This window comes from Ancylobacter sp. Lp-2 (assembly GCF_020523795.1).
Lineage (GTDB): Bacteria > Pseudomonadota > Alphaproteobacteria > Rhizobiales > Xanthobacteraceae > Ancylobacter.
The window spans coordinates 507,636-563,659 of the sequence record NZ_JAJALI010000003.1; the positions used below are offsets into that span (position 1 = coordinate 507,636).

Annotated in this window: 52 protein-coding genes and 1 pseudogene (2 of these 53 cut by a window edge); 26 read left to right on the forward strand and 27 right to left on the reverse strand. The window is 68.3% G+C overall.

The features are described from left to right. Positions 1-312: the 3' portion of an ABC transporter substrate-binding protein gene (locus LGR54_RS10695; RefSeq protein ID WP_230361938.1), read on the forward strand. Its footprint begins 648 nt before the window's first position; 312 of the gene's 960 nt are visible here — the last part of the coding sequence; its start codon lies off the left edge, out of view; the stop codon is at positions 310-312. Between the two features lie 192 nt (positions 313-504). Here LGR54_RS10695 and LGR54_RS10700 read toward each other — a convergent pair whose 3' ends face one another. Continuing rightward, positions 505-1,344, reverse strand: a complete 840-nt coding sequence (locus LGR54_RS10700; RefSeq protein WP_230361939.1) for an IclR family transcriptional regulator — start codon at positions 1,342-1,344, stop codon at positions 505-507. Between the two features lie 382 nt (positions 1,345-1,726). Here LGR54_RS10700 and LGR54_RS10705 point away from each other — a divergent pair, with 382 nt between their 5' ends. The 3 genes from LGR54_RS10705 to LGR54_RS10715 all read left to right on the forward strand — a co-directional run bounded on the left by LGR54_RS10705 (position 1,727) and on the right by LGR54_RS10715 (position 4,746). After that, a complete protein-coding gene (locus LGR54_RS10705; RefSeq protein WP_230361940.1) occupies positions 1,727-2,581 on the forward strand; it encodes a fumarylacetoacetate hydrolase family protein in 855 nt (284 codons plus the stop codon). A gap of 11 nt (positions 2,582-2,592) precedes the next feature. Beyond that, positions 2,593-3,339, forward strand: a complete 747-nt coding sequence (locus LGR54_RS10710) for an SDR family NAD(P)-dependent oxidoreductase (RefSeq protein ID WP_230361941.1) — start codon at positions 2,593-2,595, stop codon at positions 3,337-3,339. 81 nt (positions 3,340-3,420) lie between these two features. Further along, positions 3,421-4,746, forward strand: coding sequence for an MFS transporter (locus tag LGR54_RS10715; protein ID WP_230361942.1), 1,326 nt, complete (start codon positions 3,421-3,423; stop codon positions 4,744-4,746). Positions 4,747-4,853: 107 nt separating this feature from the next. Here the strand turns inward: LGR54_RS10715 and LGR54_RS10720 are convergent, their stop codons facing one another. The 3 genes from LGR54_RS10720 to LGR54_RS10730 form a co-directional block, all read right to left on the reverse strand. Then, positions 4,854-5,141 (reverse strand): HdeA/HdeB family chaperone, encoded by a 288-nt coding sequence (locus tag LGR54_RS10720; protein ID WP_230361943.1) that lies wholly within the window; start codon positions 5,139-5,141, stop codon positions 4,854-4,856. A gap of 339 nt (positions 5,142-5,480) precedes the next feature. Then, entirely contained in the window at positions 5,481-6,395 is a 915-nt protein-coding gene (gene ppk2 / locus LGR54_RS10725) for a polyphosphate kinase 2 (protein WP_230361944.1), read from the reverse strand. A 294-nt stretch (positions 6,396-6,689) separates the two neighbouring features. Then, complete coding sequence (locus LGR54_RS10730) at positions 6,690-8,012, reverse strand: sorbosone dehydrogenase family protein (RefSeq protein WP_230361945.1); 1,323 nt, start codon at positions 8,010-8,012, stop codon at positions 6,690-6,692. Positions 8,013-8,198: 186 nt separating this feature from the next. Between LGR54_RS10730 and LGR54_RS10735 the strand changes: the two genes are divergently transcribed. Next, positions 8,199-8,666, forward strand: a complete 468-nt coding sequence (locus tag LGR54_RS10735) for a DUF1801 domain-containing protein (protein ID WP_230361946.1) — start codon at positions 8,199-8,201, stop codon at positions 8,664-8,666. Between the two features lie 36 nt (positions 8,667-8,702). Here LGR54_RS10735 and LGR54_RS10740 read toward each other — a convergent pair whose 3' ends face one another. Continuing rightward, entirely contained in the window at positions 8,703-10,100 is a 1,398-nt protein-coding gene (locus LGR54_RS10740) for a PLP-dependent aminotransferase family protein (protein WP_230361947.1), read from the reverse strand. 110 nt (positions 10,101-10,210) lie between these two features. Here LGR54_RS10740 and LGR54_RS10745 point away from each other — a divergent pair, with 110 nt between their 5' ends. The 4 genes and pseudogenes from LGR54_RS10745 to LGR54_RS25730 form a co-directional block, all read left to right on the forward strand. Next, on the forward strand, positions 10,211-11,074 hold the full coding sequence (locus LGR54_RS10745) for a DMT family transporter (RefSeq protein ID WP_230361948.1): 864 nt from the start codon (positions 10,211-10,213) through the stop codon (positions 11,072-11,074). 144 nt (positions 11,075-11,218) lie between these two features. Further along, complete coding sequence (locus tag LGR54_RS10750) at positions 11,219-12,304, forward strand: alpha/beta fold hydrolase (RefSeq protein WP_230361949.1); 1,086 nt, start codon at positions 11,219-11,221, stop codon at positions 12,302-12,304. A gap of 100 nt (positions 12,305-12,404) precedes the next feature. Next, positions 12,405-12,881, forward strand: a complete 477-nt coding sequence (locus LGR54_RS10755) for a cytochrome P460 family protein (RefSeq protein ID WP_230361950.1) — start codon at positions 12,405-12,407, stop codon at positions 12,879-12,881. Between the two features lie 78 nt (positions 12,882-12,959). Continuing rightward, positions 12,960-13,268: pseudogene (locus LGR54_RS25730) on the forward strand (DUF4405 domain-containing protein); the annotation flags it as partial. Positions 13,269-13,554: 286 nt separating this feature from the next. Here the strand turns inward: LGR54_RS25730 and LGR54_RS10765 are convergent. Further along, entirely contained in the window at positions 13,555-14,448 is an 894-nt protein-coding gene (locus LGR54_RS10765; protein WP_230361951.1) for a LysR family transcriptional regulator, read from the reverse strand. Positions 14,449-14,552: 104 nt separating this feature from the next. On the opposite strand from LGR54_RS10765, the gene LGR54_RS10770 reads away from it, so the two are divergent. From LGR54_RS10770 to LGR54_RS10785, 4 genes are all read left to right on the forward strand, one after another. Continuing rightward, complete coding sequence (locus LGR54_RS10770) at positions 14,553-14,942, forward strand: cupin domain-containing protein (protein WP_230361952.1); 390 nt, start codon at positions 14,553-14,555, stop codon at positions 14,940-14,942. Between the two features lie 84 nt (positions 14,943-15,026). Further along, on the forward strand, positions 15,027-16,094 hold the full coding sequence (locus LGR54_RS10775) for an NAD(P)-dependent alcohol dehydrogenase (protein WP_230361953.1): 1,068 nt from the start codon (positions 15,027-15,029) through the stop codon (positions 16,092-16,094). Between the two features lie 62 nt (positions 16,095-16,156). Further along, positions 16,157-16,855 (forward strand): dihydrofolate reductase family protein, encoded by a 699-nt coding sequence (locus tag LGR54_RS10780; RefSeq protein ID WP_230361954.1) that lies wholly within the window; start codon positions 16,157-16,159, stop codon positions 16,853-16,855. Between the two features lie 40 nt (positions 16,856-16,895). Continuing rightward, entirely contained in the window at positions 16,896-18,161 is a 1,266-nt protein-coding gene (locus LGR54_RS10785; RefSeq protein ID WP_230361955.1) for an NAD(P)/FAD-dependent oxidoreductase, read from the forward strand. Positions 18,162-18,173: 12 nt separating this feature from the next. On the opposite strand, the gene LGR54_RS10790 is transcribed toward LGR54_RS10785, so the two are convergent. The 10 genes from LGR54_RS10790 to LGR54_RS10835 all read right to left on the reverse strand — a co-directional run bounded on the left by LGR54_RS10790 (position 18,174) and on the right by LGR54_RS10835 (position 28,612). Next, positions 18,174-19,511 carry a multidrug effflux MFS transporter gene (locus LGR54_RS10790; RefSeq protein WP_230361956.1) on the reverse strand — a complete coding sequence of 446 codons (1,338 nt, stop codon included), beginning with the start codon at positions 19,509-19,511 and terminating at the stop codon, positions 18,174-18,176. Positions 19,512-19,516: 5 nt separating this feature from the next. Continuing rightward, positions 19,517-20,257 carry an SDR family oxidoreductase gene (locus LGR54_RS10795; RefSeq protein ID WP_230361957.1) on the reverse strand — a complete coding sequence of 247 codons (741 nt, stop codon included), beginning with the start codon at positions 20,255-20,257 and terminating at the stop codon, positions 19,517-19,519. Positions 20,258-20,317: 60 nt separating this feature from the next. Continuing rightward, positions 20,318-20,914: a flavodoxin gene (locus tag LGR54_RS10800; RefSeq protein WP_230361958.1), complete on the reverse strand. Its 597-nt coding sequence runs from the start codon at positions 20,912-20,914 to the stop codon at positions 20,318-20,320. 18 nt (positions 20,915-20,932) lie between these two features. Beyond that, positions 20,933-21,922, reverse strand: coding sequence for an aldo/keto reductase (locus LGR54_RS10805; RefSeq protein ID WP_230361959.1), 990 nt, complete (start codon positions 21,920-21,922; stop codon positions 20,933-20,935). A gap of 171 nt (positions 21,923-22,093) precedes the next feature. After that, positions 22,094-22,732 carry a dihydroxyacetone kinase family protein gene (locus LGR54_RS10810; protein ID WP_230361960.1) on the reverse strand — a complete coding sequence of 213 codons (639 nt, stop codon included), beginning with the start codon at positions 22,730-22,732 and terminating at the stop codon, positions 22,094-22,096. 11 nt (positions 22,733-22,743) lie between these two features. Further along, positions 22,744-23,745: a dihydroxyacetone kinase subunit DhaK gene (locus LGR54_RS10815; protein WP_230361961.1), complete on the reverse strand. Its 1,002-nt coding sequence runs from the start codon at positions 23,743-23,745 to the stop codon at positions 22,744-22,746. A 68-nt stretch (positions 23,746-23,813) separates the two neighbouring features. Continuing rightward, a complete protein-coding gene (locus LGR54_RS10820) occupies positions 23,814-24,845 on the reverse strand; it encodes an ABC transporter permease (protein ID WP_230361962.1) in 1,032 nt (343 codons plus the stop codon). Further along, positions 24,842-26,425, reverse strand: a complete 1,584-nt coding sequence (locus tag LGR54_RS10825) for a sugar ABC transporter ATP-binding protein (RefSeq protein ID WP_230361963.1) — start codon at positions 26,423-26,425, stop codon at positions 24,842-24,844. The genes LGR54_RS10820 and LGR54_RS10825 overlap by 4 nt, the downstream gene beginning before the upstream one ends. Positions 26,426-26,529: 104 nt before the next feature. Continuing rightward, positions 26,530-27,501, reverse strand: coding sequence for a substrate-binding domain-containing protein (locus LGR54_RS10830; protein ID WP_230362092.1), 972 nt, complete (start codon positions 27,499-27,501; stop codon positions 26,530-26,532). A gap of 115 nt (positions 27,502-27,616) precedes the next feature. Beyond that, positions 27,617-28,612: an ABC transporter permease gene (locus tag LGR54_RS10835; protein WP_230361964.1), complete on the reverse strand. Its 996-nt coding sequence runs from the start codon at positions 28,610-28,612 to the stop codon at positions 27,617-27,619. Between the two features lie 516 nt (positions 28,613-29,128). Between LGR54_RS10835 and LGR54_RS10840 the strand changes: the two genes are divergently transcribed. The 4 genes from LGR54_RS10840 (at position 29,129) to LGR54_RS10855 (ending at position 33,757) form a co-directional block, all read left to right on the forward strand. Beyond that, positions 29,129-30,217 carry a LacI family DNA-binding transcriptional regulator gene (locus LGR54_RS10840; protein ID WP_230361965.1) on the forward strand — a complete coding sequence of 363 codons (1,089 nt, stop codon included), beginning with the start codon at positions 29,129-29,131 and terminating at the stop codon, positions 30,215-30,217. Between the two features lie 32 nt (positions 30,218-30,249). Continuing rightward, the gene (locus LGR54_RS10845; RefSeq protein WP_230361966.1) at positions 30,250-31,311 is read left to right on the forward strand and encodes an aldo/keto reductase; all 1,062 of its coding nucleotides are present in this window, start codon (positions 30,250-30,252) and stop codon (positions 31,309-31,311) included. A 275-nt stretch (positions 31,312-31,586) separates the two neighbouring features. Continuing rightward, entirely contained in the window at positions 31,587-32,942 is a 1,356-nt protein-coding gene (locus LGR54_RS25880; protein WP_304511997.1) for a hypothetical protein, read from the forward strand. Next, a complete protein-coding gene (locus LGR54_RS10855) occupies positions 32,936-33,757 on the forward strand; it encodes a hypothetical protein (protein ID WP_230361967.1) in 822 nt (273 codons plus the stop codon). Before LGR54_RS25880 ends, LGR54_RS10855 begins: the two co-directional genes overlap by 7 nt. Before the next feature lie 58 nt (positions 33,758-33,815). Here LGR54_RS10855 and LGR54_RS10860 read toward each other — a convergent pair whose 3' ends face one another. Further along, a complete protein-coding gene (locus LGR54_RS10860; protein WP_230361968.1) occupies positions 33,816-34,640 on the reverse strand; it encodes a lytic transglycosylase domain-containing protein in 825 nt (274 codons plus the stop codon). Positions 34,641-35,004: 364 nt separating this feature from the next. On the opposite strand from LGR54_RS10860, the gene LGR54_RS10865 reads away from it, so the two are divergent. Both LGR54_RS10865 and LGR54_RS10870 read left to right on the forward strand, forming a co-directional pair. Next, positions 35,005-36,327 carry an FAD-binding oxidoreductase gene (locus tag LGR54_RS10865; protein ID WP_230361969.1) on the forward strand — a complete coding sequence of 441 codons (1,323 nt, stop codon included), beginning with the start codon at positions 35,005-35,007 and terminating at the stop codon, positions 36,325-36,327. Positions 36,328-36,349: 22 nt separating this feature from the next. Further along, the gene (locus LGR54_RS10870; RefSeq protein WP_230361970.1) at positions 36,350-37,051 is read left to right on the forward strand and encodes an SDR family NAD(P)-dependent oxidoreductase; all 702 of its coding nucleotides are present in this window, start codon (positions 36,350-36,352) and stop codon (positions 37,049-37,051) included. 51 nt (positions 37,052-37,102) lie between these two features. Here the strand turns inward: LGR54_RS10870 and LGR54_RS10875 are convergent, their stop codons facing one another. Beyond that, positions 37,103-37,867, reverse strand: coding sequence for an IclR family transcriptional regulator (locus tag LGR54_RS10875; RefSeq protein ID WP_230361971.1), 765 nt, complete (start codon positions 37,865-37,867; stop codon positions 37,103-37,105). A gap of 174 nt (positions 37,868-38,041) precedes the next feature. On the opposite strand from LGR54_RS10875, the gene LGR54_RS10880 reads away from it, so the two are divergent. From LGR54_RS10880 to LGR54_RS10900, 5 genes are all read left to right on the forward strand, one after another. Next, a complete protein-coding gene (locus LGR54_RS10880) occupies positions 38,042-38,866 on the forward strand; it encodes a transporter substrate-binding domain-containing protein (RefSeq protein WP_230361972.1) in 825 nt (274 codons plus the stop codon). Positions 38,867-38,891: 25 nt separating this feature from the next. After that, positions 38,892-39,608: an amino acid ABC transporter permease gene (locus tag LGR54_RS10885; RefSeq protein ID WP_230361973.1), complete on the forward strand. Its 717-nt coding sequence runs from the start codon at positions 38,892-38,894 to the stop codon at positions 39,606-39,608. A gap of 1 nt (position 39,609) precedes the next feature. Continuing rightward, the gene (locus LGR54_RS10890; protein WP_230361974.1) at positions 39,610-40,422 is read left to right on the forward strand and encodes an amino acid ABC transporter permease; all 813 of its coding nucleotides are present in this window, start codon (positions 39,610-39,612) and stop codon (positions 40,420-40,422) included. Next, on the forward strand, positions 40,419-41,165 hold the full coding sequence (locus tag LGR54_RS10895; RefSeq protein WP_214011211.1) for an amino acid ABC transporter ATP-binding protein: 747 nt from the start codon (positions 40,419-40,421) through the stop codon (positions 41,163-41,165). The genes LGR54_RS10890 and LGR54_RS10895 overlap by 4 nt, the downstream gene beginning before the upstream one ends. Before the next feature lie 143 nt (positions 41,166-41,308). Further along, positions 41,309-42,622 (forward strand): FAD-binding oxidoreductase, encoded by a 1,314-nt coding sequence (locus tag LGR54_RS10900; protein ID WP_304511999.1) that lies wholly within the window; start codon positions 41,309-41,311, stop codon positions 42,620-42,622. A 61-nt stretch (positions 42,623-42,683) separates the two neighbouring features. Here the strand turns inward: LGR54_RS10900 and LGR54_RS10905 are convergent, their stop codons facing one another. Beyond that, entirely contained in the window at positions 42,684-43,298 is a 615-nt protein-coding gene (locus LGR54_RS10905) for an alpha/beta hydrolase (RefSeq protein ID WP_230361975.1), read from the reverse strand. A 328-nt stretch (positions 43,299-43,626) separates the two neighbouring features. Here LGR54_RS10905 and LGR54_RS10910 point away from each other — a divergent pair, with 328 nt between their 5' ends. Together LGR54_RS10910 and LGR54_RS10915 are read left to right on the forward strand one after the other, a co-directional pair. Beyond that, entirely contained in the window at positions 43,627-44,262 is a 636-nt protein-coding gene (locus tag LGR54_RS10910) for a MarC family protein (RefSeq protein WP_230361976.1), read from the forward strand. Between the two features lie 89 nt (positions 44,263-44,351). After that, the gene (locus LGR54_RS10915; RefSeq protein WP_230361977.1) at positions 44,352-45,647 is read left to right on the forward strand and encodes an acetamidase/formamidase family protein; all 1,296 of its coding nucleotides are present in this window, start codon (positions 44,352-44,354) and stop codon (positions 45,645-45,647) included. A gap of 18 nt (positions 45,648-45,665) precedes the next feature. Here LGR54_RS10915 and LGR54_RS10920 read toward each other — a convergent pair whose 3' ends face one another. The 8 genes from LGR54_RS10920 to LGR54_RS10955 all read right to left on the reverse strand — a co-directional run. Beyond that, positions 45,666-48,746: an efflux RND transporter permease subunit gene (locus LGR54_RS10920; protein WP_230361978.1), complete on the reverse strand. Its 3,081-nt coding sequence runs from the start codon at positions 48,744-48,746 to the stop codon at positions 45,666-45,668. A gap of 9 nt (positions 48,747-48,755) precedes the next feature. After that, the gene (locus LGR54_RS10925) at positions 48,756-49,856 is read right to left on the reverse strand and encodes an efflux RND transporter periplasmic adaptor subunit (protein ID WP_230361979.1); all 1,101 of its coding nucleotides are present in this window, start codon (positions 49,854-49,856) and stop codon (positions 48,756-48,758) included. Between the two features lie 153 nt (positions 49,857-50,009). Further along, positions 50,010-50,939, reverse strand: a complete 930-nt coding sequence (locus LGR54_RS10930; protein WP_230361980.1) for a 5'-methylthioadenosine/S-adenosylhomocysteine nucleosidase — start codon at positions 50,937-50,939, stop codon at positions 50,010-50,012. Between the two features lie 92 nt (positions 50,940-51,031). Further along, positions 51,032-52,483, reverse strand: a complete 1,452-nt coding sequence (locus tag LGR54_RS10935; protein ID WP_230361981.1) for a gamma-aminobutyraldehyde dehydrogenase — start codon at positions 52,481-52,483, stop codon at positions 51,032-51,034. Between the two features lie 12 nt (positions 52,484-52,495). Then, the gene (locus LGR54_RS10940) at positions 52,496-53,305 is read right to left on the reverse strand and encodes an ABC transporter permease (protein WP_230361982.1); all 810 of its coding nucleotides are present in this window, start codon (positions 53,303-53,305) and stop codon (positions 52,496-52,498) included. Positions 53,306-53,332: 27 nt separating this feature from the next. Continuing rightward, positions 53,333-54,280, reverse strand: coding sequence for an ABC transporter permease (locus LGR54_RS10945; RefSeq protein WP_214011201.1), 948 nt, complete (start codon positions 54,278-54,280; stop codon positions 53,333-53,335). After that, positions 54,277-55,317: an ABC transporter ATP-binding protein gene (locus LGR54_RS10950; protein ID WP_230361983.1), complete on the reverse strand. Its 1,041-nt coding sequence runs from the start codon at positions 55,315-55,317 to the stop codon at positions 54,277-54,279. The genes LGR54_RS10945 and LGR54_RS10950 overlap by 4 nt, the downstream gene beginning before the upstream one ends. Before the next feature lie 139 nt (positions 55,318-55,456). After that, on the reverse strand, positions 55,457-56,024 hold the 3' end of the coding sequence (locus tag LGR54_RS10955) for an ABC transporter substrate-binding protein (RefSeq protein WP_230361984.1). It continues 602 nt past the right edge of the window; the window shows 568 of its 1,170 coding nt (coding positions 603-1,170); the start codon falls outside the window, past its right edge; it ends in the stop codon at positions 55,457-55,459.

The following is a 56,024-nucleotide window of genomic DNA, read 5'->3' on the forward strand; positions in this document are numbered from 1 at the left end:
GACGCGGTGTGGGCGGCCGACGACGACATGGCGGTGGGCGTGCTGGAGGCAATCTCGCAGGCCGGCCGGCAGAAGGAGATGTGGGTGGTCGGCGGCGCCGGCATGAAGGAGATCGTCAAGCGGATCATGGACAAGGACCCGCAGCTGCCGGTCGACGTCACCTATCCGCCGGCGCTGATCTCGACCGCGCTGGAAATCACCGCGCTGCGCTTCGTCTCCGACACTCCGGTCTATGGCCGCTTCATCATCGGCTCGACGCTGATCACCCCGGAGAACGCCGCGCGGTTCTATTTCCCGAACAGCCCGTTCTGACGGCGGGGGTCGCCGACCCGGCGACGCGGAAGCTCCAGAAGGAGGCGGCACGGCACTCGCCGGCTCCCTCTGGCACCTGCGGCCCGAACCCCTTGCAGCGGGCCCTCGTTGCACCCGGACCGGCGGCACCGCAGCCGGCCGGGCTCCCGCGACGCCCCCGGCGGCGCCCTACTCCGGCTTCCACGCCTCCGCTCAGGAGCGCGGGCCCCGCCAGCCGAGCGCCTCGCCGATCGCCTGCGCTGTCCTGCGCACCTCCGACGACAATTCCTGCATCCGCTCCGGCTGCATGTACTGGGCGAAGCTCGACACGCTGACCGCCGCGACGATGGCGCCGCTGGCATCGCGGATCGGCACCGCGACGCAGCGCAGCTGCGCCTCGGTCTCCTCGAGGTCGAAGGCGACACCGGCCGCCGCATAGGCGCGCATGCGCCCGAGCCATTCCTCGCGCGTCGGCGCCAATGGCGAGGCATTGCCGGGCTCGCGCAGATCGAAGAACGCATTCCAGCGCGCCTCATCCATGTCGAGCACCAGCGCCTTGCCGAGGCCGGTCGAGCAGACCGCGTGACGGTCGCCGATGGTGGAGCGGATCTCGAACAGGCGCTGCCCCGACACCTTGTCGAGATAGAGCACCTCGTCGCCATCCAGCATCGCCAGCTGGACGGTGTCCTGCGTGCGCTCGGCGAGCCGCTTCAGATGCTGGCTCGCCGCTTGGCGTACAGGCATGTCGCGCTGGGCGCGGAAGCCGAGCTCCATTAGCCGAGGGCCGAGGCTGTAGCCCTGTCGCGGCACGAAATTGAGGTAGCGCCGATCAACCAGCGCCGTCGCCAGCCGGTGCACGGTGGTGCGCGTCATCCCCAGCCGGCTGGAGAGGCCCGGCAGGTCGCCGATCCCCGCCGCCACCGCCTCCAGCACGTCGAGCCCGCGCAGCAGCGTCTGGGCGCCCTGAGGCGGCGCCCCCGCCGGCCGCGAGGGCGACCTCGCCGGGTCGGCGTCCGGATGGGCGGCGGAACTGGCAGGCGGACGTTTCGGCATGGATCTCCCCAAAGCGACGCGGCGAACCTAGCCGCCCGCATGGCCGTCGACAACGCGCCTCGCAACCGCGCCGGCCTCGCCCGCAGGCAGATGGCGCGGCTGCCCCGAAGCCCGGCCGGCGACGAATTCAGCTTGACACACAGGCGGCTTTCGCCCTTTCGTATCTCATATATTGCAATGAAGTCCCAATATATGGGATTTCCAAAATCAAGAAGATGCTCCGGGAGATGGGGTGCCAGCCGGCCCGACGCCGCTGATGCCCGGTCGAGGCCGCCTTGCTCGCACGCTGTCCGCCCGCTCTCCGCGCGGGCTGCGCCGAGGCGTCCGACACAGACCTGCCGCAGGCGTCCTTTCCTCCATCACATTCTGGGAAAGTACCGCCGTGAAACTGTTGCGCTATGGCCCGTCGGGCTCGGAGAAGCCCGGCCTCCTCGATGCGGACGGCCGCCTCCGCGATCTCTCCGCCGTCCTTACCGATATCGGTCCGGCGACGCTCGCCCCGGCGGCACTGGCCGCGCTCGCCCGCCTCGACCCGGCCACGCTACCGCTGGTGGACGGCCAGCCCCGGCTCGGCGTGCCGCTCGCCAATGTCGGCAAGTTCATCGCCATCGGCCTGAACTATGTCGACCATGCCGAGGAATCGAACCTGCCGATTCCCTCCGAGCCGGTGATCTTCACCAAGGCGACCAGCTCGCTCTCCGGGCCGGACGACACGGTGATGCTCCCCCAGGGATCGGTGAAGAGCGACTGGGAAGTCGAGCTCGGCATCGTCATCGGCAGCCGCGCCTCCTATGTCGAGGAAGTGGACGCGCTGGCGCATGTCGCCGGCTACTGCCTGGTGAACGACGTCTCGGAGCGCGAGTTCCAGATCGAGCGCGGCGGCACCTGGGACAAGGGCAAGGGCTGCGACACCTTCGGCCCGGTCGGCCCGTGGCTGGTGACCTCCGACGAGGTCGGCGACCCGCAGCAGCTCGACATGTGGCTCGACGTCAACGGCGCGCGCATGCAGACCGGCAACACCCGCACCATGATCTTCTCCTGCGCCACCATCGTCAGCTATGTCAGCCGCTTCATGACGCTGCTGCCCGGCGACATCATCACCACCGGGACGCCCCCCGGGGTCGGCATGGGCAAGAAGCCGGCACCGGTCTACCTGAAGCCGGGTGACGTGATGACGCTGGGGATCGAGAAGCTCGGTACCCAGCGCCAGGACGTCGTCGCCTGGTCGCGCGGCTGAGGAGGAGCGTCATGCTGTTTTCCAATCGCTTCGCCAACCGCGCCGCCGTCGTCACCGGCGCCGCCTCCGGCATCGGCCTCGACGTGGCCAAGCGCCTCGTCGCGGAGGGCGCCAAGGTCAGCCTGTGGGATCTCGACACCAAGGCTCTGCCCGCCGCGCAGGCCGCGACCGGCGCGCAGGACGTCCAGGCGCTGGACATCTGCGACGCCGACGCCGTCGCCAGCGCCATGGACGCCAGTGTGCTGGCGCTTGGCGGGCTCGACATTCTGGTGGCGAGCGCCGGCATCACCGGCCCCAACACCACGGTGCGCGACTACCCGATCGACGCCTGGAAGCGGACCATCGACGTCAATTTGAACGGGCTGTTCTACTGCAACCAGGCGGCGATCCGCGCCATGGAGACGAAGGCCTATGGCCGGATCGTCAACATCGCCTCGATCGCCGGCAAGGAAGGCAATCCGAACGCCTCGGCCTACAGCGCCTCGAAGGCCGGGGTGATCGGCTTCACCAAGTCGCTCGCCAAGGAGGTCGCCAAGACCGACATCCGGGTGAACTGCGTCACGCCGGCGGCGGTGAAGACGCCGATCTTCGACCAGATGACCCAGGCGCATATCGACTTCATGCTGTCGAAGATCCCGGTCGGCCGCTTCGGCGCCATCGAGGAGATTTCCGCGCTGGTCTGCTGGCTCGCCAGCGAGGAGGCCTCGTTCTCCACCGGCGCCGTCTTCGACGTGTCCGGCGGCCGCGCCACCTACTGATCGCCCCGACGAGGCGGCCGGCGCAACGTCGCCGGCCGCGCCGACCCAATCACCAAATCTGCCCGCCCCTAGGAGGAATCCATGTCGGTCGCGACGGGAACGCTGTCGATGGACAGCGATGAAAGCATCCGCAAAAGCGTACTCAGCAAGCTTCGCTGGCGTATCGTCTTCTACTGCTTCCTGCTTTTCATCATCAACTACCTCGACCGCGTGAATGTCGGCTTCGCCGCGCTTCACATGAACAAGGACATCGGCCTCTCGCAGACCGCCTATGGGCTCGGCGCCGGCATTTTCTTCATCGGCTACATCCTGTTCGAAATCCCCAGCAACATGATCATGCGCCGCGTCGGTCCCCGGCTGTGGATCGCGCGCATCATGGTGACCTGGGGCCTCGTCTCCGGCGGCATGGCGTTCGTCTCCGGCGAGCACAGCTACTACTTCATGCGGCTGCTGCTCGGCTTCGCCGAGGCCGGCTTCGTCCCCGGCGTGCTGCTCTACCTCACCTACTGGTTCCCGCAGCGCGATCGCGCCAAGGCGACCGCCGGCTTCATGACCGCCACCGTGCTGTCGACGGTGATCGGCGCACCGATCTCCGGCTGGATCCTGTCGGCCAACCCGACCTGGTTCGGCCTGGTCGCCTGGCAGTGGCTGTTCATCCTCGAGGCAATACCGGCGGTGCTCGTCGGCATCTTCACCCTGTTCTACCTGGTCGACCGCCCCGAGCAGGACCGGCGCTGGCTGAACGAGACCGAGCGCAAATGGCTGATCGCCGAGCTTGAGCGCGAGCATGAGCAGATCAAGGAGGTCGGCTCGCACGATTTCGGCGCCATCTTCAAGGACCACCGCGTCTGGCTGCTGACGGTGATCTACATGTTCAACGCCATGGCGGTGTATGGCGTCGTGCTGTGGCTGCCGCAGATCGTGAAGTCCATCGGCGGGCTCACCGACTTCCAGACCGGCCTCGTCACCGCCATCCCGTTCATCTTCGCCGCCATCGGCCTGATCCTGGTGGCGCGGAACTCCGACCGCACCGGCGAGCGCAAATGGCACACGGCGTTCGCCGCCCTGCTCGGCGGCGTGTTCCTGGCGGCCAGCGCCTTCGCGCCGACCCCGTTCATCGGCCTCGTCGCGATCTGCATCGCCGCCTTCGGCGTGTGGGCGGTGCTCGGCGTGTTCTGGAGCCTGCCGACGCAGTTCCTGACCGGCGCGGCGGCGGCCGGCGGCCTCGCCTTCATCAACGGCTTCGCGCAGATCGGCGGCTTCGCCGGCCCGTATCTGGTCGGCTGGATCCGCGACGCGACGCAGAGCTTCACCCCGGCGCTGCTGACCCTGGCGGCCGGACCGATCATCGCGGCGCTGCTCTGCACCACGATCCGGGTGCGCAAGACGCCGGCACGCACGCGCTAGCTTCCGCGCGCAAGCAACAACGGAACAGGGGCCAGCTTGCTGGCCCCTTTTTTCTTTCCGCCCCGCGCCGACGCGGCCCGCACGCGGCGCTTCCGGTGAGGCGCGCCTCAGTCTCCGCCGAACAGCGTATCCGTCGCGGTGATCAGCCCGATCTGGGGATTGGCCGCGCAGTAAGTGCCCAGCTTCTCCGCGTTCTGGACGAACTTCTCGGTATCGATGACGGGCGGCGCGTCCTCATCCTTGTAGTAGGCATCCAGCCACGACAGGATGATGCCGATCGTCGACTTGTCCTGGCTGATGAATTGCTGGCAGGTCATTGTGGAGAGGTCCCACTTGTCTGCCAAAGCGGGACTGACGGTCAGGAAGAGGGCGGCAGCGGCGACTGCGTATTTCATGATGGACGTTCCTCTAGGACGTTTTTTTGTGAAACCGCCCCATGCCCTGTCGCTGGCACCCGCGAACCCGCAATTGCCGGCGACCGGCGCAGACGTCGCTCACGCAACCCGACGCCAAGCCTGCTGCCGTTCCGGTCCGTGAATACCATACCCGTCCAGGCAAATGCACGCCGGATCGCCGGCCCCCGATCGGGTGGCCCACGGCTCGCCCCGGACGACGGAGAAGCGGCGTCGGAAGAGCCTGACGAGGGCCGGCGGCGGGTTCGGCGGGGCCATCAGCAGGGCTCGACGCACGGAAACGGATGGGTGCCGGACGCACCCATCCATCCGCGGCCGCGTTCAGTACTTCTCCGGCACATACATCTCCGGCGGCACCGGGTGGCGCTCATAATCCGCATGGCGCACCCGCTCAGGCAGCACGATGTCCGAGCGCGGCACTGTCTCGTAGGGGATCTGGCCGAGGAGATGCGCGATGCAGTTCAGCCGCGCCTTCTTCTTGTCCACCGCCTGCACCACCCACCAGGGGGCGTCGGGCGTATGGGTGCGCTGGAGCATGTCTTCCTTGGCGCGGGTGTAGTCTTCCCAGTGCACCCGGCTCTGCAGGTCCATCGGCGACAGCTTCCACTGCTTCAGCGGATCCTGGATACGCATCTGGAAGCGGAATTCCTGCTCCTCGTCGGTGATCGAGAACCAGTACTTGATCAGGATGATGCCCGAGCGCACCAGCATCCGCTCGAAGTCCGGCACCGAGCGGAAGAACTCCTCCAGTTCGTCCGGCGTGCAGAAGCCCATGACCCGCTCGACACCGGCGCGGTTGTACCAGGAGCGGTCGAACAGCACGATCTCGCCGCCGGCGGGCAGATGCGGGATATAGCGCTGGAAGTACCACTGGCTGCGCTCGCGCTCGGTCGGCGCCGGCAGGGCGACGACGCGGCAGACGCGCGGATTGAGGCGCTGGGTCACGCGCTTGATCGCGCCGCCCTTGCCGGCGGAATCGCGGCCCTCGAACAGCACCGCGACCTTCAGCTTCTTGTGCTGCACCCAGTCCTGCAACCGAATGAGCTCGTGCTGGAGCCGGAAGAGCTCGCGGAAATACAGCTTGCGATCGAGCGTCGGCTCACCGCCCTCGCCCAAGCCCTCGGCCACCAATTCGTCGAGATAGTCCTCGTCGAGTTGGGTCTCCAGTTCCTCGTCGAAGCTGTCGGTGATTTCCTCGCGGATGCGGTTGAACTGGTCCTTGGGGTCGTGAGTCATGGGAGGCTTCCTGGTCTGTCGTGACGGGAGCGGGCTCCGGCGGCCCGGCCGGTCGGCACGGCGTCGAGGCGGACCTCTTCCGTCGTGACGGAGAACCGTGCCTTTGCCGGAGACCGTGCCATCGGATTACCGCTTCCGCACTGCGTGAGCTGCGCCGGCCAAGACATGAGCCGGCACAGAATGATCGACCGCACACTGACACCGTCATGTGTAGGCTTCACAACAGACCGAAAGGCCCGCGCTTCAAGCGCGACGCGCGGCGCACGACCACCGAGAGAAGAGCGGATGCCTCCCCTAGGCCGAGGTCACGCGCCAGATGCAATCGCCGACATCGTCGACCACCAGCAGCCCGCCGCGCCGGTCGACGATCACGCCGACCGGGCGGCCGAGCGCCTTGCCGTCCACCCGGAAAGCGCCGAGGATTTCCTCCGGCGGCCCGGCCGGCACCCCGTCCTTGAACGGGATGAAGATCACCCGGTAGCCGGAGGGCGGGTTGCGGTTCCATGAGCCGTGCTGACCGATGAACACCCCATTCTTGAAGCGGGCGCCGAAGCGCTCGTCGTCGACGAAGGTGAGGCCGAGCGAGGCGGTGTGCGAGCCGAGCGCGTAGTCCGGCTTCAGCGAGGCGGCGACCAGATCCGGCCGCTGCGGCTTCACCCGGTCGTCGACGATCTTGTCGTAGTAGCAATAGGGCCAGCCATAGAAGGCGCCGTCCTTCACCGAGGTCATGTAGTCCGGCACCAGGTCGTCGCCGATCTCGTCGCGCTCGTTGACGCTGGTCCACAATTCCCCGGTCACCGGATTCCAGTCCATGCCGACCGGGTTGCGCAGGCCGCCGGCGAAGACGCGGAGCGCGCCGGTCGCGATGTCGACCTCGAGGATGGCGGCGCGGTTCTCCTCCTCGTGCATGCCGAACTCGGCGACGTTGGAGTTGGAGCCGACGCCGACATAGAGCTTGGTGCCGGCCTTGTTGGCCACCAGGCTCTTGGTCCAGTGATGGTTCCGCCCGGCCGGCAGGTCGCACACCTTCACCGGCGGCGCGTCGATGCGGGTGGCGCCGGGCACATAGGGGAAACGCACCAGCGCGTCGGCATTGGCGACATAGAGCTGGTCGCCGACCAGCGCCATGCCGAAGGGCGAGTTGAGGTTTTCCAGGAAGGGCAGCTTGGTTTCGGCGACACCATCGCCGTCCGCGTCGCGCAGCAGGGTGATGCGGTTGGCGCTCTTCACCCCCGCCCCGGCCCGCACCATCACAAAGCCCATCACCCACCAGCGCAGGCTGAAGATGCCGCCCGGCGTCGGCGGCGCGGCGGTCTCGGCGACGAGGATGTCGCCGTTCGGCAGTTCGTACACCCAGCGCGGATGGTCGAGATCGGTGGTGAAGGCGCCGACCTTCAGGCCCGGCGCCGGCTTCGGCTTCTGGCCCTCTGCCCAGCCGACCGCCGGCGCGATCTTCATGATCGGAATGAGGGTCGGCTTCGGCTTGGGCAGCTTCGGCAGGTCGCCATAGCCGGCTTCCTCGGCCAATGCCGGCGCCTTGCGCAGGTCGGCGAGGAAATGCGCCGTGCCGGTGATGCACGCGCCGATGAAACCGCCGATCTTCGCGTAATTGGCCATGCGCCGCTCCTGTCAGGGGATGGCGCCATCTGATCCCGGAAAGCCGAGCGCGTGCAATCCCCCAAAGGGCCACTGGCCACAGCTGCGTGGCGGCTTCGCGCCGGAGATCCACGAGGACACCGGTGGACAGGCGCCGCGCCGGCCCTAGCTATTGGGCGACGGAACCCGAAGGAGCGAGCGGCGAGCATGACGGAACAGCACGGCGGCAAGGGACACGACGCGGACGCCCCCTCCCCCTCGCAATTGATCGACGCGCGGATCGCCGAACTGGGCGACTGGCGCGGCGAGGCGCTCGCCCGCCTCCGCCGCCTCATCCGCGCCGCCGATCCCGACGTGGTCGAGGAGTGGAAATGGCGCGGGGTGCCGGTCTGGTCGCATGCCGGCATCCTCTGCACCGGCGAGACCTATAAGAGCGTGGTGAAGATGACCTTCGCCCGCGGCGCGGCGCTGGCGGATTCGGCCGGCCTGTTCAATGCCAGCCTGGAGGGCAATACCCGCCGGGCGATCGACATCCATGAGGGCGAAGCGATCGACGAGGCGGCGCTGACCGCGCTGATCCGCGCCGCCGTGGCGCAGAACCTCGCCGCCAAGACCTCCACCGCCAAGACCTCCACCACGAAGACCTCCACCGCGAAGCCCGGCAAGAAGGCCTAGCCGGCCGAGGGCGGTTTTTCCCGGCCGGAACGCGCGTCACCGCAATAGCCGGCGCAGCAGCTCGAACACCGACGGATCGAGCGTCTGCGACACGTTGAACCGCAGGAAGCCGGTCGCGGTTTGCGAGACGCTGAACGCATTGCCCGGCGCCAACACCACCCGCTCGGCCAGCGCCGCCCGGGCGATCTGCCCGGCGTCGACGCCCTCCGGCAGCCGGCACCACAGGAACATGCCCGCCTCCGGGTCCAGCCACGGCGTGATGCCGATGGCCTTCAGCCGTGAAGCGACCTCGAAGCGGGCATGGGAGAGCCGCGTGCGGAGCCCTTCCATCTGCTTGCGGTAGCCGCCGTCGCTGAGGACGCGGAAGACCATCTCGGCGGCGAGCCGGCCGCCGCCGAAGGTGGTGGCGATCTTCAGGTCGATCAGTCCCTCGACCCAGGCCGGACGGGCCGCGATGAAGCCGCAGCGCGCCGAAGCCGACAGCGTCTTGGAGAAGCTGCCGATGTGGATCACCCGCTCCAGCCCGTCGAACGCTGCCAGGCGCGGCGCGGGGGCGTGCTCGAAATCGGCGAAGATGTCGTCCTCGACGATGGTGAGCGCGAACTGGTCGGCAAGCTTCAGCACCTTGTGGGCGGTGACGGCGGACAGCACCGCCCCGGTCGGATTGTGGATCGCCGAATTGGTGATGTAGAGCCGTGGCCGATGCTCGGCGAGCACCTGGCCGAACCGCGCGAGATCCGGGCCGGACGGCGTGTAGGGCACGCCGACCACCTTGGCGCGATGCGCCCGCAAGAGGGCCTGGAAATTGAAATAGCAGGGATCGTCGATCACCACGGTATCGCCGGGCTCGATGAGGAACCGGCACAGGAGGTCGATCGCCTGCGTTCCCGACTCGGTCAGCAGGATCTGGTCCGGCGCGGCATCGATGCCGCGCTCGCCCATGCGCCGCGCGATGAACTGGCGTAGCGGCGGCAGGCCGAGGGGCGAACCGTAATCGGCCAGCACCTCGCCCTCGGCGCGCGCGAGCCCACGCAAGGCCCGCCGCAGCCCCTCTTCGGGGAGCCATGACGGCGGCAGCCACCCGCAGCCCGGCTTCAGGTCGCCGCCGCCGGCCTCCAGCGACTGCCGCGATACCCAGAACGGATCGACGGTGCGATCGAGCTTCGGGCCGATCTCCGAGAGCGCGAACGGTGCCGCCTGGCTGGCGACATAGAAGCCGGAACCGGGGCGGGACAGGATCGCGCCTTCCGCCACCAGCCGCTCATAGGCCGCGACCACGGTGGAGGCCGACACCTTCAGGCTCGTGGCCAGCCCGCGGATCGACGGCAGCTTGGCGCCCGGCGTCAGGCTACGCCCGGCAATACGCTGGCGGATCGTCGCCATGACCGCCGTGACCTTGGAACTTCCCGTCATCCGTACTGAACTTTGCTTCATAACAGTTTCGTAAAACCGTATCGAACTGTGGCTTGAAGCGCCAGAGGCTCGGACCGATAGCATCGGAACGCCCGGAAACAGGGCCACGAGGCGAAAGGCGAAAAGGCGACATGGAACGTGCAACGGCCGGATGGCTCAACGGCCTCGTCGGCGTGGTGATCTTCAGCGGCTCACTCCCCGCCACGCGGGTGGCGGTGATGCAGTTCGACCCGGTGTTCCTCACCGTCGCCCGCGCCGCCATCGCCGGCCTGCTGGCACTCGCCCTGCTGCTCGCCTGCGGCGAGCGGCGACCGGCTCTCCGCGACATCGCCTCGCTCGCCGTGGTGGCGCTGGGCGTGGTGCTCGGCTTCCCCTTGCTCACGGCGCTGGCGCTCCAGCACGTCACCTCGGCGCATTCCATCGTCTTCATCGGCCTCCTGCCGCTGGCGACGGCGATCTTCGGCGTGCTGCGCGGCGGCGAGCGGCCCAAGCCCGCCTTCTGGCTGTTCTCGTTGCTCGGCAGCGCGCTGGTCGCCGGCTTCGCGCTGTCGCAGGGGCTCACCGCCTCGCCGACCGGGGATGCGCTGATGCTGGCGGCGATCATCGTCTGCGGGCTCGGCTATGCCGAGGGCGCCCGGCTCGCGCGGACGCTCGGCGGCTGGCAGGTGATCTCGTGGACGCTGGTGCTGTCGCTGCCGCTGATGATCGTGCTGGCCGTCCTCTACATGCCGCCGAGCTTCGCCGGCATCGAGGCCCCTGCGTGGCTCGGCCTCGCCTATGTCTCGCTGTTCAGCATGCTGATCGGCTTCGTGTTCTGGTATCGCGGCCTCGCGCAGGGCGGCATCGCGGCGGTCGGCCAATTGCAGTTGCTGCAGCCCTTCTTCGGCCTCGCGCTGGCGGCAACGCTGCTGCACGAGAAGGTGAGCGGGGCGATGCTGGCGGTGACGGTGGCGGTCATCCTGTGCGTGGCCGGCGCGCGGAAGTTCGCGCGATAGGGGCGCAGCTGGACGGTGGCCGCCACACCATGGCGGCCGGCTATTCATTAATCCGAGCGATAGGCCCTATCTCCGCCGGCCGGCTAATCGGCGCGGACGTCCCGTTCTAACCTAAGGGGAACTCACCGACCGGGAACCTCGGACATGAATGCTTGGACCTCGATCCTCGCGGCGGCGCTGGCCCCCGCCAGCCTGCTGATGGCAACGGAGGCGTGGGCGCAGGCCACTGGCAAGCCGCAGCCGCTGGTCATCCAGGAACAGGGCAGCTTCGCGGTCGGCGGCACGGTGTCGACGGCGCCCGGCCGCTTCGATCCCCGCAAGCCGATGGGTCCCGCCGGGCAGAGCTTCCACGGCGACCATGCCTATGTCTTCTACCAGATCCCGGTCGAGCCGCGGAAATACCCGCTCGTGATGTGGCACGGCTTCGGCCAGTTCTCGAAGACCTGGGAGAGCACGCCGGACGGCCGGGAGGGGTTCCAGACCCTGTTCCTGCGGCGGAACTTCGCCACCTATCTGATCGACCAGCCGCGGCGCGGCAATGCCGGGCGCAGCACGGTCGAGACCACCGTCAAGCCGGTGCCGGACGAACAGTTCTGGTTCGGCCAGTTCCGCGTCGGCGTCTGGCCGGACTATTTCGACGGCGTGCAGTTTTCCCGCGACCCGCGGGCGCTCGACCAGTATTTCCGGGCGATGACGCCCGATACCGGGCCGTTCGACATCGGCGTGATGTCCAGCGCTGTCTCCGCGCTATTCGACCGCATCGGCCCGGCCGTGCTGGTCACCCATTCGCATAGCGGTGGCCTCGGCTGGGTCACCGCCATGCGGAACGCCAACGTCAAGGCCATCGTCGCCTTCGAGCCGGGCAGCAATTTCGTCTTCCCGGAGGGCGAGGTGCCCGCCGACATCCCCAACGCCTTCGACACGCTGAAGGGCGTGCCGGTGCCGATGGACCAGTTCATGGCGCTGACCCGCATCCCCATCGTCATCTTCTACGGCGACAACATCCCGGAGACCGCGACCGACATTCCCACCCAGGACGCCTGGCGGGCGCGGCTCGCCATGGCGCGGCTCTGGCGCGACGCGGTGAACCGGCACGGCGGCGACGCGACGCTGGTCCACCTGCCGGAGATCGGCATTCGCGGCAACACGCACTTTCCGTTCTCGGACCTCAACAATGTCGAGATCGCCGACCAGGTGTCGGCCTTCCTCGCGGCCAAGAAGCTCGACTGATCGATGTTCCCCGAGCCGGCCGGGGCACGGCCTCGACGCCCGGCTTCCTCCGGCGCGGGCGCCCGCCCCGCCCCCTGCCCCTCCTGTCGGGAACCGCCCCATGAACAGACGGACCTCGTTCCTGTCGCTGGCCACCGCCCTCGCGCTGCTGGCGGGCTGGCAGGTGCACGCGGAAACCACGCGCGTAACCTTTCCCGAGGATCTCGCCCAGCTGGTCCACTACACCACGGTGCGGCGCGGCAACGTGACCGAGCACATCATGACCACGCCGGCGGCGCTCGACGCGGTGAAGAACGGAAGAACCGTACCGGAGGGCACGCATTTCGTGCTGGTCGACTACCGCGACGGCCAGCTCTACCGCTATTTCGTCATGCAGAAGGGAGCGGGATGGGGCGCCGACTATGACGAGCGCCGCCGCACCGGCGACTGGCAGTTCCAATGGTTCTGGGCCGACCGGACCATCAACATGAACGAGAACACCGCCCGCTGCCAATCCTGCCACCGGAGCCAGTCGGGCTCGGAATATCTCTTCACCGCCAGCCGGATTCCCGACTTCGACGGCTCCCCGGTCGATTGAGACGCCGGCGTGCCCCCTGCCCTCCTCCTGTTCCGGCTGGCGCTCGATCTCCTCGCCGGTGGCCTGCTGCTGCTCGCTATGGCCTATTGGTGGCTCGGCAACGCGGTCCACGAGCTCGCCGGCACCGCCCTGTTCGTGCTGGTCGGCGCGCATAACCTCTTCAACCGCCGCCGCTACCGCCCGCTCCTCGCGGCGCGCAAGCACGCGCGCGGCCGGCTCGACCTCGCCGTGCTGCTTCTGCTGGCGGTGGCGATGCTGGGGCTTCTCGGCACCAGTGTGCCGATCTCGGAAACCCTGTCCGGCCTTGTACCCGGCGGCGGTTACACCGCCCGGCAGATCCACGTGCTGGCCGGCTATTGGGTGCTGGTCGCCGTTGCGCTCCATCTCGGCCTGCGCTGGCCGCAGTTCATGGAAACGGCACGCGCTCTGTTCGGACTGGAACAGCCCAATGCGGCGCGCACCCTGGCGCTCCGGCTGCTCGCCGCGGCCATCGCCCTCCACGGCGTGTGGAGTTCCTTCGTGCTCGGCATCGGCGCCCGCCTTTCCCTGCAAACCACGCTGGACTGGTGGAACTTCGAGGAATCGGCGGCCGGCTTCTTCGTCCATGCCCTTGCGGTCGCCGGGCTCTATGGCGTGCTGAGCTACTACGCCGCCGGCTGGCTGCGGCGGCGCGCTAGCCGCGATAGCGCAGAGCGTCGACCAGCAGCGAGAAGGCGGCCGAGGGCTGCCGGCGGCTTGGATAATACAGGTGATAGCCGGGAAACGGCGGGCACCAGTCCTCCAGCACCTGGACCAGCCGCCCTTGCTCGAGATAGCCGGTCACCCGGTCCTCCATGACGAAGGCGAGGCCGAAGCCGTCGAGCGCCGCCTGCGTCACCATGTGCGTGTGGTTGAAGGCGAGCTGCCCCTCGACGCGGACCCGCACTTCCCGCCCGTCCTTCTCCAGCTCCCAGGGATAGAGCCCGCCCGAGCTGAGCATGCGCAGATTGATGCAGGAATGCGCCGCGAGGTCCTGCGGCACGAGGGGAACCGGCCGCTTCTCGAAATAGGCGGGCGCGCCGACCACGATCATCCGCACATCCGGCCCGATGCGCACCGCGATCATGTCCTTGGCGAGCGCCTCGCCCAGCCGCACGCCGGCGTCGAAGCGCTCGGCCACGATGTCGGTCAGGCTGGAATCGATGCTGAGTTCGACATGGATGTCGGGATAATCCGGCAAGAGCCGCTTGAGCGCCGGCCACAGCACGGTGATGGCGGCATGCTCGGCGGTGGTGATGCGGATGGTGCCGGCCGGCTTCTCGCGCAATTCGCTGAGCGAGGTCAGCTGCGCGCCGATCTCGTCGAAAGCCGGCCGCAAGGTCGCCAGCAGGCGCTCGCCGGCGTCGGTGGCCGCGACGCTGCGCGTGGTACGGGTCAGCAGGCGGACGCCCAGCCGGGCCTCCAGGCGCCGGATCGTATGGCTGAGGGCGGATTGCGAGGTGCCGAGCTTGGCGGCGGCGCGGGTGAAGCTTCGCTCCTCGGCCACCACCAGGAAGGCATTCAGGTCGACAAGGTCATCACGCTGCATTCATGAATTTTGGACATGGCTTCATGCGATTTACAATCACTAGTTCACCAAAATCAGGGTGATAAACAGGACGTGAAACCTCCGTCCCAATTTGGAGCATCCTCATGGAGATCAAGCGCGCCGGCTCGCAACCCTCCCGGCGAGGGCCGGAGGAGTACTTCACCGGAACCGTCCGCATCGACTCCCCCTTCGCCGGCAGCGGCGGGCTGAGCGGCGCCACCGTCACCTTCGAGCCGGGGGCCCGCACCGCCTGGCACACGCATCCGCTCGGGCAGACGATACTCGTCGTCTCCGGCTATGGCCGGGCGCAGCACGAGGGCGGGCCGGTGGAAGAGATACGGCCCGGCGACATCGTCTGGTTTCCGCCCGGCGAGAAGCACTGGCACGGCGCCGCGCCGGACACCGCGATGACCCACCTCGCCATCGCCGAGGCGCAGGACGGCAAGGTGGTCGACTGGCTGGAGAAGGTCAGCGACACCGACTACGCCGGCTGAGCGCCGGCGCCGATGACGACCTGACGGCAGGGCCGGCCGCGCCGCCGGCCCGCCAATCCTCACGACCGATAAGGGGACCTCACCATGAAGACCATCGGCTATGCGGCACAGGCCGCGGACGCGCCCCTGGCGCCCTTCGATTTCGAGCGTCGCGAGTTGCGCGTCAACGATGTCGCCATGGAGGTGCTGTATTGCGGCGTCTGCCATTCCGACCTGCATCAGGCGCGCAACGACTGGGGCTGGAGCCAGTACCCGATGGTGCCCGGCCACGAGATCGTCGGCCGTGTCATCGCGGTCGGCGGCGACGTGCAGCGCTACCGGATCGGCGACCATGTCGCGGTCGGCTGCATGGTGGATTCCTGCCAGTCCTGTGACCAGTGCCGCAAGGGGTTGGAGCAGTTCTGCAAGAAGGCCAACGTGCAGACCTATAACGACACCGACCGCTTCTCCTGCGAGCCGACGTCCCGGACCCATGGTGGCTATTCCAAGCATCTCGTGGTGCGCGAGGAGTTCGCGGTGCGGGTGCCGGACGGGCTCGACCTCTCCAAGGCGGCGCCGCTGCTCTGCGCCGGCATCACCACTTATTCTCCGCTGCGCAACTGGAATGTCGGCCCCGGCAGCCGCGTCGGCGTGGTCGGCATTGGCGGGCTCGGCCACATGGCGGTGAAGCTCGCCGCTGCGCTCGGCGCCGACGTCACCGCGATCAGCCGCACCCGTGACAAGGAGGCCGACGCGCTCGCCCTCGGCGCCGACCGGCTGCTGGCCTCCTCCGATGCCGAGGCGATGGCGCAGGCGGCGAACGGCTTCGACCTGATCATCGACACCGTGCCGGTCGAGCACGACATCACCCCCTATCTGCCGCTGCTCGACGTCGACGCCACGCTGGTGCTGGTCGGCCAGGTCGGCCCGCTGCCGCCCTCCACCACCGTGCCGCTGCTGCTCGGCCGGCGCAGCGTCGCCGGCTCCTGCATCGGCGGCATCGCTGAGACGCAGGAGATGCTGGACTTCTGCGCCAAGGCCGGCGTGCTGCCCGATGTCGAGATGATCCGCATCGATCAGATCAACGAAGCCTTCGAGCGGATGGAGCACTCCGATGTGCGCTACAGGTTCGTGATCGATATGGCCTCGCTGCCGGCCCCGGCGGCGGCCTGACCACCCGGACGGCCGCGCTTCCCATGCGGCCGTCCCCTTTTCCCAAGCAGGGGATCCGCACGATGAAACCTCACCTCGTCTGCCACATGATCACCTCGCTGGACGGCCGCCTGCATCCGAGCGGCTGGAGTCGCAGCCCGGACGGCACGCGCGCGGAGTGGTCCGGCATCTATGAACGGCTGCACGAGGCGCTCGACGGCGACGGCTGGATCGTCGGTCGCGTCACCATGGCCGAGATGGCCAAGGGCACGCCGCACCCGCCGGCCGAGACCGGCACGGTGGACCGGCGGCGGCATCTCCCGGTGCCGGGCGCGGCGAGCTACGCCATCGCGCTCGACCGGGGCGGCAAGCTGCATTTCGCCGGCTCCACCCTCGGCGGCGACCCGGTGGTGGTGGTGCTCGGCGGCGACGTGCCCGACAGCCATCTGGCGGAACTGGCGGCCGACGGTATCGGCTATCTGGTGTCCGACGGGGCGGAACTCGACCTCGCCGCCCTGCTGACCGAGATCGGCCGCCAGCTCGGCATCCGCCGCCTGCTGCTGGAAGGCGGCGCCAACGCCAATGGCGCGTTCTTCGCCGCCGGGCTGGTGGACGAGGTCAGCCTGCTGCTTTGCCCCGCCCTGGACGGCCGCACCGGCGTCTCCACCATTGTGGAAGCCGGAGACACCGGCCTTGCCGACAAGGTCGAACTGTCCTTGATATCCTGCGAACCCGCCGGGCACGGTACCCTGCACCTGCGCTACGCCGTCAGGCCGCTCTAGCCGTCACCGCCGCGGGACGGGACACCGGAGGACAGCTGCGATGACCCACGAGGCCGACATCGTCATCCTCGGCGCCGGCGCCGCCGGCACGGGCGCCGCGCGCCGGCTCGCCGGAACCGGCCTGTCGGTTCTCCTGCTGGAGGCGCTGCCGCGACCGGGCGGCCGGGCGTGGACGCACCAGGCCCCGACGCAGGACGCCGGCGGGCTCGCGCTCGATCTCGGCTGTGGCTGGCTGCATTCCGGCGACCGCAACCCGTGGACGCGCATCGCCGAGCAGGCCGGCTTCACGGTCGACCGCTCGCCCGCCGCCTGGGGCCGGCAATATGGCGATCTCGGCATCGCCCCCGAGGATCTCGCCGCCGCGAACCTCGCCTTCGAGGCGTGGAGCGAACGCCTGGCCAATGCCCCGCCCGCCAGCGATTGCGCCGCCGATGCGCTGGTGGCGGAGGATGCGCGCTGGACCGCCTATCTGCAGGCGCTGAGCGGCTACATCAGCGGCGACGAGATGGAGCGCATCTCCGCGCGCGACTACGCCACCTATGACGACGCCTCCACCTACATCAACTGGCGGCTGCCGGCCGGCTACGGCACGCTCGTCACCTCGAGCCTGCCGGCGGAGATTCCCGTCCATCTCGGCACGCCGGTGGAGGCGATCAGGCTGGACGGCGCCGGCGTGGCGCTCGACACGCGCGAGGGCACGCTGCGCTGCCGCGCCGTCCTCGTCACCGTCTCCACCCATGTGCTGGCCGGCGATACGCTGCGCTGGCCCGCCGCGCTCGATCCGTGGCGCGCGGCGGCGGCGCGCCTGCCGCTCGGCCGCGACGAGAAGCTGTTCCTGGAGATCGTCGGCGACAGCCCGTTCGAGCCGGAAACCCACCTGCTGGGCGATCTCAACGACCCGCAAACCGGGACCTATTACATCCGCCCCTTCGGCCAGCCGGTCATCGAGTGCTTCTTCGGCGGCGCCGGCGCCCGCGCGGTGGAGCGGGACGGCACGCCGGCGGCGTTCGCCCGCGCCATCGACACGCTCGCGGGCCTGTTCGGCGCCTCGGTGCGGACCTACCTGCGACCGCTCATCGCCTCCGGCTGGGCGGGCGTGCCGAGCATTGGCGGCGCCTACAGCCATGCGCTGCCCGGTTACGCCGACGCGCGGCGAGAGCTGGCGCGGCCCTTTGACGGACGGGTATTCTTTGCCGGCGAAGCGACCCATCCCACCGATTTCTCCACCGCGCACGGCGCCTATCTGAGCGGCGCACGCGCGGCGGAGGAAGCGCTGGCGGCATTGGCGGCGCTCGCGCCACGATAAGGCGCGGCCTTCTCAGGCCTTGGCGCGCCCGTCCGACAGCAGCCGGCAGCACAGGAGGCTGCCGATGCAGCCGAGCGCGATCACCCAGGTCATCGGCCGGGGCGTGCCGTCGGCGAGCAAGCCGACCAGCGCCGAGCCGATTATGCCGCTGCCATAGTGGATGGCGCCGATCAGCGCCGAGACCGCGCCGGCGCGGCGGGCGGAGCCGCCGAGCGCGCCGGCGATCGAGTTGGCGACGATGAAGCCGGTGGTCGACACGAACAGGAACAGCGGCACGAACAGCCCCCATAGCCCGCCCCAGTCGGCCGAGGCGATGCCGGCCAGCAGCAGGCCCGACGCCGTCGCCGCCACGATGCCGCCGACCAGGATTCGGTCGCTGCCGAGCCGCATCACCAGCCGCGCATTGATCATGTTGGTCGCCATGATGCCGACGATGCCGGCGGCGAACAGCACGCCGTAGAGCCCGGCCGGCACATGGTGATAGGTGATGTAGGCGAAGGGCGTGCCGGCGATATAGGCGAACATCGCGGCATAGAAGAAGCCGCCGGCGCCGGCATAGCCGAGCAGCCGCCGCTCGCGCAGCAGCGCGCCATAGCCACGCAGCGCCCGCCCGAGCGGGGCCGGGTTGCGCTGCGCCGCCGGCAGGGTCTCGGGCAATCGCGCCACCGCGCCGAGCGTGACGAAGCCGACCACGACCAGGAACCAGAAGATCGCGTGCCAGCCGGCAAAGGCAAGGATCTGCCCGCCGAGCAGCGGGCCGATCAGCGGCGCGATCGCCATCACCGTCATCAGCGTCGACATCATCTGCGCCGCGCGCGGTCCCTCATAGAGATCGCGCACCATGGCGCGGCCCAGCACCACGCCGGCGCTGGCACCGACCGCCTGCACCACCCGCCAGCCGATCATGCTCCACGCATCGAAGGACAGCGCGCAGCCGGCCGAGCCGATGATGAACAGCACCAGCCCGATGGCGACCGGCAGCCGGCGGCCGTGGCGGTCGCTGATCGGCCCCCAGAGCAGCTGGCCGAGGCTGAAGCCGATCAGATAGCCGGAGACCGTCAGCTCGATGGTGCCGCTGTCGGCGCCGAGCGCCCGGCCCATCTCCGGCATGGCCGGCAGATAGAGATCGGTGGAGACCGAGGCGAAGCCCATCAGCGCGCTCAGCGTGCCGAGCACGCGCCAGCCATGGCGTGCCGCCTCGGTGCGCGCCGGCGGGCTGGAGCCGACCTCGGCTGCCGCCTCGGTGGCGTCGCCGGGGAAAATGTCCGCCGCCGGCTGGGCTTCCTCGCTCAGGGAGGCATCCGTATCGGAGGCATCGGTGTCGCCCGCTGCCGGTCGGCCTTCGAACATAGGCGTCAAAGCTCCTGGGCCGTGGGCCGGAACAGGATCTCGTTGATGTCGACCTCCTCCGGCTGGCTGATCGCGAACGCGACGATCCGCGCGAAATTCTCCGCCGGAATGGCGACAGCCTCATAGAAATCCTGGATACCCCGGGCGACGTCGGCCTCGGTGATGCTCTGCGGCAGTTCGGACTGCACCGCGCCGGGGGAAATGATGGTGGTGCGGATGTTGTAGGGCTTCACCTCTTGGCGCAACCCCTCCGAAAGCATGCGCACCGCCGCCTTGGTCGCGGCATAGACCGCGCTGCCGGGACGCACCTTGTGGCCGGCGACCGAGGACACGTTGATGATGTGTCCGCTCTTCTGCCGCGTCATGTGCGGCAGGGCGGCGGCGATGCCGTAGAGCACGCCCTTGAGGTTGACGTCGATCATCCGGTCCCAGTCGGCGATCTTGCCGCGCTCCAGCGGCGAGTGCGGCATGAGGCCGGCATTGTTGAGGATGACGTCGATGCGCCCATGCGCGGCGACCGCCGCGTCGACGAGGCGCTTCACCTGTTCGGCGTCGGTGACGTCGGTCTCGACGGCGGCCGCCGCCGGCAGCCCCAGCTCTCCGGCCAGCGCCTGCAGCCGGTCGAGCCGCCGCGCGCCCAGCACCAGCTTGGCCCCTTCCGAGGCCAGATGGCGGGCGGTCGCCTCGCCGAGGCCGCTGCTGGCGCCGGTGATGACGACCACCTTGCCGTGAATAGAGTTGCTCATTTCAAGCTCCATGATGTTGTCGCCGAACAGGCTATCGCAGAACGCCTCATCGCCGGCCGGTCATCGGTCGATGGCGAGCCCGCCCATCCAGCTTGTGACCTGCGCCAGCGTTTCGCGCTCCTGATCCTGCCGCAGCGTGAAAGCGTCGAGAAGCCGCGCGCCGGGCGCGTGCTCGGCCACCACCTGCACGCTGCTGCCCGGTCCGTAGCCGCCATGGGTGATGAACGGCACCAGCGTCTTGCCGGAAAGGTCGTGGGCGGCGAGGAAGGAACGCACCGCCGCCGGCGCGGTGGTGCCCCAGATCGGAAAGCCGAGGAACACGACGTCATAGGCGTCGAGGCTCGGCAGCGTCGCCGCGAGCGGCGGCCGGTAGCCGGCCTGCCGCTCCCGCTCCGCCTGCCGCACCGTGGCCTCGTAGTCGTCGGGATAGGGCTCGGCGGTGCGGATCTCGAACAGCGCCGCGCCATAGGCAAGCTGGATCTGCCGGGCGACTACCCGCGTATTGCCGGTCCGCGAGTAATAGGCGACCAGCACGCGACCGCCGCCTGCCGCCGGGATGGCGGCGTGCGCGTGGTTGCGGCCGGCCTCGGCCGTCAATGACAGCAGCAGCGCGGCGGTCAACGCGCCGCGCCGCGAGAAGGCATCCTTGTCCGCCATCGGCCGGACCTCTGTGCGTCAGCGGCCGACGGTCGCCATCAGATGCGCGGGATAGCGCTCGCCCTCGACATCGATGGCGGCCAGCGCCTGGCGGATCTCGGCGGTATCAGCCGCGGTCAGCTCCACCGCGGCGCCGCCGAGGTTTTCCTCCAGCCGGTGCAGCTTGGTGGTGCCGGGGATTGGCACGATCCACGGCTTCTGCGCCAGCAGCCAGGCGAGCGCGATCTGCGCCGGCGTCGCCTGCTTGTCGGCGGCGATGCGCTTCAGGAGATCGATCAGCGCCTGGTTCTTCTCCATCGCCTCGGGGGTGAAGCGCGGCAGCAGGGCGCGGAAATCGCCCTCGCCGAGCTTGGTGTCCTTCCCCATCGCGCCGGTGAGGAAGCCCTTGCCGAGCGGGCTATAGGCGACGAGGCCGATGCCGAGTTCCTCGCAGGCGTCGAGAATGCCGTTGGTCTCCGGCCCGCGCGTCCACAGCGAGTACTCGTTCTGCAGCGTGGTGACCTTCTGCACCGCGTGGGCGCGACGCACCGTCTGCGCGCCGGGCTCGGACAGGCCGAAATGCTTCACCTTGCCGGCGGCGATGAGGTCCTTGACCGCGCCGGCCACGTCCTCGATTGGCACTTCGGGGTCGACGCGGTGCTGGTAGAACAGGTCGATCACCTCGATGCCGAGCCGCTTCAGCGAGGCGTCGGCCACCTGCTTGATATGCTCCGGCCGGCTGTTCAGCCCGGCCTGCTTGCCGTCGACAATGTTGAAGCCGAACTTGGTGGCGATCACCACCTGGTCGCGCAGCGGCCGCAGTGCCTCGCCGACCATCTCCTCATTGGTGAACGGGCCGTAGACCTCGGCGGTGTCGAACAGCGTGACGCCGCGCTCCGCCGCCTGGCGGATCAGCGTGACGCCTTCCGCCTTGGTCACCTTGGTGGCATAGCCGAAATCGAGGCCCATGCAGCCAAAGCCGAGGGCCGAGACGGTCAGCCCGCTTTTTCCGAGTTCACGTGTTTGCATCGCTCATCCTCCAGCACGCGCGGATGATCCGCGGCTGTGGTTCGATGCAAAGATAGGCCGGGGCGGGGCAAGCGATTAGCCGCAATAAATCGCATGCAGTCATATCCAGGAATCATAAATCCGGGCGGAGGCAATCCCCCCGCCCGGCGATCCCTGCTTTCAAGCCCCCGCTCAGCCGGCGACGTAGCCGCTCATCGCCTTGACGAGGAACACGCCGACGGTGGCGCCGGCATCCTGCAGGCCCACCGTCTGCTCCTGGAAGACGGCCGCCTTGCCGTGCTGCGCCTTCATGGTCTTGGTGCGCTCCAGCGCCGCCTCGGCCTCATCCGCCGCCGCCGCCATCGCCGGGGCGAGCGCCGCGCCGCTGGCAGCCTGCGCCTCCAGCACCCCGGCGACCGGATCGAGCACGTCGAGGATGGTCTTGTCGCCGAGCTTCGCCTTGCCGCGCTCGGCGATGCCGGTGGCATAGGCGCGCCAGAAGGCAGCCGCCTCGGCGGTGCCGATGGCGTCCTTGCCCTCCAGCGCCTTGGCGCCGCGCAGGAAGCCGGTGGCGGTGAGCGTGCCCATGGTGGAGGGCGCGGTCTTCGCCATGATGGCGCCGGCCGAGCGCAGCAGCTTGGTCAGCCCCGCCGCCGCGCCCTCGGCCGCCACCGTGTCGTAGGCGGCGGCGAAGGACTTCGACATGGTGATGCCGAGATCGCTGTCGCCGACCTTGCCGTCGAGCGCGATCAGGAAGTCGCGCTCGGCGGCGAACAGGTCGCGCCAGCTCTGGAACAGGCCGATCAGTTCGTCGGCACGGATCGCATCCATTCTCGCGCTCCTCAGGCCGTGTAGTGGGCGAAGAACGGCGTGTTCACCGGCGCCGCAACCAGAGGGTCGAGCTCGGCGTCGAGCTTCAGCACCGAGATCGAGGCGCCCGCCATCTCCATGGCGGTGGCGAACTCGCCGATCCAGACGTACTTCACCTTGGAGCCCCTCGCCTCGAACAGCTGCGAGACGCGGCGGAACAGGATGTAGAGCTCTTCCTTCGGCGTGCCGCCGAGGCCGTTGACCAGCACAGCAAACTCGTCGCCCTTGCCGGCCGGCAGCTCGGCGAACACCCGCTCCATCATCTCGTCGACGACGGCGTCGGCCGGGGCGAGCTTCTTGCGGCTGATGCCGGGCTCCCCATGGATGCCCATGCCGATCTCCATCTCGTCCTCGCCGACCGAGAAGGTAGCGTGGCCGATTTCCGGCACCACGCAGCTCGACAGCGCGACGCCGATGGTGCGCACATTGGCCCGCGCCTTGTCGGCGAGGCGGGTCACCTCGTCGAGCGACAGCCCGTTCGCCGCCGCCGCGCCGGCCGCCTTGTAGACGAAGAAGATGCCGGCGACGCCTCGACGCTTGTGCTCCTCGCCGACCACGGAAGAGGCGATGTCGTCATTGCCGATCACCTGCTTCACCGTGATGCCGTCAATGTCGGCGAGCTCGGCGGCCATGTCGAAATTGATGATGTCGCCGGTGTAGTTACCGTAGATGTAGAGAACGCCGGCGCCCTGGTCGATGTACTTGGTCACTTCGTGCATCTGGTCGGCGCTCGGCGACTGGAACACGCCGCCCACCGCGCAGCCGTCCAGCATGTTGTCGCCGACATAGCCGAGGAACAGCGGCAGGTGCCCCGAGCCGCCGCCGGTGGCGATGCCGACCTTGCCGGCCTTGGGCTTGGCGACGACGAGGCAGCGCTTGTCGTCGTTGACATAGGTCACCTGGGGATGAGCCCGGTAGATGCCCTCGAGCATCTCGTCGACGAAGTCAGCCGGATCGTTGAGAAACTTCTTCATCTCGGTCCTCTTGGGCTCGAAGCTTTGGCGTGTCGGTGAAGCGCGCCTTGGACGCGCGTCTTCGGGAGTCAGTTCTTCTTCTGGCAGAACACGAAGAAGGCGGCGGCGAGCAGGATGAAGCCGCCGACCACGACGCGCTGCCAGGTGGAGGGAATGCCGACCATCACCAGCACGCTGTTCACCACCACCACCAGCAGCACGCCGAGCAGCGTGCCGATCACGGTGCCGGTGCCGCCGGTGATGCGGGCACCGCCGAGCACCACGGCGGCGATGACGTTGATCTCGGTGCCGACGAGGTCGAACGGGTTCGACTGCCGGTTGGCGGCGGTGTGGATGATGCCGGCAAGGCCGGCGAGCGCGCCGGCATAGGCGAACATGAAGATGTGGATGGTGCGCAGGCTGTAGCCGAGCCGCTCCGCCACATTGGCGTTGCCGCCGATGGCGAAGATGGCGCGCCCCATCAGCGTGCGGTTCAGCATCCACCAGGTCACCAGCGCCGCCGCCGGCAGCACCAGGAAGTAGAACGGCAGGGTGATGGTGCGCCCATCCGCCGATTCGAACTGGAACAGCGGCAGCCGGCCGAAGGCGCCCATGGTGGGGGGCAGCGACATGATCCATACCGTGCCGATGAAGGCCAGCAGTATGCCGCGGAACAGATACTGCGTGCCGATGGTCACGATCAGCGACGGCACCTTGAGGTAATGCACCAGAAGCCCGTTGACGACGCCGAGCAGCGCCCCGCCGGCCGTCGCCGCCACCAGCACCAGCGCGATCGGCGCGTCCGGCCAGTGGTTCTTCACCAGCAGCGTCATCGAATACATGGTGAAGGCGGCGATGGCGGTGAACGACACATCGATGCCGCCGGCCGCCAGGATGATGAACACGCCGAGCGCGAACAGCCCCATCACCACGCTGGCGCGGCCGATATCGACCAGCGAGGATGGCTGGAGGAAGGCCGGGTTGATGATCGACACCGCCACGCAGATCGCCACCAGCAGCGCCAGCGTGATGAGCTCCGGGCGCCGGCGCACCAGCGCCAGCAGCGAATTGGGCCTGGCGACCGGCACGGCGGCGCTCTCGGTGAGATGCGTGGCGCTCATCGAGCGGTCTCCGTGTTCACGGCGGGTTTGGAGACCAGCATGGCCTTGTACAGCTGGTCCTCGTCCGTCTCGCGGGCGTCGTATTCGGCGACGACGCGGCCATTGTTCATTACCAGGATGCGATCGCAGTTCTGCAGCAGCTCCGGCAGGTCGTCGCTGACGATGACGAGGCCCATGCCGGCCTCGGCGAGCTGCTGGATGACGCGGTAGATCGTGTCCTTGGAGCCGACATCGACGCCCACCGTCGGGCCGTGCAGCACCAGGAGCTTGGGCAGGATCGACAGCCAGCGGCCGATCAGCACCCGCTGCTGGTTGCCGCCGGACAGCGCGCCGACCGGCAGGTCGAGATTGCGGGTGTTCAGCCGCATGTCCTGCGACAGCTTGTCGGCGAGCGCGCGGCCCTTGGCCTTGTCGACGACACCGAAGCCGTTGGCGAGGTCGCGCACCACCAGGGCGATCTCGTTCTCGAAGATCGACTTGTCGAGGAACAGCCCTTCAGCCAGCCGGTCCTCCGGCACATAGCCGATGCCGAGCCGGATCGCCCCGGAGGGATGGCGGACCTTCTCCACCTTGCCGTCGATGCGGACGCTGCCGCCCGTCGCCGGCATCACCCCGGCGATCGCCATGGCGAGTTCGTTGCGGCCGGAATCGGCGAGGCCGGTAATGCCGAGGATCTCGCCCTTGCGGACGGAGAAGCTGACGTCGCGTACATTGGGCGGCAGCGACAGGCCATTGGCGGCGAAGAGTTCGCCGTCCATCGGCGCGCCGGTGCGGTAGCGCTCGGCGTCGATCCGGCGGCCGGTCATCAGCTCGGCGAGCCGCTGCTTGGTGTAGTTGGCGAGCGGGCCCTGCTCGACGCACTGGCCGTCGCGGAACACGATGGCATGGCCGCCGATGCGGTAGCACTCGTCGAGCTTGTGGGTGACGAACAGCACCGCCACGCCTTCCGAGCGCAGCCGCTCCACCACATTGATGAGGTTGTCGACCTCGCGGCGGGTCAGCGAGGTGGTCGGCTCGTCCATGATCACCATCTTCGCCTTGGTGGCGATGGCGCGGGCGATGGCGACCAGCTGGCGCTGCGCCAGCGGCAGGTCGGAGACGATGGTGCCGAGGAAGCCGCGGTCGCTCGGCAGGCCGACGGTCGCGAGCGCCGCCGCGGCGGTCTCGCGCAGGCGGGTGCGGTCGAACAGCCGCGCCAGCCGGCCGCCGCTGGCGACCAGTTGCTCGTTGAGCGCGACGTTCTCCGCCACCGTGAGGTTCGGCAGCAGCGAGAGGTCCTGATAGACGGTCTCGATCCCGGCGCTCAGCGACTGGATGGCGGTCAGCGAGTGGTAGACCTTGCCTTCGAGGACGATCTCGCCCTCGTCCGGGGCGTGGGCGCCGGACATGATCTTGATGACGGTGCTCTTGCCACAGCCATTCTCGCCGAGCAGGTGATAGGCCTCGCCCGGCTCGATGGTGAAGCCGACGCCGCGCAGCGCGTGCACGCCGCCGAAGCGCTTATGGATGCCGCGCAGTTCGAGGAACGCATCCACCTTGGAGGCGGCGTCCGGCCGGGGCAGTGCTGAAACATGGGACACGGGCGATCCCCTTCACCGATTGGCGGGCGTGGCGCGAAACTGCGCGTTCGGGAGATCCCGGAGGCGGACGGACCGCCTCCGGGCATCCAGGGTCGGACAACCGATCAGAAGAGGAACTCTTTGTAGTTCTTCTTGTCGGCGATCACCATGCCGTTGCCGATGATCAGCAGGCCTTCGCCCGGGCCCTTGGTGACCTTCACCTTCTCGTAGCCGGGCACGCCGAGATTGGCGCCGTCCTCGACCTTCTGCTTGGCGATCAGCTTCTTGGCGACGGCGTTCATCGCCATGCCGGCCTTCTGCGGATCCCAGAAGCCGATGGCGGTGATGGCGCCGGACTCCAAGAGGTCCTGCGAGGGGTTCGGCAGGCCGGTGCCGACCAGGCACACCTTGCCGGAGAGGCCGGCCTCGTCGATGGCGCGGCCGACGCCGAGCACGTCATTGCCGGCCGAGGTCTGGAAGCCCTTGATGTCCGGGTGCTTGCGCAGGATTTCCTTGGCCTTCTCATAGGTGCCGTTGGCGTCGTCGAACGACTCGTTGTTCGGGTCGACCAGCGTCATCTCGGGATGCTTCTTGGCGTTCTCCTCGCCAGCACCGACCCACTGCATGTGGGTGCGGCTGCCCAGCGAGCCGACGAAGGTGGTCCACTTGCCCTTGCCGCCCATGCACTCGGCGAGGCGTGCGTTCAGCGCGCGGCCGTAATCGGCGTTGTCGAACGCCTCGACGTCGGCGTGGGTGTTCTTCTGGTTGTCGGCCTCGTGGGTCACCACGATGATGCCGCGATCCATGGCGCGCTTCAGCGTGCCTTCCAGCACGGACGGGTCCATCGGCACCACGGCGAGGCCGTTCACGCCCTTGGCGATGAGATCGGTGACGATCTGCAGCTGCTGCGCGGCGTCGGCGGTGGCGGGGCCGTACTGGGTGGCGACGACGTCCGGATTGTCCTTCTGGAACTGCTTGACGCCGGTCTCCATGCGGTCGAACCACGGAATACCGCTGATCTTCACCACGGTGGCGATGACCGGCTTGCCCTGGGCCATCAGCGCGCCGGCCGAGCCGGCGACGAGGGCTACCGCCATCGCCGAGCCGAGCAGGATCTTCTTCGAAAGCAGGGTTTTCTTCGAACGAGCGCCCACAGTTTCCTCCACTGTTGTTGCCACCCTCATGACCGTTTCGATGCGTGAGGGGTTCGCATCACGCGGGCTTTTTGCCCTTGTTGGGATTCAGGAAGCCGGCCAGGTTGGTCCGGCCGACCGCCAGGAAGGTCAGAAGCAGCGCGCCCCAGGCGAAGTCGCGCACGAAGTTCGACAGCCCGCCGAAGTTCAGCATGCTCGACATCAGCTGCAGCGCGATCGCCGCCAGCACCACGCAGATCACCCGGCCATAGCCGCCTTCCGGGCGCACGCCGGCCATCACCGCGATCAGGATGGCGATCAGCAGGTAGGACGTGCCGTAGTCCCACTTCACGTTGACGTTGCGCGCCGCGATGATCACCCCCGCGAGGCCGGAGAGCAGGCCGCTGGTCGCATAGGTGGCGATCAGCACCTTGGTGCGCGGGAAGCCGGCATAGACGGCGGCCTTCGGGTTGGTGCCCATCAGCATCAGCCACAGGCCGAACGGGGTAAACTTCAACAGCGCGGCGATGAAGGCCGCCACCGCGATGAAGATCACGAAGCTGATCGGCACGCCGAGGAACAGGCCGTTGCCGATCTCCGACAGGAAATCCGGGCTGCCGACCGCCACCGCGCGTCCGCCCGAGGCCACCACGGCGAGGCCGGTGAACAGCATCTGCGTGCCGAGCGTGCACAGGATCGGCGTGATGTTGAGCCGGCTGATCAGAAGCCCGTTGAACATGCCGCCGAGCACGCCGACCACCAGCGCGCCGGCGATGAAGGCGAGCGAATAGGCCGTCGGCTGGTCGGCGCTCGACAGGAAGGTGCTGATCACCACCGCCGAGGCGACGCCGGACAGGTTGGCGAGCGCGATGCCGGACAGGTCGATGCCGCCATTGCCGGCGCACATCGCCAGCATCACGCCGATGGCGAGGAAGCCGATTTCCGGCAGCTGCCCGGCCATCGATTGCAGATTGAACGGCGAGAGGAACGTGCCCGCGGAAATGGCGGCTCCGAAGGCGAGCAGCGCCACGTTGATGACGACGAGCATGACCAGCTGTCCGCCGGTGGTCCGCATGGTCTCCTCCCGGAGTGTTTCGAGCTTTTTACTAAATTATGACCAGCTTCACTAAATCCCTAGCAAAGGCTCCGGCGGGGTGCAAGCCGCCTTCCAGGGGTGCCCGACCGACTTTCGTGGCGCGGGCGGTCTCGGCGGCCGCCGGCCGGCCGATCAAAATCGCGCCAGGGTCGCACCCGGTCCCGGCCACCTGCGGCCGGCCCCGTGCCGACACGTATCTTGTATGCCAAAACCCTTATAGGACAGCATGTCTCACCTATAAGCGCCCGCCAGATCGCTTGTGCGCCGCAGCACGGCATCGCCCGCGACGGGCCACCCCCGCGCCCGGTTTCGGCGCGCACCGCGCACAAATTATGAGCGAAGGCGATCAACCCTCAGCTGCGCGTTGCATCGGTCTTGCACGGCAGTTGCCAGCCCGATTCTTTTGGCTTAACCCTCAAAAAGGAGCCTCAATGTTTACTAAACAAAATGCGCGTTCAGGCGCATCATGGGCTCCGTGAGGACACGCGTCGGGCCATGAAAGAAAAGAAGTCCTTCACCATCAGGGACATTGCCGAAGCGGCGGGCGTCTCGCCGGCGACGGTCTCGCTCGTCCTCAACGGCAAGGGCGAGATTTCCGGCGTCACCCGCGCCCGCGTCCTCGAGGCCGCCGCCCGCCTCAACTATGTGCCGCGCCTCGCCCGCACGCGGGTCGAGGCGACCGGCACCATCCGCTTCCTGAAGATCGCCAAGCACGGCCACACGGTGAACCGCGACCACAGCGTGTTCCTCTCGGACTATATCGACGGCATGTCGGCCGAGGCGACGCGGCGCGGCTACACGCTGGAAGTGGTCAGCCATGAGGGCCAGAGCGTCATCTCCGTCGCCGACACGCTGGCGGTGGCGCCGGTCAGCGGCGTCATCGCGCTCGGCACCGAATTGTCGGAAACCGACATCCGCGTGCTGCAGGGCGTCGGGCGCCCCATCGTGTTCATCGATACGTTCCACGACGTGGTGGAAGCCAATTTCGTCAACATGAACAACGAGGATGCGGTGCATCAGGTGCTGGCGCGGCTGCGCCAGCAGGGCTTCGAGCGCATCGGCTTCGTGGCGAGCCATGTCGACACCACCAATTTCCACCTGCGCCAGCATGCCTTCCACCGCAACATGGCCCGGCTGGGCATGACGGTGGATCCTGCCCATATCCTCTCGGTCGAATCGACCGTCGACGGCGCCCATGCCGATACGGTGAAGGCGCTGGGCGAGGGCCTCGCGCTGGCGGACTGCTATTTCTGCACCAATGACGTGATCGCCTATGGCTTCATCAAGGCACTGCGCGAATTCGGCATCCGCATCCCCGACGATGTCGGGGTGATCGGCTTCGACAATCTGCCGCTCGGCGCCACCATGGAGCCGGCGCTGACCACCATCGACGTCTCCAAGCGCAAGATCGGCGATCTCGCCGTCACCGTGCTCGACGACCTCATCAACGCCGCCGAGCCGCCGCCACCGGTGAAGATCCTGGTCGGCGCCCGCCTCGTCACCCGCGCCAGCGATCGCGGGCCGGCCACGCCGCGCCCCGCCCCTCGCGCGGTGCGCCGGCGCGGCATCGCCGAAACCGCCTGAAAAAAGCGGGCCGCGCGCCCGGGGAGACATCGATGAAATACCGCACGCTCGGCCGCTCCGGCCTCAAGGTCTCGGCGCTCTCCATGGGCACCTTCTCCTTCGGCGGGGTCGGCGATTTCGCCAAGGTCGCCAGTCAGGGCGTGCCGGAAGCGCGCCGGCTGGTGGATGTCTGCCTCGAGGGCGGCATCAACGTCGTCGACACCGCCAACATGTATTCGCTCGGCCGCTCGGAGGAGATCGTCGGCGAGGTGCTGGAGGGCCGGCGCGACCGGGTGCTGATCTCCTCCAAGGCGCGCATGCGCATCGGCGACGGGCCGAATGACGAGGGCGTGTCGCGCTATCACCTGATCCGCGAATGCGAGAAGAGCCTCAAGCGGCTGCGCACCGACCACATCGACATCTACTTCCTGCACGAATGGGACGGGCTGACGCCGCTCGACGAGATGCTCTCGGCGCTCGACGCGCTGATGCGGGCCGGCAAGATCCGCTATATCGGCTGCTCGAACTATTCCGGCTGGCACGTCATGAAGGCGCTCGGCATCGCCGAGGCGAAAAACCTGCCGCGCTTCGTCACCCAGCAGATCCACTACACGTTGGAAGCCCGCGAGGCCGAGTACGAGCTGCTGCCCATCGCCGTCGACCAGGGCGTCGGGGTGATGGTGTGGAGCCCGCTCGCCGCCGGCCTGCTCTCCGGCCGATTCGGCCGCGACAAATTCCCCGCCGATTCGCGCCAGGCCGCCGGCTGGACCGAGCCGCCGATCCGCGACAGCGAACGGCTATGGACGATCGTCGACACACTGAACGACATCGCGAGCGCCCGCGGGGTCACCGCGGCGCAGGTGTCGATCGCCTGGACGCTGACCCGGCCGGGGATCGCCTCGCTGGTGGTCGGCGGTACCGAGGAGGCACATTTCCGCGACAACATCGCCGCCGTCGACCTCGACCTCACCGCCGAGGAGCTGGAACGGCTGAATCTCGTCAGCCGCCCGCCCTATCTCTACCCCTACTGGCACCAGCATAATTTCGCCCGCGACCGCTTCAGCGCCGGCGATTGGGCGCTGCATGCGGGCTATGAGGACCTCGGCAAGGTCTGACCGCCGGGCCCCCGGTCCCCCGACAATCCGCCCTCCAGTCGCGCCGCGCGAGACGACCGGAGGGAGGCGGCCGAAGGGCGCCAAAGTGGGGCAAAGCGGGCGGTCGAAGCGGGCGGGACGGCAAATATTTACGATCCGTTAACCATGCCGAACGCATGCTCGTCATGAAGGTCGGCCACAAGGTGGCACGACCGTCAGGGCGGGCGGGCACCATCATCATGCGGACGACAGCACGGCGGGCACCGAGCGGACACGGATACTGGCTCCGTCCCTCCATGGCCGTGCTGGTGGCCTGCCTCGCCGCGCCGGCCTGGGCGGCCGACATCAGCTGCGACCTCACCGCCACCGCGCTAAGCTGCGCCGGCTCGGCGACCGGCGAGAACGCCACCGCCATCGGCGAAAGCGCCGAGGCGACGCAGTCCGGCACCACCGCCATCGGTCAGGGCTCCAAGGCCTTCGCCACCAATTCCAGCGCCTTCGGCCAGCTCTCGGTGGCCAATGGCGTGTCCTCCACGGCGGTCGGCCAGAACAGCGCCGCCAACGGCGCCTCCTCCACCGCCATCGGCCGCAACGCCGCCGCCAATGCCGATCAGAGCACGGCGCTCGGCACCGATGCCGCCGCCAATGCGGTGGCCGCCACCGCCATCGGCCAGGGAGCGAGCGCCAACGGGCTGAACGCCACCGCCATCGGCCAGGGCGCCAACGCCAATCTCGACTACACCACCGCCGTCGGCTCGGGCGCCGCCGCGCAGGGCACCAACGCCTCCGCCTTCGGCTATGGCGCGCAGGCCAATGCCGAATCCGCCACGGCGCTCGGCCAGGGCGCGGCCGCCGGCGCGGTGCAGTCCACCGCCGTCGGCCAGAGCGCCGCCGCCAATGGCGTCGGCTCGACCGCGCTCGGCCAGCAGGCGATCGCCAATGGCGATTCGTCCACCGCCCTCGGCCAGAACGCCACCGCCAATGCCGAGGGCGCCACCGCGGTCGGGCGCGTCGCCGCCGCCAACGCCGCCAGTTCCACCGCGCTCGGCTGGAACGCCACCGCCAACGGCGTCGGCTCCACCGCGCTCGGCCAGGGCTCCATCGCCGCCTTCGAGGGCTCGACGGCGGTCGGCCAGGCTGCCAATTCCTCCGCCGCCAATGCCACCGCCGTCGGCACCGGCTCCAACGCCTCCTATGACAGCTCGACCGCCATCGGCGCCGGCGCCACCACCACCCGCGCCAGCCAGGTCGCCATCGGCACCTCGTCGAGCACCTACACCATGCCCGGCCTCACCTCCTCGGCCAGCCGGGCGGCGCAGTCGGGCGCGGTGCAGATCGTCACCACCGACTCCTCGGGTAACCTCGCCAGCGCCTCGTTCAACGAGCTGTTCAACCTCGACAACGTCTATAACGAGATCGACCGCGTGCAGGAGGGCGTCGCCATGGCGCTCGCCATGGACACACCGAACCTGCCGGCCGGCAAGGACATCGCGGTGAGCGCCCAGTGGGGCACCTTCGGCGGCCAGAACGCCATGGCGTTCTCCGGCATCGCCCGGCTGATGGACGACAGCCTGTTCCTCACCGGCGGCGTCGGCTTCGGCCTGCAGGAGGGCACGATCGGCGGCAAGGCGGGGCTGATGGTGGCATGGTGAGCTATCGCCCGTTCATACTCGGCCTCGCGCCGGCGCTGGGACTGCTGCTGGGATGGCCGGCGCTGACCAGCCAGCCGGCGGGCTTCTCCACCCCGGTCGCCCCGGCCACGCCGGCGCCGTTCGCGATCCCCGCCGACGCCGTGCCGACCCTGGCCCCGCCGGCGAGCGCCCCGGTGCCGCTGGCCGCCTCCCCGGCCGCCGCGCCCCCCGCCCCGGCGACCAGCGCGGTGACGGTGCCGCCCGCCCCGGTGCTGCTGGCGCTGCTGCGCGGCTCGCTCGCCGCCGTCAACCAGGCCAACGTCACCGGCAATTATTCCGTGCTGCGCGATCTCGGCGCCCCGGCGTTCCGCGAGGATCACAGCGTCGCCGAGCTGGCCGACCAGTTCCGCCCCTGGCGCGACAACGCGCTCGACTTCGCCGCCGTGCTGCTGCTGGACGCCAAGCTGTCGCGTCCACCGGCGATCGACGGGAACGGCCTGCTGCGGCTCGCCGGCCATTTCCCCACCGCGCCGCTGCGCATCGAGTTCGACCTCGGCTACCGCGCCGTGGGCGGCAACTGGCGGCTGGCGACGATCTCCCTCGATGCCCGCCCGGTCGAGGCCGAGCCCGACCGGCTGTCCGCCCAGCCATCCCGCCCCGTCGCGGCGGCGGCCGGCGCACCGGCCAGCGCGCCGGTGAAGGTCGCGGCGACGCGCGCCATCCCGGCGCCCGCACTCCCGGCACAGACCGTCCCCGTTCCCGTGGGAAGCCCTCCCTCGGCGCCGGCGCCCTTCGACATGGGCGCCCTGCTGCCGGTCGGCGGCAAGGCCTACTGAAGCCGCGCCGCCGTCGCTACGCCATCCGTCGCGTGACGGCGCCGGGCTCGCACCCGGCTCAGTCGGCGATCCTGCTGGCGAAATAGGCGATGGCCTTCTGGTAGACCCCGGCCTTGTTCCAGCCCGCCAGCGCGCCGGCATTGGCGCCGTTCTCCCACGACTTGCCGCTCCAGCCATAGCCGCGCAGATAGTTGGCGGTGGAGGCCAGCACGTCGGCCGGGCTGCGGATCAGGTCGGCGCGGCCATTGCCGTCGAAATCGACGGCGAAGCGCACATAGGAGGTCGGCATGAACTGGGTCTGGCCGAGTTCACCGGCCCAGGCGCCCTTCATCTCGCCGAGCGAGAGATCGCCGCGCTGGAGAATGCGCAGCGCGTCGAGCAGCTGGCCGGTGAAGAATTCCGAACGCCGGCAGTCATAGGCCAGCGTCGCCAGCGACTGGAAAATCGGCTTGTTGCCCTGGTTGGCACCGAAATCGGTCTCCATGCCCCAGATCGCCACCAGCACCGGACCGGGCACGCCGAAGCGGCTCTCGATGCGGGCAAGCAGGTCGGCATGCTGCTTCAGCTTGGCGCGGCCCTGCGAGATGCGCCCGGCGCCCACCCGCTTGGCGATGAACTCCTCGAAGCTGACGGAGAAGTGCCGCTGGTTGCGGTCGAGCCGGATGACGCCGGTGTCGTACTGCACATTGTCGAGCGCCGAGAGCGCACGAGCGGAGATGCCCTGCGCCGCCGCGGCCTTGCGGAAATCGCTCACCCAGGCGGAGAATCCCGCACCGTCGTCGCCGCAGGGGGCGGCCAGGGCCGGCGCCGCGAGGGCCGAGAGCATGGTGAGGACGAGAGCGCCGCGCTTCAGCACGGCCTGGCAGTCAAAACGCGCGAACATGCAGCCACCCCGTTGGTTTTCCGCCTGTATCTAGGCCCGGCCGAAGCGCGCGTGCAAGACAAACGCAGGCGCTACCGCCCGCATTCGCGCGACAAGGTGAATGGCGGCAACACTGGCAGGAGGACCATGGATCGGGCTGCCGGCGCGCCACATGACGCAACGGAAGACGCACCGACCACCGCCACCCAGCCGCAAAGCGCGCGCCACACCTCCCGGTCGGCGGCTCGCATGTAAAATATTCCATATTATGAAAATATTACGATATGAAATTTCTTGATGTGGAATTTATTGACGCTTCTGCTTCGTTCGTGATCGGGTACGGAAAATAGGCAACCCCTCCGCATATCCACCCGACGGCACGACAATGAGCAAGTTCTCTCCCTTCGACGCCACGCTGTGGTACGCCACCGCCCGCCCCGCCCCCCAGACCCGCCCGCTGGAGGAACGCCTCGACGCCGATGTCTGCGTCGTCGGCGCCGGCTTCACCGGGCTCACCACCGCGCTCGAACTCGCCAAGCAGGGCGTGAAGGTGGTGCTGTTGGAGGCAGAGGAGGCCGGCTTCGGCGGCTCCGGCCGCAATGCCGGCCACTGCACGCCGACCTTCAGCTATTACAGCATCGCCTCGCTGCGGAAGATGCTCGGCGAGCCCTGGGCGGAACGGCTTATCCATCGCCAGACCCGCGCCAATGACCGGGTCAGCGCGATGATCCGCGACTACCAGATCGACTGCGAGTGGCAGCAGAACGGCTATGTGATGGGCGCGCTGCGGCCGGGCGCCCTGGAGACGCTGAAGGGCAAGGTCGACAGCTACAACGCCGTCGGCGCCAACACACGGCTGATCAGCCGCGAGGAGGTCGAGGCGATCACCGGCAGCCCGCGCTTCTATGGCGGCTGGCTGCATGGCGAGGCCGGCCACATGAACCCGCTCGGCTATGCCCGCGGCCTCGCCCGCGCGGTGATGCAGGAAGGTGGCATCCTCCACACCGGCTCGCGGGTGGAAGGCGTGGAGAAGGAAGGCGCACGCTGGAAGGTCAGGACCGCGAAGGGCGAAGTCGTCGCCGACAAGGTGGTGTTCGCCACCGGGGCCTACACAGTCGCCGGCTGGCCGAAGCTCGACGACAGCTTCAAGATCCTCAAGGTGTTCGTCTGCGCCACCCAGCCGCTCGACCCGGAGACCCGCGCCAAGGTGCTGCCCAACAACACCACCATGCATGACGGGCGCGGCGACATCTATGTTTACAAATACAATGCCGAAGGCCGCATCGTTGCCTCGATGTTCCCGATGGGCGCGCGCGGCACCGATCTCGACTACACCCGCAAGGTGATGACCGACCGGCTGAAATGGCTGCACCCGCAGATCAAGGAGCCGATCCGCTGGGAATATTTCTGGTATGGCGAACTCGACATGCAGGTGAAGACGGTGCCGCGCCTCTACGGCCTCGCGCCCGGCGTGGCGGCGCTCACCGGCCTGTCCGGGCGCGGCGTGCCGACCGGCTCCATGCTCGGCGGCATCCTCGCCGAATGGGCGCTCGGCGTGCCAGAGAAGGACCTCGCGCTGAAGGTCGAGCCGCTGAAGGCGGCACCGTTCTACATGAACTACGCGCCGAAGCTGCGGCTGCGCTATTTCCGCCATCAGGACACGCGCGCGGCGCGGCGCGAGGGCGCCGAGCTGCCGCCGCATGCGTGACGCAGGACGCGAGGAGATCGACATGAACGAACGCACCGTGCTCATTTCGGGCGGCGGACGCGGCATTGGCGCCGCCACCGCGCGGGTCATGGCGGCGGCCGGCTGGAACGTGTCGCTCGGCATGCGCAGCCCCGCTCTGCCCGATTGGGCGGGCGAGGTGGCCGGCGCCGTCGCGGCACACCGCTACGACGCCGCCGACCCGCAATCGGCGACCGACTGGGTAGCGGCCGCGCGCGAGAGCTTCGGCCGCATCGACGCCGTCGTCGCCAATGCCGGCATCATGATCCGCGGCACGGTGATCGAGACCAGCGACGCGGATTTCGATGAACTGATGGCGGTCAATGTCGGCGCCCCGCGCCGGCTGGTGAAGGCGGCATGGGACGATCTCGCCGCCAGCGGCCGCGGGCGGGTGATCATCGTCTCCTCGCTGTCGGGCAAGCGGGTGAAATCGGCCGGCTCCGGGCTGTATTCGGTGTCGAAATTCGCCGCGACTGGCCTCGCCCACGCCATCCGCCATGCCGGCTTCGAGCTTGGCATCCGCGCGACGGCGGTGTGCCCCGGCTTCGTCGCCACCGATATGGGGCTGCCGCTCGCCAAGGTGCCCGCCGAGGAACTGACCTCGCCGGAGGATCTCGCGCGCAGCATCGCCTTCCTCATCGAGCTGCCGAACACCTCGAGCGTCGCCGAATTCGCGGTGAACTGCCGGCTGGAAGAGTCGTTCTGAACGGCCGGGGCGCCGCGAGCCCCCAGCTTTCGGCGCCCCCGCCCTCCCCGCTCAGTTCCGGCGCTCGATCAGGTCGATCTCGGCACGCAGCAGCGCGGCGTAGTTCTCGACCAACCCCGGCGCGATCTTGGCGCACAGGAAGGTGAAGCCCAGCGAGGCGACCGGCACGCCGGCCTCGTTGAGGATCGGCACGGCGACGCCGGCAATGCCGGGGATCAGTTCGCCGATATCGACCGCATAGCCGCGCCCGCGCGTTTCCTCGATCAGCCGCCAGGCCTTCTCGACCGGCAGGTCGCGGAAATCCGCCAGCCGGTCGGCATTGGCGCGCAGGATGAATTCCTGCTCCTCGCGGTCGAGAAAGGCGAGCATGGAAATGCTGCCCGGCCCGGCGCCGAGCGGCACCGAGCCGCCGATCGAGCCGGTCAGCGTCTGCACCACGCATTCGCCGTCGCGGCGGTCGAGGCAGATGGAATCGTGGTTGTAGCGCGCCATCAGATGGGTGGTCTCGCCGGTCTTCTTGCGCAGCCGGGCGAGGCTCATCTCGCAGCGGCTGATCAGCCCCGGCCCGCGCGCCGCCCGCGCGCCATAGATGAACATCTTGGCGCCGAGCCGGTAGCGCTTGCGCTTGTCGTCGCGCGCCAGCAACCGGTGACCGACCAGCGTGTTGAGGATGCGGTGGCACGTCGCGGTGTTCAGGCCGGACAGGTCGACCAGTTCCTTCAGGCTTGCCCCCTCCGGGCTGCCCTCGGCGATGAGGTCGAGCAGCAGCGCGGCCCTGTCGAGCAGCTGCGACCCGCCGGCGCTGGAAGCTGGCATTGATTTTTCCATATAGTGATAAAACTATCCTCCTACACTTGTAGTGTGAGAAAAACTGATAATCAATGTCTAAAAATCGAGCACGGGAACGACAGGCCAATTTCTAGCCAGTCGAAGAGGCGAAGCGCCCTCCCGGACGATACCGAACCCACCGCAACCAGACGGGGACCTACAGTGAAGACATCCATCCTGACGATCGCTTCTTCCCTGCTGCTGGCGCTCGGGCTGAGCGCGGCGAGCGCCGACACGCTGGCGGACGTCAAGTCCAAGGGCACGCTGACCATCGGCGTGAAGAACGACTACCCACCCTACGGCTTCCTCAACGACAAGGGCGAGATCGTCGGCTTCGAAGTCGATCTCGGCAAATACGTCGCCAAGGAACTGCTCGGCCCCGACGGCAAGGTCGAGCTGGTGCCGGTCGTCGCGGCGAACCGCATCGAGTTCCTGAATTCCGGCCGCATCGACATCATTCTGGCGACGCTGGGTGTCACCGCCGAGCGCGGCAAGGTGATCGACTTCTCCGAATACTACGTCTCGGCCCCCGGCCCCTCGATCCTGGCGCCGAAAGCCGCCACCTTCGCCAAGTGGGAGGACCTGAAGGGCCAGACCCTGTGCGGCATCCAGGGCTCGTACTTCAACAAGCACCTCACCGAGGCCTTCGGCATCAACCTGACCAACTTCAAGACCCAGCCGGAAGCCTATCGCGCGCTGAAGGACAATCGCTGCGTCGGCTTCGCCTTCGACGACATGACGCTGCGCAAGAAGACCGAGGAGGCCGACTGGGCCGACTATAAGATCGCCATCGACCCGTATGAGTACATCCCGCAGGCCGCCGGCATCCGCAAGGACGACGTCGCCTTCCGCGACGCGGTGAACAAGGCGATCCTCAAGGCCGAGGCCGAGGGCAAGCTGATCGAGTGGGAGACCACCTACGGCATGCCGCACGCCAAGTACATCGCCGAGCGCGCCGAGGCCGCCAAGGCCAAGCTGAAGCCGTGACCTGACGTCCCGCGGGGTCCGAGCCGTGTTCAATCTCGATTATTCGTGGCTGGCCGACCCGGTCTATCAGGGCTGGCTGATCCGCGGGACGCTCACCACCATCGAACTGGCGTTCGCCTCCTCGGCGATCGCCTTCGTCATCGGCCTGTTCGGCGCGCTGGCGCTGACGCTGCGCATCGCCTGGCTGGACGCGGTCATCGAACTGTTCGTCGAGGTGTTCCGCAACACCCCGCCGCTGCTGCAGATGCTGTTCTTCTACTTCACCCTCAGCACCGTCGGGCTCAGGATGACCGACCCGGCCACCGGGGTGAGCGTGCCGCTGCTCTCCGCCTTCGCCTGCGCGCTGATCTCGCTGAGCCTGTTCGGCGGCGCCTTGTGCATCGAGGCGTTCCGCTCCGGGCTCGACAGCCTGCCGCGGGCGGTGACCGAGGCGGCGCGCTCGCTCGGCTACAGCCGCTGGCAGCGTTTCCGCCGCATCGAGGCGCCGATCGCCAGCCGCATCTGCCTGCCGGCGCTCACCAACATCATGACCAACCAGTTCAAGACCACCTCGCAGGCCTCGGTGATCACGGTGCCGGAACTGATGTACTACGCCGGCCAGATCTACAACGACACCTTCCGCACCGCCGAGGTGATGATCCTGGTGCTCTTCATCTATGTCTCGCTGGTGAGCCTGCTCTCCTGGGGCATGGTGCGCATCGAGCGGATGCTGGCCTTCCCCGGCTATGGCAAGGGGGCGTGAGATGGCGCTGATCGCAACCTATGCCGGGAAAAAGCGCACGGTACAGCTCGGCATCGCGCTCGCACTCGCCGCCTGGGTCTGCCTCGACGCGATGGGCAGCGGCGGCGAGGGATGGGCGCGCGTCTGGGCGCGGCTGCCGATCCTGCTCACCGGCAACGCGTCGGGCTGGCCGCTCTCGGGCGGCTTCGCGCTCAACGTGTTCCTCAGCCTGTGCGCCATGGCGGTGGCGGCGCTGCTCGGCACCGTGCTCGGCTTCGGCATGCTGGCGAAGAACCGGCTGCTGCGCGTGCCCTGCTTCTTCGTGATGAACTTCCTGCGCAATTCGCCCTGGCTCGTGCTGCTGTTCGCGATGCTCTACATCATCCCGTTCAACGTCCGGCTGTTCGGGGTGTCGATCGCCATCCCCGCCTTCGTGAAGGCGGTAATCGGCCTCGCCCTGCCGACGGCGGCGAATTTCGCCGAGATCATCCGCGGCGCGGTGCAGTCGGTCCATTCCGGCCAGTGGGAGGCCGCCCGCGCGCTCGGCTACATGCCGATGTCGATCTATGGGCGGATCATCCTGCCGCAGGCGCTGCGCCGCATGATCCCCGGCTGGATGAACCTCTACGCGCTCCTGATGATCGCCACCTCGCTCGCCACCGTCACCGGCATTCAGGACGTGATCACCACGCTGAATACCCTGCTGGCGATGGAGAACGAACGGGTCATCGTCTATTTCTACATCACCGCTCTGTTCCTGTTCTTCGCCTTTTGCTACCCGCTGGCTTTGCTGGCGCGGCGCATGGAACAGTCGGTCAAGGGAGACTCCCTGTGAACCGCACCGACGCCCTCATCGAGCTCGACCAGGTCACCAAGAGCTTCGGCGCCTTCCAGGTGCTGAAGGGCATCTCGCTCGCCGTGAAGGACGGCGAGGCGGTCTGCATCATCGGCCCGTCGGGCTCGGGCAAGTCGACCATCCTGCGCTGCATCAACGGGCTGATCCCGATCAATTCCGGCTCCATACGCGTCGGCACCCACGAGGTGCACAAGATGAAGACCGAGAAGGAGATGCGCCCGCTGCGCCATCAGGTGTCGATGGTGTTCCAGCAGTACAATCTGTTCCCACACCGCACCGCCCTGCAGAACGTGATGATGGCGCCGGTGCAGGTGCTCGGCCACGACCGCCGGGAGGTCGAGGCGCGGGCGCGCCGGCTGCTCGCCAAGGTGCGGCTGTCGGAGAAGGCCGATGCCTATCCCGGCCAATTGTCCGGCGGCCAGCAGCAGCGCGTCGCCATCGCCCGGGCGCTGGCCATGGAGCCGCAGGTGATCCTGTTCGACGAGGTCACCGCCGCGCTCGATCCCGAGACGGTGAAGGAAGTGCTCACCGCCATCCGCGAGCTGGTGGACGAGGGCCTCACCTGCATCCTCGTCACCCATGAGATGAAATTCGCCCGCGAGGTCGCCGACCGGGTGTGCTTCACCGATCACGGCCGCATCGTCGAGAGCGGCCCGCCGGCGCAGATCTTCGACGCGCCGCAGGACCCGCGCACCCGCGAATTCCTCGGGCAGGTCCTCTGACCGGCAACCGCTCTGACCGACACGCCGTGAGGCCGGTTTCCTGACAGTTCGGCGGACCCTGCGGCCCGCCCCCGCGATCCAGACCGGCCCGACGCCCGCGTGGCGCGCCAGGCGGCCGGCCGCATTCAAGAAGGGCATGCGCCATGGCGGCGAACGACATTTTCGCGGAAGGCTTCAAGGACCAGCCCTATTGGTGGGAGGCGGCCGAGCCGGAGACCGATCTCGATCCGCTGCCCTCGCGGGTCGACGTGGCGGTGATCGGCTCCGGCTATGCCGGGCTCAACGCCGCCACCGAGCTGGCCCGCGCCGGAATGAGCGTGGTGGTGCTGGACGGCGAGCGCATCGGCGAGGGCGGCTCCACCCGCTCCGGCGGCATGGTGTCGAGCGGCCAGAAGCTGGTGGTGGGCGGCGCCATCAAGGGCATCGACCCCGAGCTGTTCGAGCGGATGATCGGCGACAGCATCGGCTCCTTTGACTATCTGCAGACGCTGATCACCGGCGAGGGGCTCGACGCCGACCTGAAGATCACCGGCCGCTTCTTCGGCGCCCATGCGGCGAACCAGATGGAGGCGATCCATCGCAATGGCCGCATCCTCGCCGAGAAGACCGGCGTGACGGTGAGCTTCTTCGACCGCTCCAACCAGCGGGCGGCGATCGGCTCCGACTATTATTTCGGTGGCATGGTGATCGACGAATATGGCGGGCTGCACCCCGGCAAATATCACCGGGCGCTGCGCCAGCGGGCGCGGGCGAGCGGGGCGATGCTGCGCTCGCATGCCCGCGCCAAGCCGGTGCAAGATGGCCCGGCCGGGCTGAAGCTGGTCTCGACGGCGCGCGGCGACGTGCTGGCGACCCATGTCGTCACCGCCACCAACGGCTACACCCGCAAGGACGCCGCGCCGGATATCGCGCGGCGGGTGGTGCCGGTGAAGAGCTACCAGATCGCCACCGAGCCGCTGCCCGCCGACCTGATCGAGACGCTGATCCCCAGGGGCCGGATGATCTCGGACACGCGGCGCGACGTGATCTATACCCGCCCCTCGCCGGATGGCAGCCGCATCCTGTTCGGCTCGCGGCCGGGCTTCGCCGAGACCACCGACCGCGAGGCGGCGCCCGCCATCTATGCCCGCATGACCGAGATCTATCCGGAGCTGAAGGCGTACAGGATCAGCCATGCCTGGAGCGGCTTCGTCGCCATGACGGTCGACAAGGTCGCGCATATGGGCAAGCGCGACCTCTCCGATTTCGCGGTCGGCTGCAACGGCAACGGCGTCGCGCTGATGAGCTATCTCGGCTACCAGACGGCGCAGAAGATCCTCGGCCGGCAGAACCGCCCCACCGCCTTCGACCGCGAGGATTTCGCCGCCGTGCCGTTCTATGCCGGCGATCCCAATCCGTGGTTCCTGCCCATCGTCGCCGCCTGGTACCGCCTGCAGGACTGGTACGAGCGGCGCTGAACCCACGTGCAGCCGTGCCGCCGCCCATCCGGGGCGGCGCGCGGCATGGCGGAACGGCTCCCTACTGGTTGGTCAGCTCGTTCAGCTGGGCGAGGATCAGCTGGTGGAACTCATCGAGGCGGTCGATGCTCTGGTGGTCGACGCCCGGCGCCCCCGACAGGTCGAAGTTCTGCAGATTGCCGGGATAGCCGGGCATCGCCTGTACCGGCGCGCCGTAGCCGTCGCGCGCCCAGACATTGACGAAATTAGTGACGTTGAACGGCACCGGCTTCGGCTGCGTCGCGTCGAAGGTGACAGCGAGGTACACCGGGATGTTCCGCCGCTGCAGCCCGTCGGCGACGCTGAACACCGAATTGGCGCCGAGCGAGTGGCCGATCACCACCACGGTGCCCGACCCGCCCGCCGCATAGCGCTGCGCGGCGAGGGCCTGCACCCGCTGCCACTGGTCCCAGGCGAAGATTTCGGCGCTGTAGCCGACCGCCCGCAGCTTGCCGGCGAGATCGTCCATGCCGAGCGAGAACACCCCGAACAGCCCGCGCATCAGGTAGACGCGGGTGTCGGTGCGCTCGGGCACCGACGAGGTCTTCGGGCGCGAATGAGCGTGGGCGGCGCTGGCCGCGTGCATGAGCGGGATGGTCAGCGCGACCAGCAGAACGAAACGACGCCACGACGGCACGACAGCCCTCCAGACAATTGCGACGGACAAGGACGGCCAACGCCGCGACAATGGCACCCTATTGTTCCGACCGTTCACCTCACTGCACGCACCGGCCAAGACCGACGATCACGGGCAGGAGGGAAATGTAGCATCGCCCGTTACCATTTTCGCGATGGCCGACGCGGAAAGCGACGAGGCGAAACCGGGACGGCCACGCGAGGCAAAACCGGCCACGCCGGCCCGGCGGCGGCGAGGCCCTCCGCGCGGCACCGCGCGCCGCTCCGTTAGGACGACTTCAACACATTCTGGAAAATACTGCATAAAATCAATCATGTAGGCGGCCAGAATGGATATCACACTGACGGCGAAGCTGTTTGCGGCGCTGTTCGCGATCATGAACCCGCTCAGCACCATCCCGGTGTTCCTGGCGTTGACCGGCGATCTCACCCCCGCGCAGCGCCGCAGCGCGCTGATCGCGATGATCGTCACCGTTACCGCGGGCGCCCTGATCTGCGCCCTCGCCGGCCAGGCACTGCTGTCCATGTTCGGCATCGACGTCCCGCATTTCCGCCTCGCCGGCGGCCTGATCGTACTCCTGATCGCACTTTCCATGCTGAGCGGCGACGATCACTCCTCCCACCAAGGCACCGAGGCGGAGCAGCAGCATTTCGAGACGGTAGCGAATGTCGGCGTCTACCCTCTGGGCCTGCCGATCGCCATGGGCCCCGGCACCATGGCAACGCTGATCGTCTTCGCGCAGGAAGCCCAAGGGGCGGAAGGTCTTGCCGGCTACTACGCCGGGCTCATCGGCTACCTCGTCTTCTTCGCCGCGGCGATGGCGCTCGCCCCGGTGATCGGCTCCAAACTCTCGCCGACGGCACTGTCCATCTCCAAGCGGCTGATGGGGATCGTCCTCGCCGCCATCGCCATGGAGATGATCACCGGCGCGCTCGGCGGCGTGTTCCCCGGCTGGCTGAAGTGAGGCTGGCTTTGCAACCGTTGGGACATAGGTCTTCGGATACCCGATGCTAGAGTGCCTTCTTCAGCTTTCCGTCGTCAGAGGAAATCGGCATGGCGCAACGCAGCTTGGTCGTTCAAGGTTTCACCAACAGTGTCCTCGATCCGAATGAGCCGATGCTGGGACCGCTGGAGAATGGCGGCACCATCATCGCCAATACCGCGCCGGGTTGCTGGGGGCCGATGATCACCCCGCGCCTGCGCGGCGGCCATGAGGTCACCCGCCCCGTCTTCGTCGAGGGCGCCGAACCGGGCGACGGCGTCGCGATCCGCATTCGCGACATCACCGTCACCTCGCTCGCCACCGCGTCGGGCCATGACAGCTCGCCGGCTGGGTTCTGCGTCGGCGATCCCTATGTCGCGGCGCGCTGCCCGGTCTGCGACGAGATCTGGCCGGAAACCCATGTCGAGGGCATCGGCCAGGACGCGGTCCGCTGCGACAAATGCGGCAATCCGGTCAAGCCCTTCGAGATTGTCCACGGCTATACCGTGACCTTCGACCATGCCCACGGAGTCGGGCTGACGGTACCGCGCGCCGCCGCCGAGACCATCGCGCAAGACGCCAGCCATTACGCCGCCCTGCCCGACAAGTCGGTGCAGCATTCGATCCTCACCTATGCGCCGGCCGACATGCCCGGCGTGATGGTGCGGCTGCGCCCCTTCCTAGGTCAGCTCGGCACCACGCCGTCCATGCCGATGCCGGACTCGCACAATGCCGGCGACTTCGGCGCCTTCCTGGTCGGCGCGCCGCATCCCTACGCCATCACCGCCGAGCAACTTGCCACCCACAAGACCGACGGTCATATGGACATCGACGCCGTGCGTGCCGGCGCGATCCTCATCGCCCCGGTGAAGGTGAAGGGCGCCGGCGTCTATATGGGCGACATGCATGCCGCCCAGGGCGACGGCGAGATCGCCGGCCACACCATGGACGTGTCGGGATCGGTAACGCTGCAGGTCGAGGTGGTGAAGAACTATCCCATCGACGGGCCGGTGCTGTTCCCGCTGCTGGAGGACCTGCCCCCGCTTGCGCGACCGTTCTCGCCCGCCGAGAAGCAGGCGGCGGCGCGGCTCGCCGTGCAATGGGGCGTCGAGGCGATGGAGGAATTGGCGCCGGTCTCGGTGGTCGGCACCGCCGCCAACATGAACGCCGCCATCGACAACGGGCTGGAGCGGGCGGCGAAGCTGCTCGGCATCACGGTCGCCGAGGTGCGCAACCGCGCGACGGTGAACGGCGCCATCGAGATCGGCCGGGCTCCCGGCGTCATCCAGGTGACGTTCCTCGCGCCGCTGGCCCGGCTCGATGCCGTCGGCCTTGGCGGCTACGCACGCGCGCAATACGGGCTCTGAACGGAGGCGCGGCGCCCGCTACTCGGCGGGCGCCGGTACATGCACCGGGGTGGGCGTCACCTCGGCGGCCGGATGGGTGTGGATGCGGCCGATCAGCGAATAGACCGTCGGCACCACGAACAGGGTGAGCAGCGTGCCGAGCGTCATGCCGCCGACGATCACCCAGCCAATCTGCTGCCGGCTCTCGGCGCCGGCGCCGGTGGCGAGCGCCAGCGGCACCGCGCCGAGCACCATGGCACCGGTGGTCATCAGGATCGGTCGCAGGCGCAGCACCGCCGCCTCGATCACCGCCGAGCGGCGGTCGAACCCGGCCTCCTGCTGCTGGTTGGCGAATTCGACGATCAGGATGCCGTGCTTGGTGATCAGTCCGACCAGCGTCACGAGGCCGATCTGCGAATAGACGTTGAGCGTGCCGCCGGCATAGTAGAGCGCGGCGAGCGCGCCGGTCATGGAGAGCGGCACGGTGAGCATGATGATCACCGGGTCGCGGAAGCTCTCGAACTGAGCCGCCAGCACCAGATAGATGAAGCCGAGCGCCAGCACGAAGACGATGGCGAGGCTCTGCCCGGCAGCATGGAACTCGCGGCTCTGGCCGGACACGTCGGTGCGCACCGTATCGGGCAGCACCTCCCGCGCCGCCTGATCGAGGAAAGCGAGCGCTTCGCCCTGCGAGACACCGGGCGCCAGATTGGCGGAGATGGTGGCCGAGCGCATCTGGTTGAAGCGCTTGAGCTCCTGCGGCGCCACCGTCTCGCGCACGGTGACGAGGTTGGCGAGTTGCACCATCTGCCCGCCCACCGCGCGCAGGTAGATCGTGTCGAGCGTGGTCGGCGAGGCCCGATTGCGGGCATCGAGCTGGACATAGACGTCATATTGCTCGCCGCCGACTTCGAAGCGCGTCACCTGGCGCCCGCCGAGCAGGCTTTCCAGCGTGCGGCCGAGCACAGCGACATCGATACCGAGATCCGCCGCCTTGGCGCGGTCGATATTGACCGAGATCTCCGGCTTGTTGAGCTTGAGGTCGCTGTCGACGCTGACGAGGCCGGGATAATCGGCGATGCGTGTGAGGAACTGGGTCACATATTGATCCAGCTCCTCATATGTGCCGGAGGTTTGCAGCACGAACTCGATCGGCCGCGAATTGTTGGAGGCGCCGAGCGAGGCCGGATTGTTGGCATAGGCGTTGACGCCGGCGATGCGCCGCAGCTGCGGCGTGGTCGCGGCGACGATGTCCTGCTGGCGACGCTCTCGCTCGTCCCAGTCCTTCAGCCGTCCCATGACCAGGAAACGGTTTACTTCCGGCATCCCGTTGATGATCAACACCGAATCCAGCTCGGGGATCTTGCCGAGAATGCCGTCGATCTGGCCGGTGTAGCGGGAGGTGTAGGCGAGCGTGGAGCCCTCCGGCCCGCTGCCGGTCACGCGCACCGTGCCTCGATCCTCCACCGGCGACAGTTCGGAGGGCAGCACGGCGAAGAAATACGCGCTGGCGCCGGCCACCACGAGGGCCAGCAGCAGCACCAGCGCCCGCAGTTTCAGCACGCCGCCGAGCAACCGCCGGTAACCTTCCTCGAGACCGCGCAGGCCGCGCTCGACGAAGGCGGAGACCCGGCCGGGATTGGCCTCGTGCTTGAGCAGGCGCGAGCACATCATCGGCGTGAGCGTGAGCGCCACGAAGCCGGAGACCAGCACCGCGCCGGCGAGCGTCAGCGCGAACTCGGTGAACAACCGCCCGGTACGTCCGGCGGCGAAGGCGACCGGCGCATAGACGGCGGCGAGCGTCAGCGTCATGGCGATGACGGCGAAGCCGATCTCCTTCGCGCCCTTGATGGCAGCGGGGATCGGCTTCATGCCGTGCTCGATATGGCGGAAGATGTTCTCCAGCACCACGATGGCGTCGTCGACCACGAGACCGATGGCCAGCACCATGGCGAGCAGGGTCAGCGTATTGACGCTGAAGCCCAGCGCGAACATCAGCGCGAAGGTGGTGATCAGCGAGATCGGGATGGTGATCACCGGGATCAGCGACGCCCGGAACGAGCGCAGGAAGATCACGATCACCAGCACCACCAGCACCACCGCCTCGACAATGGTGTGGAACACCGCCCGGATCGAGCGGTCGATGAACACTGAATTGTCCTGGCCGACGGTGGCGCTCATGCCCTCGGGCAACGTCCCGTTGATCTCGGGGAGCACTCCGCGCACGCCGGCCGACACGTCGAGCGGATTGGCCACCGCCTGCTTGATGATGCCGACGATGATCGCCTGCCCGCCATTGAACCGGCTGGAACGGCGCTCATCCGCCGCGCCCAGCTCGACGCGGGCCACGTCAGCGAGGCGCACCTGCGCGCCGTTGGCGCGCTTGACCACGATGTCGTTGAACTGGTCGACGGTAGCGAGGGCCGTGCGCGAGAGCACGTTGAACTCGCGATCCGCGCTCTCGATGCGGCCGGAGGGGATCTCGACGTTCTGGGCGCGCAGCGAATCCTCGACGTCCTGCACCGTCAGCTCATAGGCGGCGAGGCGCTCGCGATCGATCCAGATGCGCATGGCGTAGCGCCGCTCGCCATAGATCTGCACATCGGCGACACCGGTGAGATTCTTGAAGCGGTCGACGACGTAGCGGTCGATATAGTCCGACAGTTCCAGCGCGTTCATGCGGTCGGAGCGGAAGACGACGAACACCACCGGCTGGGCGTCGGCCTCGACCTTGGAGATCACCGGCTCGTCGATCTCGTCGGGCAGGCGCTGGCGCACCCGGCTGACGCGGTCGCGCACGTCGCTCGCCGCCACGTCGGGGTTCACTTCGAGGCGGAAGCGCACGGTGATGCGACTGGATTCCGAGCGGCTGGTGGATTCGAGGACGTCGATGCCCTCGATGCCGGCGATGGAGCCCTCCAACACCTGCGTGACCTGGCTCTCGACGATGCTCGCCGAGGCGCCGGGATAGCTGGTGACGACCGACACCACCGGCTCGTCGATGTTCGGGTATTCGCGCACGGTGAGCCGGCTGTAGGAGACGATGCCGACCAGCACCATCAGCAGGCTCAGCACCGTCGCGAAGACCGGGCGGCGGATACACAGCTCGGAGATGCCCATCGTCCCGCCTCAGCTCTGCGTGGCGGTCGGCGTCGCTACCACCTCCACCGCGGCGCCGTTGCGCAGCCGCGCCTGGCCGGCGACGACGACGCTGGCGCCGGCCGGCACGCCCTTGACGATCTCCACCTCGCCGGCCCGGCGCTGGCCGAGCTCGACCTTGGTCTCCTTGGCTTTGCCGTCGGCCACCAGCCAGACGAAGCGCTCCTGCCCGCGCGGCACGATGGCGCTCTCCGGCACGAACACCGTCTCACGGCTTTCGAGGCCCTTCGCCACCACCCGCACGAACAGGCCGGGGCGGAGCATCAGTTGCGGATTGGAAAGGCGGGCGCGCACGCTGAGCGAACGGCCGTCGACATCCACCATCGGATCGATCGCGTAAATGGTGCCGGTGAAGCTGCGGTCCGGCATGGCATCGACGACGATCTCGACATTCTGGCCGGGCGTGATCTGCCGCAGGAACACCTCGGGCACCTTGAAGTCGAGCTTCAGCACGTCGATTTTTTCCAGGTTCACCAACGCCGTACCGACCGGGACATAGGCGCCGACCGACACCGAACGCAGGCCGACGACGCCGTCGAACGGCGCGCCGATGCTGTGCTTGGCGATCTGCACCTTCTGCGAATCGATCAGCGCCGAGGCGGTGTTAAGTTCGGCCTTCGCCTCGTCGAGCGCGCGCGCGGTGCCGGAGCCGCTCTGCTGCAGCCGCTGGGCGCGCTCAAAATTGGCCTTGGCGAGTTCGAGACGCGCCTCGGTCTCCTCGAGCGACGCCCTGACCAGCGCGGTATCGAGCTGCACCAGCGCGTCGCCGGCGCGCACATGCTCGCCTTCCTTGAAGTTGATCTTCTCGATCCGGCCGGCGACCTCGCCGGCGAGCTTGACCGATTCGTCCGATTGCAGCGTGCCGATGGAGCGGATGTCGGCGGTAACCTGCTCCTTACGGGCGCTGGCAACCTCGACGGGAATGCGGGGCGCCGGGCGCGCCTCCGGAGCAGCTCGGGCCTCGCCCTTCACGGCAGACAGGCCATCCGCGATCCATCCCTGCCGATGGGCGAGCGCTCCCGCTCCCGCCAGCACGGCCAGACATAGAAGCAGGCCCGTCACGCGTCGCATGCAATTTCCCTTGTCCGTCACTGCGCCGCAAAATGACGCCAGAGGATCGACAGTGCCGAACTCTCCGCAACTTCCAACTTAAAACTTCGTCATATTCGCAGGAGAACGATCACTTCATCGAGGACCGTGCCGATCATACCACAAGCGCCCGGCTCAATCCGGCAGAGCCTTGAGGAAGGTGCGCGTCACCGCTGCGGAATTGTTCGCCGCCAGATCCATGAAGACATGCATCTCGTTCTCGCCCGGCCCGCCGCCCGCGAGATCCGACAGCGCACGGAAGACGATGAACGGCACGCCGTTGGTGGTCGCGACATGGGCGATGGCGGCGCTTTCCATGTCCAGCACCTGCGCCTTGAAGGTATTGAAGGTGTAGCTGCGGAAGGCGGCATTATCGACGAAGGCGGTGCCAGACACCCCACTGCCGCCGACCCGCACGCGCGGCGGCTTCATCAGGCACACATTCGCGCCGTTGCACCGCTGCAGCTGATTGTCGGTCTCCGCCTCGGTCTTGCGGGCGACCTCCAGCAGGGCGGGATCGACGTCGAACCAGAACTGCCGGGGCGAGCTCGCCTGGCCTTCGCGGAAAACCCGCACGCCGCGCGGGAAGATCATGCCGAAATTGGTGAATTCCGGCGTGTCGTCGGACGGCAGCTTGAAACCCTGCGGCGTCTCGCGCGCCAGGATCACGTCGAGATACTGGCCCCAGCGCGCCGGCACCGCGATGTCGCCGATGTTCAGCGAGGGATCGACGCCGCCGGCGATGCCGGAGACCACGATGCGGGTGACGTTGTAGCGGTCGAGTGTCATCTGGGTGGTCATGGCGGCGTTGACCATGCTCACCCCGGTCATCGCCAGAACCACCGGCTTGCCCTCGATCTCGCCGGTGACGATGGGGACGCCCTTGTAGCTGTGGTCCTCCATATGGGTCGCGATGGCGCGCAGGGCCCGCCATTCCGGCTCGAAGGCGCACAGCACCGCGATGCGGGGCGTCGCATCGACCGGCTCGGCCGCCGCCGGCAGCAGGGCGGCGAGCAGGACGAAGGCGGCAATCCACAGGCGCAAGGACGAGAAGGCGGACGACATGGAGACCCCCACGGTCGGATCGACGGGCCGCGACGGCGGCGCAGCGATCCTACAGGCGGAGAGGCATCCGCGCACCAGCCGGCTAAGCGTTCTCAGCCGTTCTTCACCATGACGTGGCGCACGACGGTGTAGTCCTCCAGCGCATAGGCCGAGAGGTCCTTGCCATAGCCGGACTGCTTCAGCCCGCCATGCGGCATCTCGCTCACCAGCATGAAATGGCAGTTCACCCAGGTGCAGCCATATTGCAGCCGGGCCGCCGTCGCCATGCCGCGGGAGATGTCCTTGGTCCACACCGACGAGGCGAGACCATAGTCGCTGTCATTCGCCCAGGCGACGGCGTCCTCGACATCGGAGAAACGCGTCACCGACACCACCGGGCCGAACACCTCGCGCCGGACGATCTCGTCCGATTGCAGCGCCCCAGCCACCACCGTCGGCTGGTAGAAGAAACCCTTGCCCGTCGTGGGATCGCCGGCCACCTTGCCGCCGGCGGCGATCTCGATATGGCCGAGTTCGGAGGCGCGCTCCACGAAGGAGGCGACACGCGCGCGCTGGCGGGCGGAGATCAGCGGACCGATGTCGTTCTCCTCGTCATTGGCCGAGGCAAATTTCAGGCCCGAGACCGCCGAGGCGAGATCGGCGACGAGGTTGTCGTACACTTTGTCGGCCGCGTAGATGCGGCAGGCGGCGGTGCAGTCCTGCCCGGCATTGTAGTAGCCGAACGCCTTCACCCCCTCGACCACCTCGGCGATGTCGGCATCGTCGAACACGATGACCGGCGCCTTGCCGCCGAGTTCAAGATGGGTGCGCTTCACGCTCTTCGCCGCCGCGGTGAGCACCTTCTTGCCGGTGGCGATGTCGCCGGTAAGCGAGACCATCGCCACCTTGGGATGGTTGATCAGCGCATTGCCGACGCTCTCGCCGCGCCCGACCACCACATTCACCACCCCTTCCGGGAAGATGTCGGCGATGAGCCGGGCGAGCTTCAGCGCGGTGAGCGGCGTCTGCTCGGAGGGCTTGATGACAACCGTGTTGCCGCCCGCCAGCGCCGGGGCGAGCTTCCACGCCGCCATCATCAGCGGATAGTTCCATGGCGCGATGGAGGCGACGACGCCGATCGGGTCGCGGCGGATCATCGAGGTATGGCCGGCAAGATACTCGCCCGCCACCATACCGTGCTGGGTACGCACCGCGCCGGCGAAGAAGCGGAAGCAATCGACCACGCCGGGAATTTCGTCGCGCAGCACCGCATGGCGGGGCTTGCCGCAATTCAGCGCCTCCAGCGTCGCGAAGCTCTCCGCCTCCGCCTCGATGCGATCGGCGAGCTTGAGCAGCAGGTAGGAGCGCTCCGCCGGGGTGGTGCGCACCCAGCCGGCGAAGGCCTTCTCGGCCGCGTTCACCGCCGCATCGATCTGGTCGGCGGAGGCTTCCGGCAGCTCGACCAGCGTCGCCTCGGTCTTCGGGTTCAGCACCGTCTCCGGCGTCTCGGTGCCGGCGACGAAACCGGGCCCGATCAGCATCTCGGTATCGAAAGCGACGGTCATGCGGGCTACTCCCTATTTGCCGGCCGCATTTGTCCCGCGCGCGCCTCCACCCTCGCGGGTGAGGTAGTAGGCGGCAAGGATGGGCAGGAAGGTGACGAGAATGACGAGGACGGCGACGACATTGGTGACCGGCCGCTGGCGCGGGCGGATCAGCTCGGACAGCATCCAGATCGGCAGCGTCGATTGCTGTCCGGCGGTGAAGGTGGTGACGATCACCTCGTCGAAGCTCAGCGCGAAGGCGAGCATGCCGCCGGCGAGCAGCGCGGTGCCGATATTGGGCAGCACGACGAGGCGGAAGGTCTGGAAGGCATCGGCGCCGAGGTCCATCGACGCTTCGATCAGCGAGGGCGACAGCCGCCGGAGCCGGGCTACCGCATTGTTGTAGACGACGACGATGCAGAAGGTCGCGTGGCCGAGCACGATGGTCCAGAAGCAGAAGGGGATCTCCATCAGCCCGAAGGCCTGGCGCAGTGCGATGCCGGTGACGATGCCCGGCAAGGCGATGGGCAGCACGAAGAGCAGCGAGATCGGCTCACGGCCGAAGAACCTCGCCCGCGCCAGCGCCCCCGCCGCCAGCGTGCCGAGCACCAGCGCGATCAGCGTGGCGATGGCGGCGACCTTCAAGGACAGCCCGACCGCCGCCCAGATGTCCGCCCGCCCCCACACCACGCCGAACCATTTCAGCGTGTAGCCCGGCGGGGGAAAGGCGTAGCTCTTCTCCTCGGTGGTGAAGGCGTAGAGCAGGATGAACAGCAGCGGGATGTGCAGGAAGGCGAGCCCGCCGAGCGCGGCGATCTTCAGGCCGAGCGAGGGGCGGTTCATGGCAACCCCCTCCCGCGATTGCACCGATCACATCGCATCGAACGCTCCCGTTCGCTTGGCGAGCGTCAGGAACAGCGCCATGACCAGGATCGGCACCAGCGAGAAGGCGGCGGCGAGCGGGATGTTCCCCGCCGTGCCCTGCAGCGTGTACACCGCCTGCCCCAGCACCAGCGCCGAGGTGCCGATGATCTGCGGCACGATGTAGTCGCCGAGCGTCAGCGAGAAGGTGAACACCGCCCCCGCCACCACGCCGGGCATGGCGAGCGGCAGGATCACGCTTCGGAACGTGGTGCCCGGTCCGGCGCCGAGATCGCCGGCCGCCTCGATTAGGCTCGCCGGCACCCGCTCCAGCGCCGCCTGCACCGGCAGGATCATGAAGGGCAGCCAGAGATAGGTGAAGGTCAGCACCATGCCGGTATAGGAGACCGACAGCGACGGCCCACCGACCAGCGGCAGGGCCAGCCACGCGTCGAGCGCGCCATCGAGCCCCAGCCGGCCGGCGAACCAGGAGATCGCCCCCTCCTTGGCCAGCAGCAGCTTCCAACCATAGACCTTGACCAGATAGCTCGACCACAGCGGCATCATCACCGCGAGATAGAAGGCCGCCTTGGCGCGCGGCCCGGCATAGCGGGCGGCGTAATAGGCGATCGGGAAGGCGATCAGCGCGCAGAGCAGCGTCACCGCCGCCGCGACGCCCACCGTCCGCATGACGATGTCGAAATTGGCCGGGCGGAACAGCTCGATCAGCGTCGCCGTGGTCGGCTCGCGCACGATGGTGCCGGAGAACTCGTCGATGGAGAAGATCGACTGCCCGAGGAACACGAACAGGCTGCCGAGATAGACGAGGCCGAGCCACAGCAGCGGCGGCGCGAGCAACAACAGCACGATGAGCTGGCCGCGCCGCAGCAGCGCGTCGGAGAGGCGGCGGAGAACGCCCTCGCGCGGCGCCGGCAGATCGAGGGTGGCAAGGCTCATCGCTCGCCCTCCATCGGCACCAGCGCCGCCAGCGGAACGGCGAGGCGCACGCTCTCGCCCGGCGCGGGCGCGAGCCGGGCGGCCGGCACGGCGGCGGTCAGCGCCACCCCGGCGGCGGTGCGCACCGCGAGGCGGCGCACCGCTCCCTGATAGGACACGTCGACGACCCGCGCTTCGATCACTGCCGCACCCGCCGGCGCGGCCCCGTCGGCCGGAACCAGCACCAGCTTTTCCGGCCGCAGACTGCACAGGCGGGCGGGCGCGCCGAGGGCCGCGGCCATGTCCGGCTCGATCACATTGGCCGCGCCGACAAAGGCGGCGACAAAGCGGGTGGCCGGCCGCTCATAGACCTCTTCCGGCGGGCCGACCTGCACGATGCGCCCCTCGTTGAACACCGCCACCCGGTCGGCCATGGAGAGCGCCTCGCCCTGGTCGTGGGTGACGAAGACGAAGCTCAGGCCGAGCGCACGCTGGAGGCCCTTGAGCTCGACCTGCATCTCCTCGCGCAGCTTGAGATCGAGCGCGCCGAGCGGCTCGTCGAGCAGCAGCACCTTGGGACGCACCACCAGCGCGCGGGCGAGCGCCACCCGCTGGCGCTGGCCGCCGGACAGTTGCGCCGGCCGGCGCGCCTCGAGGCCGGCGAGCTTCACCAGCGCCAAGGCCTCGCGCGCCAGCTTCTCCCGCTCGGCACGCGCGACGCGGCGGACCTTCAGCCCGTAGGCGACGTTCTCGCCCACGGAGAGATGCGGGAACAGCGCATAGTCCTGGAACACGGTGTTCACCGGCCGGCGATAGGGCGGCAACCCTTCCACCGTCTCGCCGAATATCTCGATATGGCCGGCATCGGGTTGCTCGAAGCCGGCGATGAGCCGCAGGCAGGTGGTCTTGCCTGAGCCCGACGGGCCGAGCATCGCGAAGAACTCGCCCGGCGCGATGGCGAGATCGACGCCGTCCACGGCCTTCACGCTCCCGAAATGCCGCGCCACTCCGGCGAAGCGGACGGCGGGGATGACGAACGAGGGTGCAGGAGCGTGCATCGATATCTCAAAGGGTTAGGAGGCGACCGCCGCGCTTCGGTGCGGACGGCACACGTCATCGCCGGCGCCGCGGTTCACGCCGGTGGTCCGATCCGGAAAGGGTGCGCCCGGCTTGATGCCGGGCGCGTGGGGCGGGCGCTCAGCGTCCGCCGAGCACGGCGATGTAGTCCGACACCCAGCGGTAATAGGGCACGCAGCCCTCGGCCTGGGTCGGGCACTTGGCGACCGGCGTGCGCCAGAAGTGCGTCTTCTCGAAATCGCCGGCGCCGTTGGTGGCGCAGCCCTCGGCGCCGAGCAGCTCGTTGCCCTTGCAGGCGGCCGGCACCGCCGGCACCGAGCCGAACCAGGCGGCGAGGTCGCCCTGCACCTTCGGCGAGATCGAGTGCTCCATCCACATATAGGCGCAGTTCGGATGGACGGCGTCGACATGCATCATGGTGGTGTCGGCCCAGCCGGTCGCGCCCTCCGCCGGGATGGTCGAGGCGATCGGTTTCTTCTGGCTTACCAGCAGGTTGACCTGGAACGGCCAGGAAGAGGAGGCGACCACGCCCTCATTGGTGAAGTCGTCGACCTGGATCATGGCGTCATGCCAGTAGCGCTGCACGATCTTGCGCTGCGCGCGCAAGAGGTCGAGCGCCGCCTTGTACTGCGCCTCGGTCAGCTCATAGGGATCCTTGATGCCGAGCTCGGGCTTGTGCGCCATCAGG

What these genes read in the sequence shown, in the direction of transcription:
- LGR54_RS10700 (WP_230361939.1), bottom strand. Translation starts at nt 1,344, where the DNA reads ATGCCGAAACGTCCGCCTGCCAGTTCCGCCGCCCATCCGGACGCCGAC.
- LGR54_RS10710 (WP_230361941.1), top strand. Translation starts at nt 2,593, where the DNA reads ATGCTGTTTTCCAATCGCTTCGCCAACCGCGCCGCCGTCGTCACCGGC.
- LGR54_RS10715 (WP_230361942.1), top strand. Translation starts at nt 3,421, where the DNA reads ATGTCGGTCGCGACGGGAACGCTGTCGATGGACAGCGATGAAAGCATC.
- LGR54_RS10720 (WP_230361943.1), bottom strand. Translation starts at nt 5,141, where the DNA reads ATGAAATACGCAGTCGCCGCTGCCGCCCTCTTCCTGACCGTCAGTCCC.
- ppk2 (WP_230361944.1), bottom strand. Translation starts at nt 6,395, where the DNA reads ATGACTCACGACCCCAAGGACCAGTTCAACCGCATCCGCGAGGAAATC.
- LGR54_RS10730 (WP_230361945.1), bottom strand. Translation starts at nt 8,012, where the DNA reads ATGGCCAATTACGCGAAGATCGGCGGTTTCATCGGCGCGTGCATCACC.
- LGR54_RS10735 (WP_230361946.1), top strand. Translation starts at nt 8,199, where the DNA reads ATGACGGAACAGCACGGCGGCAAGGGACACGACGCGGACGCCCCCTCC.
- LGR54_RS10740 (WP_230361947.1), bottom strand. Translation starts at nt 10,100, where the DNA reads ATGAAGCAAAGTTCAGTACGGATGACGGGAAGTTCCAAGGTCACGGCG.
- LGR54_RS10745 (WP_230361948.1), top strand. Translation starts at nt 10,211, where the DNA reads ATGGAACGTGCAACGGCCGGATGGCTCAACGGCCTCGTCGGCGTGGTG.
- LGR54_RS10750 (WP_230361949.1), top strand. Translation starts at nt 11,219, where the DNA reads ATGAATGCTTGGACCTCGATCCTCGCGGCGGCGCTGGCCCCCGCCAGC.
- LGR54_RS10755 (WP_230361950.1), top strand. Translation starts at nt 12,405, where the DNA reads ATGAACAGACGGACCTCGTTCCTGTCGCTGGCCACCGCCCTCGCGCTG.
- LGR54_RS10765 (WP_230361951.1), bottom strand. Translation starts at nt 14,448, where the DNA reads ATGCAGCGTGATGACCTTGTCGACCTGAATGCCTTCCTGGTGGTGGCC.
- LGR54_RS10770 (WP_230361952.1), top strand. Translation starts at nt 14,553, where the DNA reads ATGGAGATCAAGCGCGCCGGCTCGCAACCCTCCCGGCGAGGGCCGGAG.
- LGR54_RS10775 (WP_230361953.1), top strand. Translation starts at nt 15,027, where the DNA reads ATGAAGACCATCGGCTATGCGGCACAGGCCGCGGACGCGCCCCTGGCG.
- LGR54_RS10780 (WP_230361954.1), top strand. Translation starts at nt 16,157, where the DNA reads ATGAAACCTCACCTCGTCTGCCACATGATCACCTCGCTGGACGGCCGC.
- LGR54_RS10785 (WP_230361955.1), top strand. Translation starts at nt 16,896, where the DNA reads ATGACCCACGAGGCCGACATCGTCATCCTCGGCGCCGGCGCCGCCGGC.
- LGR54_RS10790 (WP_230361956.1), bottom strand. Translation starts at nt 19,511, where the DNA reads ATGTTCGAAGGCCGACCGGCAGCGGGCGACACCGATGCCTCCGATACG.
- LGR54_RS10795 (WP_230361957.1), bottom strand. Translation starts at nt 20,257, where the DNA reads ATGAGCAACTCTATTCACGGCAAGGTGGTCGTCATCACCGGCGCCAGC.
- LGR54_RS10800 (WP_230361958.1), bottom strand. Translation starts at nt 20,914, where the DNA reads ATGGCGGACAAGGATGCCTTCTCGCGGCGCGGCGCGTTGACCGCCGCG.
- LGR54_RS10805 (WP_230361959.1), bottom strand. Translation starts at nt 21,922, where the DNA reads ATGCAAACACGTGAACTCGGAAAAAGCGGGCTGACCGTCTCGGCCCTC.
- LGR54_RS10810 (WP_230361960.1), bottom strand. Translation starts at nt 22,732, where the DNA reads ATGGATGCGATCCGTGCCGACGAACTGATCGGCCTGTTCCAGAGCTGG.
- LGR54_RS10815 (WP_230361961.1), bottom strand. Translation starts at nt 23,745, where the DNA reads ATGAAGAAGTTTCTCAACGATCCGGCTGACTTCGTCGACGAGATGCTC.
- LGR54_RS10820 (WP_230361962.1), bottom strand. Translation starts at nt 24,845, where the DNA reads ATGAGCGCCACGCATCTCACCGAGAGCGCCGCCGTGCCGGTCGCCAGG.
- LGR54_RS10830 (WP_230362092.1), bottom strand. Translation starts at nt 27,501, where the DNA reads ATGGCGGTAGCCCTCGTCGCCGGCTCGGCCGGCGCGCTGATGGCCCAG.
- LGR54_RS10835 (WP_230361964.1), bottom strand. Translation starts at nt 28,612, where the DNA reads ATGCGGACCACCGGCGGACAGCTGGTCATGCTCGTCGTCATCAACGTG.
- LGR54_RS10840 (WP_230361965.1), top strand. Translation starts at nt 29,129, where the DNA reads ATGAAAGAAAAGAAGTCCTTCACCATCAGGGACATTGCCGAAGCGGCG.
- LGR54_RS10845 (WP_230361966.1), top strand. Translation starts at nt 30,250, where the DNA reads ATGAAATACCGCACGCTCGGCCGCTCCGGCCTCAAGGTCTCGGCGCTC.
- LGR54_RS25880 (WP_304511997.1), top strand. Translation starts at nt 31,587, where the DNA reads ATGGCCGTGCTGGTGGCCTGCCTCGCCGCGCCGGCCTGGGCGGCCGAC.
- LGR54_RS10855 (WP_230361967.1), top strand. Translation starts at nt 32,936, where the DNA reads ATGGTGAGCTATCGCCCGTTCATACTCGGCCTCGCGCCGGCGCTGGGA.
- LGR54_RS10860 (WP_230361968.1), bottom strand. Translation starts at nt 34,640, where the DNA reads ATGTTCGCGCGTTTTGACTGCCAGGCCGTGCTGAAGCGCGGCGCTCTC.
- LGR54_RS10865 (WP_230361969.1), top strand. Translation starts at nt 35,005, where the DNA reads ATGAGCAAGTTCTCTCCCTTCGACGCCACGCTGTGGTACGCCACCGCC.
- LGR54_RS10870 (WP_230361970.1), top strand. Translation starts at nt 36,350, where the DNA reads ATGAACGAACGCACCGTGCTCATTTCGGGCGGCGGACGCGGCATTGGC.
- LGR54_RS10875 (WP_230361971.1), bottom strand. Translation starts at nt 37,867, where the DNA reads ATGCCAGCTTCCAGCGCCGGCGGGTCGCAGCTGCTCGACAGGGCCGCG.
- LGR54_RS10890 (WP_230361974.1), top strand. Translation starts at nt 39,610, where the DNA reads ATGGCGCTGATCGCAACCTATGCCGGGAAAAAGCGCACGGTACAGCTC.
- LGR54_RS10900 (WP_304511999.1), top strand. Translation starts at nt 41,309, where the DNA reads ATGGCGGCGAACGACATTTTCGCGGAAGGCTTCAAGGACCAGCCCTAT.
- LGR54_RS10910 (WP_230361976.1), top strand. Translation starts at nt 43,627, where the DNA reads ATGGATATCACACTGACGGCGAAGCTGTTTGCGGCGCTGTTCGCGATC.
- LGR54_RS10915 (WP_230361977.1), top strand. Translation starts at nt 44,352, where the DNA reads ATGGCGCAACGCAGCTTGGTCGTTCAAGGTTTCACCAACAGTGTCCTC.
- LGR54_RS10920 (WP_230361978.1), bottom strand. Translation starts at nt 48,746, where the DNA reads ATGGGCATCTCCGAGCTGTGTATCCGCCGCCCGGTCTTCGCGACGGTG.
- LGR54_RS10925 (WP_230361979.1), bottom strand. Translation starts at nt 49,856, where the DNA reads ATGCGACGCGTGACGGGCCTGCTTCTATGTCTGGCCGTGCTGGCGGGA.
- LGR54_RS10930 (WP_230361980.1), bottom strand. Translation starts at nt 50,939, where the DNA reads ATGTCGTCCGCCTTCTCGTCCTTGCGCCTGTGGATTGCCGCCTTCGTC.
- LGR54_RS10935 (WP_230361981.1), bottom strand. Translation starts at nt 52,483, where the DNA reads ATGACCGTCGCTTTCGATACCGAGATGCTGATCGGGCCCGGTTTCGTC.
- LGR54_RS10940 (WP_230361982.1), bottom strand. Translation starts at nt 53,305, where the DNA reads ATGAACCGCCCCTCGCTCGGCCTGAAGATCGCCGCGCTCGGCGGGCTC.
- LGR54_RS10945 (WP_214011201.1), bottom strand. Translation starts at nt 54,280, where the DNA reads ATGAGCCTTGCCACCCTCGATCTGCCGGCGCCGCGCGAGGGCGTTCTC.
- LGR54_RS10950 (WP_230361983.1), bottom strand. Translation starts at nt 55,317, where the DNA reads ATGCACGCTCCTGCACCCTCGTTCGTCATCCCCGCCGTCCGCTTCGCC.